Source organism: Streptomyces aculeolatus (genome assembly GCF_020400605.1).
Lineage (GTDB): Bacteria > Actinomycetota > Actinomycetes > Streptomycetales > Streptomycetaceae > Streptomyces > Streptomyces aculeolatus.
In genome coordinates this window covers 115,016-170,671 of the sequence record NZ_JAINRD010000007.1, presented here as the reverse complement: position 1 = coordinate 170,671, position 55,656 = coordinate 115,016, and the positions used below count along the sequence as shown (strand labels likewise).

General features: G+C 73.3%; 52 protein-coding genes (1 of these 52 running past the window's edge). 25 read left to right on the top strand and 27 right to left on the bottom strand.

What is annotated here, in order from left to right:
* On the bottom strand, positions 1–10 hold the 5' end (the start) of the coding sequence (locus tag LG396_RS15170) for a SigE family RNA polymerase sigma factor (RefSeq protein ID WP_037741073.1). The gene continues 509 nt to the left of window position 1, outside the view; 10 of the gene's 519 nt are visible here — the first part of the coding sequence; the start codon lies at positions 8–10; its stop codon lies off the left edge, out of view.
* A 201-nt stretch (positions 11–211) separates the two neighbouring features.
* Here LG396_RS15170 and LG396_RS15165 point away from each other — a divergent pair, with 201 nt between their 5' ends.
* Positions 212–2,314 (top strand): thioredoxin domain-containing protein, encoded by a 2,103-nt coding sequence (locus tag LG396_RS15165; RefSeq protein ID WP_225795159.1) that lies wholly within the window; start codon positions 212–214, stop codon positions 2,312–2,314.
* Between the two features lie 269 nt (positions 2,315–2,583).
* Here the strand turns inward: LG396_RS15165 and LG396_RS15160 are convergent, their stop codons facing one another.
* The 3 genes from LG396_RS15160 to trhA form a co-directional block, all read right to left on the bottom strand.
* Positions 2,584–4,095 carry an MFS transporter gene (locus tag LG396_RS15160; protein ID WP_225795248.1) on the bottom strand — a complete coding sequence of 504 codons (1,512 nt, stop codon included), beginning with the start codon at positions 4,093–4,095 and terminating at the stop codon, positions 2,584–2,586.
* 174 nt (positions 4,096–4,269) lie between these two features.
* Positions 4,270–4,605 (bottom strand): hypothetical protein, encoded by a 336-nt coding sequence (locus tag LG396_RS15155; protein ID WP_225795158.1) that lies wholly within the window; start codon positions 4,603–4,605, stop codon positions 4,270–4,272.
* A gap of 142 nt (positions 4,606–4,747) precedes the next feature.
* Positions 4,748–5,437, bottom strand: a complete 690-nt coding sequence (gene trhA / locus LG396_RS15150; RefSeq protein WP_018834596.1) for a PAQR family membrane homeostasis protein TrhA — start codon at positions 5,435–5,437, stop codon at positions 4,748–4,750.
* Between the two features lie 244 nt (positions 5,438–5,681).
* Here trhA and LG396_RS15145 point away from each other — a divergent pair, with 244 nt between their 5' ends.
* Both LG396_RS15145 and LG396_RS15140 read left to right on the top strand, forming a co-directional pair.
* Positions 5,682–7,490: a phosphoenolpyruvate carboxykinase (GTP) gene (locus tag LG396_RS15145; protein ID WP_100299150.1), complete on the top strand. Its 1,809-nt coding sequence runs from the start codon at positions 5,682–5,684 to the stop codon at positions 7,488–7,490.
* A gap of 232 nt (positions 7,491–7,722) precedes the next feature.
* Entirely contained in the window at positions 7,723–11,073 is a 3,351-nt protein-coding gene (locus tag LG396_RS15140) for a tetratricopeptide repeat protein (RefSeq protein WP_225795157.1), read from the top strand.
* Between the two features lie 23 nt (positions 11,074–11,096).
* On the opposite strand, the gene LG396_RS15135 is transcribed toward LG396_RS15140, so the two are convergent.
* Both LG396_RS15135 and mca read right to left on the bottom strand, forming a co-directional pair.
* Positions 11,097–11,528, bottom strand: a complete 432-nt coding sequence (locus LG396_RS15135) for a hypothetical protein (protein WP_225795254.1) — start codon at positions 11,526–11,528, stop codon at positions 11,097–11,099.
* Between the two features lie 4 nt (positions 11,529–11,532).
* Positions 11,533–12,405, bottom strand: a complete 873-nt coding sequence (gene mca / locus LG396_RS15130; RefSeq protein WP_018834600.1) for a mycothiol conjugate amidase Mca — start codon at positions 12,403–12,405, stop codon at positions 11,533–11,535.
* A 112-nt stretch (positions 12,406–12,517) separates the two neighbouring features.
* Between mca and LG396_RS15125 the strand changes: the two genes are divergently transcribed.
* Positions 12,518–12,928 carry a DUF4307 domain-containing protein gene (locus LG396_RS15125; protein WP_225795156.1) on the top strand — a complete coding sequence of 137 codons (411 nt, stop codon included), beginning with the start codon at positions 12,518–12,520 and terminating at the stop codon, positions 12,926–12,928.
* A gap of 146 nt (positions 12,929–13,074) precedes the next feature.
* On the top strand, positions 13,075–13,572 hold the full coding sequence (gene greA / locus LG396_RS15120) for a transcription elongation factor GreA (protein ID WP_018834602.1): 498 nt from the start codon (positions 13,075–13,077) through the stop codon (positions 13,570–13,572).
* A 93-nt stretch (positions 13,573–13,665) separates the two neighbouring features.
* Here the strand turns inward: greA and LG396_RS15115 are convergent, their stop codons facing one another.
* The 3 genes from LG396_RS15115 to ilvA all read right to left on the bottom strand — a co-directional run bounded on the left by LG396_RS15115 (position 13,666) and on the right by ilvA (position 17,085).
* The gene (locus tag LG396_RS15115; protein WP_051102812.1) at positions 13,666–14,472 is read right to left on the bottom strand and encodes an ABC transporter permease; all 807 of its coding nucleotides are present in this window, start codon (positions 14,470–14,472) and stop codon (positions 13,666–13,668) included.
* Between the two features lie 47 nt (positions 14,473–14,519).
* Entirely contained in the window at positions 14,520–15,539 is a 1,020-nt protein-coding gene (locus LG396_RS15110; protein ID WP_018834604.1) for a daunorubicin resistance protein DrrA family ABC transporter ATP-binding protein, read from the bottom strand.
* A 322-nt stretch (positions 15,540–15,861) separates the two neighbouring features.
* Positions 15,862–17,085, bottom strand: a complete 1,224-nt coding sequence (ilvA, locus tag LG396_RS15105; RefSeq protein WP_225795155.1) for a threonine ammonia-lyase — start codon at positions 17,083–17,085, stop codon at positions 15,862–15,864.
* Between the two features lie 288 nt (positions 17,086–17,373).
* On the opposite strand from ilvA, the gene LG396_RS15100 reads away from it, so the two are divergent.
* From LG396_RS15100 to LG396_RS15090, 3 genes are all read left to right on the top strand, one after another.
* Entirely contained in the window at positions 17,374–17,940 is a 567-nt protein-coding gene (locus LG396_RS15100; protein WP_225795154.1) for a MarR family winged helix-turn-helix transcriptional regulator, read from the top strand.
* A gap of 153 nt (positions 17,941–18,093) precedes the next feature.
* On the top strand, positions 18,094–18,573 hold the full coding sequence (locus LG396_RS15095; protein WP_225795153.1) for a sigma factor-like helix-turn-helix DNA-binding protein: 480 nt from the start codon (positions 18,094–18,096) through the stop codon (positions 18,571–18,573).
* Positions 18,570–18,824 carry a hypothetical protein gene (locus LG396_RS15090; RefSeq protein ID WP_225795152.1) on the top strand — a complete coding sequence of 85 codons (255 nt, stop codon included), beginning with the start codon at positions 18,570–18,572 and terminating at the stop codon, positions 18,822–18,824. Before LG396_RS15095 ends, LG396_RS15090 begins: the two co-directional genes overlap by 4 nt.
* A gap of 108 nt (positions 18,825–18,932) precedes the next feature.
* Here the strand turns inward: LG396_RS15090 and LG396_RS15085 are convergent, their stop codons facing one another.
* Positions 18,933–20,078: a cystathionine gamma-synthase gene (locus LG396_RS15085; RefSeq protein ID WP_018834609.1), complete on the bottom strand. Its 1,146-nt coding sequence runs from the start codon at positions 20,076–20,078 to the stop codon at positions 18,933–18,935.
* A 116-nt stretch (positions 20,079–20,194) separates the two neighbouring features.
* On the opposite strand from LG396_RS15085, the gene LG396_RS15080 reads away from it, so the two are divergent.
* Positions 20,195–21,286, top strand: coding sequence for a hypothetical protein (locus tag LG396_RS15080; protein ID WP_225795151.1), 1,092 nt, complete (start codon positions 20,195–20,197; stop codon positions 21,284–21,286).
* A 73-nt stretch (positions 21,287–21,359) separates the two neighbouring features.
* Positions 21,360–22,022 (top strand): peptide-methionine (S)-S-oxide reductase MsrA, encoded by a 663-nt coding sequence (msrA, locus tag LG396_RS15075; RefSeq protein ID WP_225795150.1) that lies wholly within the window; start codon positions 21,360–21,362, stop codon positions 22,020–22,022.
* 175 nt (positions 22,023–22,197) lie between these two features.
* On the opposite strand, the gene LG396_RS15070 is transcribed toward msrA, so the two are convergent.
* A complete protein-coding gene (locus tag LG396_RS15070) occupies positions 22,198–23,064 on the bottom strand; it encodes a peptidoglycan DD-metalloendopeptidase family protein (RefSeq protein ID WP_225795149.1) in 867 nt (288 codons plus the stop codon).
* A gap of 237 nt (positions 23,065–23,301) precedes the next feature.
* Here LG396_RS15070 and LG396_RS15065 point away from each other — a divergent pair, with 237 nt between their 5' ends.
* The gene (locus tag LG396_RS15065) at positions 23,302–24,960 is read left to right on the top strand and encodes a PP2C family protein-serine/threonine phosphatase (RefSeq protein ID WP_225795148.1); all 1,659 of its coding nucleotides are present in this window, start codon (positions 23,302–23,304) and stop codon (positions 24,958–24,960) included.
* Positions 24,957–26,027: a cobalamin B12-binding domain-containing protein gene (locus LG396_RS15060; RefSeq protein ID WP_225795147.1), complete on the top strand. Its 1,071-nt coding sequence runs from the start codon at positions 24,957–24,959 to the stop codon at positions 26,025–26,027. The genes LG396_RS15065 and LG396_RS15060 overlap by 4 nt, the downstream gene beginning before the upstream one ends.
* 90 nt (positions 26,028–26,117) lie before the next feature.
* Here LG396_RS15060 and LG396_RS15055 read toward each other — a convergent pair whose 3' ends face one another.
* Positions 26,118–26,792, bottom strand: a complete 675-nt coding sequence (locus tag LG396_RS15055; RefSeq protein ID WP_106970616.1) for a lytic polysaccharide monooxygenase auxiliary activity family 9 protein — start codon at positions 26,790–26,792, stop codon at positions 26,118–26,120.
* Between the two features lie 263 nt (positions 26,793–27,055).
* Here LG396_RS15055 and LG396_RS15050 point away from each other — a divergent pair, with 263 nt between their 5' ends.
* The gene (locus LG396_RS15050; protein WP_225795247.1) at positions 27,056–27,409 is read left to right on the top strand and encodes a hypothetical protein; all 354 of its coding nucleotides are present in this window, start codon (positions 27,056–27,058) and stop codon (positions 27,407–27,409) included.
* The gene (locus LG396_RS15045; protein WP_225795146.1) at positions 27,406–27,609 is read left to right on the top strand and encodes a hypothetical protein; all 204 of its coding nucleotides are present in this window, start codon (positions 27,406–27,408) and stop codon (positions 27,607–27,609) included. The genes LG396_RS15050 and LG396_RS15045 overlap by 4 nt, the downstream gene beginning before the upstream one ends.
* 30 nt (positions 27,610–27,639) lie before the next feature.
* Here LG396_RS15045 and LG396_RS15040 read toward each other — a convergent pair whose 3' ends face one another.
* The 5 genes from LG396_RS15040 to LG396_RS15020 form a co-directional block, all read right to left on the bottom strand.
* Positions 27,640–28,164, bottom strand: coding sequence for a PH domain-containing protein (locus LG396_RS15040; protein WP_225795145.1), 525 nt, complete (start codon positions 28,162–28,164; stop codon positions 27,640–27,642).
* 42 nt (positions 28,165–28,206) lie between these two features.
* A complete protein-coding gene (locus tag LG396_RS15035) occupies positions 28,207–29,430 on the bottom strand; it encodes a serine hydrolase domain-containing protein (protein WP_225795144.1) in 1,224 nt (407 codons plus the stop codon).
* Positions 29,431–29,535: 105 nt separating this feature from the next.
* Positions 29,536–30,534: a type I glyceraldehyde-3-phosphate dehydrogenase gene (gap, locus tag LG396_RS15030; RefSeq protein ID WP_037740355.1), complete on the bottom strand. Its 999-nt coding sequence runs from the start codon at positions 30,532–30,534 to the stop codon at positions 29,536–29,538.
* A gap of 155 nt (positions 30,535–30,689) precedes the next feature.
* Complete coding sequence (locus tag LG396_RS15025) at positions 30,690–31,646, bottom strand: GlxA family transcriptional regulator (protein ID WP_018834620.1); 957 nt, start codon at positions 31,644–31,646, stop codon at positions 30,690–30,692.
* Positions 31,647–31,721: 75 nt separating this feature from the next.
* Positions 31,722–32,603 carry a helix-turn-helix domain-containing protein gene (locus LG396_RS15020; protein ID WP_225795143.1) on the bottom strand — a complete coding sequence of 294 codons (882 nt, stop codon included), beginning with the start codon at positions 32,601–32,603 and terminating at the stop codon, positions 31,722–31,724.
* A 100-nt stretch (positions 32,604–32,703) separates the two neighbouring features.
* On the opposite strand from LG396_RS15020, the gene LG396_RS39705 reads away from it, so the two are divergent.
* On the top strand, positions 32,704–33,465 hold the full coding sequence (locus LG396_RS39705; RefSeq protein ID WP_308190106.1) for a class I SAM-dependent methyltransferase: 762 nt from the start codon (positions 32,704–32,706) through the stop codon (positions 33,463–33,465).
* Positions 33,466–33,498: 33 nt separating this feature from the next.
* Here LG396_RS39705 and LG396_RS15010 read toward each other — a convergent pair whose 3' ends face one another.
* Positions 33,499–34,398, bottom strand: coding sequence for a TIGR03560 family F420-dependent LLM class oxidoreductase (locus tag LG396_RS15010; RefSeq protein ID WP_225795142.1), 900 nt, complete (start codon positions 34,396–34,398; stop codon positions 33,499–33,501).
* A 199-nt stretch (positions 34,399–34,597) separates the two neighbouring features.
* On the opposite strand from LG396_RS15010, the gene LG396_RS15005 reads away from it, so the two are divergent.
* Complete coding sequence (locus LG396_RS15005) at positions 34,598–35,281, top strand: hypothetical protein (protein WP_225795141.1); 684 nt, start codon at positions 34,598–34,600, stop codon at positions 35,279–35,281.
* A 135-nt stretch (positions 35,282–35,416) separates the two neighbouring features.
* Here LG396_RS15005 and LG396_RS15000 read toward each other — a convergent pair whose 3' ends face one another.
* The 4 genes from LG396_RS15000 to hutH form a co-directional block, all read right to left on the bottom strand.
* On the bottom strand, positions 35,417–36,103 hold the full coding sequence (locus tag LG396_RS15000; protein WP_027742345.1) for an ABC transporter ATP-binding protein: 687 nt from the start codon (positions 36,101–36,103) through the stop codon (positions 35,417–35,419).
* 51 nt (positions 36,104–36,154) lie between these two features.
* A complete protein-coding gene (locus LG396_RS14995) occupies positions 36,155–37,609 on the bottom strand; it encodes an ABC transporter permease (RefSeq protein ID WP_225795140.1) in 1,455 nt (484 codons plus the stop codon).
* Between the two features lie 279 nt (positions 37,610–37,888).
* Complete coding sequence (locus LG396_RS14990) at positions 37,889–39,160, bottom strand: L,D-transpeptidase (protein WP_225795139.1); 1,272 nt, start codon at positions 39,158–39,160, stop codon at positions 37,889–37,891.
* Between the two features lie 178 nt (positions 39,161–39,338).
* On the bottom strand, positions 39,339–40,904 hold the full coding sequence (hutH, locus tag LG396_RS14985; RefSeq protein WP_372483512.1) for a histidine ammonia-lyase: 1,566 nt from the start codon (positions 40,902–40,904) through the stop codon (positions 39,339–39,341).
* 174 nt (positions 40,905–41,078) lie between these two features.
* Here hutH and LG396_RS14980 point away from each other — a divergent pair, with 174 nt between their 5' ends.
* Positions 41,079–41,882, top strand: a complete 804-nt coding sequence (locus LG396_RS14980) for an enoyl-CoA hydratase/isomerase family protein (RefSeq protein WP_037740341.1) — start codon at positions 41,079–41,081, stop codon at positions 41,880–41,882.
* An 81-nt stretch (positions 41,883–41,963) separates the two neighbouring features.
* Positions 41,964–43,067: a GGDEF domain-containing protein gene (locus LG396_RS14975; protein ID WP_225795138.1), complete on the top strand. Its 1,104-nt coding sequence runs from the start codon at positions 41,964–41,966 to the stop codon at positions 43,065–43,067.
* A gap of 30 nt (positions 43,068–43,097) precedes the next feature.
* Here LG396_RS14975 and LG396_RS14970 read toward each other — a convergent pair whose 3' ends face one another.
* Both LG396_RS14970 and LG396_RS14965 read right to left on the bottom strand, forming a co-directional pair.
* A complete protein-coding gene (locus LG396_RS14970; RefSeq protein WP_225795246.1) occupies positions 43,098–44,192 on the bottom strand; it encodes an adenylate/guanylate cyclase domain-containing protein in 1,095 nt (364 codons plus the stop codon).
* A gap of 159 nt (positions 44,193–44,351) precedes the next feature.
* Complete coding sequence (locus LG396_RS14965; RefSeq protein ID WP_225795137.1) at positions 44,352–45,218, bottom strand: biotin--[acetyl-CoA-carboxylase] ligase; 867 nt, start codon at positions 45,216–45,218, stop codon at positions 44,352–44,354.
* A gap of 223 nt (positions 45,219–45,441) precedes the next feature.
* Here LG396_RS14965 and LG396_RS14960 point away from each other — a divergent pair, with 223 nt between their 5' ends.
* From LG396_RS14960 to LG396_RS14945, 4 genes are all read left to right on the top strand, one after another.
* Entirely contained in the window at positions 45,442–47,049 is a 1,608-nt protein-coding gene (locus LG396_RS14960) for an acyl-CoA carboxylase subunit beta (protein WP_037740334.1), read from the top strand.
* Positions 47,050–47,071: 22 nt separating this feature from the next.
* The gene (locus LG396_RS14955; protein WP_018834634.1) at positions 47,072–47,284 is read left to right on the top strand and encodes an acyl-CoA carboxylase epsilon subunit; all 213 of its coding nucleotides are present in this window, start codon (positions 47,072–47,074) and stop codon (positions 47,282–47,284) included.
* A 70-nt stretch (positions 47,285–47,354) separates the two neighbouring features.
* Positions 47,355–47,501 (top strand): morphogenic membrane protein MmpB, encoded by a 147-nt coding sequence (gene mmpB / locus LG396_RS14950; protein WP_018834635.1) that lies wholly within the window; start codon positions 47,355–47,357, stop codon positions 47,499–47,501.
* Between the two features lie 118 nt (positions 47,502–47,619).
* Positions 47,620–48,228, top strand: coding sequence for a Maf family protein (locus LG396_RS14945; protein ID WP_100299183.1), 609 nt, complete (start codon positions 47,620–47,622; stop codon positions 48,226–48,228).
* 94 nt (positions 48,229–48,322) lie between these two features.
* Here the strand turns inward: LG396_RS14945 and LG396_RS14940 are convergent, their stop codons facing one another.
* Entirely contained in the window at positions 48,323–48,754 is a 432-nt protein-coding gene (locus tag LG396_RS14940) for a hypothetical protein (RefSeq protein ID WP_225795136.1), read from the bottom strand.
* Between the two features lie 409 nt (positions 48,755–49,163).
* On the opposite strand from LG396_RS14940, the gene LG396_RS14935 reads away from it, so the two are divergent.
* Positions 49,164–50,921 carry an acetyl/propionyl/methylcrotonyl-CoA carboxylase subunit alpha gene (locus tag LG396_RS14935; protein WP_018834638.1) on the top strand — a complete coding sequence of 586 codons (1,758 nt, stop codon included), beginning with the start codon at positions 49,164–49,166 and terminating at the stop codon, positions 50,919–50,921.
* Positions 50,922–51,003: 82 nt separating this feature from the next.
* Here LG396_RS14935 and LG396_RS14930 read toward each other — a convergent pair whose 3' ends face one another.
* Positions 51,004–52,434, bottom strand: a complete 1,431-nt coding sequence (locus LG396_RS14930) for an MFS transporter (protein WP_225795135.1) — start codon at positions 52,432–52,434, stop codon at positions 51,004–51,006.
* 120 nt (positions 52,435–52,554) lie between these two features.
* Here LG396_RS14930 and LG396_RS14925 point away from each other — a divergent pair, with 120 nt between their 5' ends.
* Positions 52,555–53,139, top strand: coding sequence for a TetR/AcrR family transcriptional regulator (locus LG396_RS14925; protein ID WP_225795134.1), 585 nt, complete (start codon positions 52,555–52,557; stop codon positions 53,137–53,139).
* Between the two features lie 123 nt (positions 53,140–53,262).
* Positions 53,263–54,489 carry an MFS transporter gene (locus tag LG396_RS14920; protein WP_225795133.1) on the top strand — a complete coding sequence of 409 codons (1,227 nt, stop codon included), beginning with the start codon at positions 53,263–53,265 and terminating at the stop codon, positions 54,487–54,489.
* A gap of 145 nt (positions 54,490–54,634) precedes the next feature.
* Here LG396_RS14920 and LG396_RS14915 read toward each other — a convergent pair whose 3' ends face one another.
* A complete protein-coding gene (locus LG396_RS14915) occupies positions 54,635–55,615 on the bottom strand; it encodes a DeoR/GlpR family DNA-binding transcription regulator (protein ID WP_100299187.1) in 981 nt (326 codons plus the stop codon).
* Between the last annotated feature and the right edge of the window lie 41 nt (positions 55,616–55,656).

The following is a 55,656-nucleotide window of genomic DNA, read 5'->3' as shown; positions in this document are numbered from 1 at the left end:
GCTCGTCCATCCTCCGCCTGCAGCCCTCGGCCATCGCACGTTTGTTCAATCGTGTGAACGGTGCCACCTGCACGTCTGTGACGCAAGGATCCCGCCTCGCCCCGGGGTTCACGTGCTTGGTGGCGCACCGTGCCGGCCACCTGTTCATCGGCGCTTTCCGGAGGTCCGGTGATTACCCGGGCCGACCGCGGAATCGTGCGACCATGCCAGCGTGAATCGACTTGCCGGCTCTCAGTCCCCCTACCTGCTCCAGCACGCCGACAACCCGGTCGACTGGTGGCCCTGGTCACCGGAGGCTTTCGAGGAGGCGCGGCGGCGGGACGTGCCCGTGCTGCTGTCGGTGGGGTACGCCTCCTGCCACTGGTGCCACGTCATGGCGCGGGAGTCCTTCGCCGACGAGGCCACCGCCGCGGAGCTGAACGCCGGTTTCGTCAGCATCAAGGTGGACCGCGAGGAGCGGCCGGACGTCGACGCCGTGTACATGGAGGCGGTGCAGGCCGCGACCGGGCAGGGTGGGTGGCCGATGACGGTGTTCCTCACCCCCGACGCGGAGCCGTTCTACTTCGGCACGTACTTCCCGCCGCGCCCGCGGGGCGGCATGCCCGCGTTCCGGCAGGTGCTGCAGGGCGTCGCGGGGGCGTGGGCGGACCGGCGGGGCGAGGTCGACGAGGTGGCGGCGCGGGTCGCGGCGGATCTCGCCGGGCGGACGCTGAGCGCGGCCGTGGGCGGCGGCGGGGACGGCGCGCCGGGGGCGGCGGACGTGCACGCGGCGCTGCTGGAGCTGACGAAGGAGTTCGACGCGGTACGGGGCGGGTTCGGCGGTGCGCCGAAGTTCCCGCCGGCGATGGTGCTGGAGTTCCTGCTGCGGCACCACGCCCGTACCGGCTCGGCGGGGGCGCTGGAGATGGTGCAGGCGACCTGCGAGGCGATGGCCCGCGGCGGCATCTACGACCAGCTCGGCGGCGGCTTCGCGCGCTACTCGGTGGACGCGGAGTGGGTCGTCCCGCACTTCGAGAAGATGCTCTACGACAACGCCCTGCTCGCCCGCGTCTACGCCCACCTCTGGCGCGCGACCGGCAGCGAGCTGGCCCGGCGGGTTGCGCTGGAGACCGCGGACTTCCTGGTCCGCGAACTGCGCACCGAGGAGGGCGGCTTCGCCTCCGCGCTCGACGCCGACAGCGACCGGCCGGACGGCGGCGGGCACGCCGAGGGCGCGTACTACGTGTGGACGCCCGACGAGCTGCGCGAGGTCCTCGGAGCGGAGGACGCGGCACTGGCCCGGGCGTACTACGGCGTGCCCGGGGAGCCGGCGGCCGCCACCTTCGAGGAGGGCGCGTCGGTGCTGCAACTGCCCGACACGGGGACGCCGTTCGACGCCGACCGGATCGCCTCCGTACGGGCGCGGCTGAGCGCGGCGCGTGCGGAACGGCCGCGGCCGTTCCGCGACGACAAGGTGGTCACCGCGTGGAACGGGCTGGCCGTCGCCGCCCTCGCCGAGATCGGCGCGTACTTCGACCGGCCCGACCTCGTCGACGCCGCGGTGGCGGCGGCCGACCTGCTGGTACGGGTGCACATGACGGACGGCACCGGCGAGCCGGGCACGGCTGGCCGGCTCGTACGGACCTCGCGCGGCGGGGCGGCCGGCGGCAACGCCGGCGTGCTGGAGGACTACGCCGACGTGGCGGAGGGCTTCCTCGCGCTCACCGCCGTCACCGGCGAGGGGACGTGGCTGCACCTCGCGGGCCTGCTCCTCGACACCGTCCTCGACCGGTTCCGGGGCGAGAGCGGCACGATGTACGACACCGCCGACGACGCCGAGCGGCTCATCCGGCGCCCCCAGGACCCGACGGACAACCCGACGCCCTCCGGCTGGACGGCGTCCGCCGCGGCGCTGCTGTCCTACGCCGCGTACACCGGCAGCGAGCGGCACCGCGAGGCCGCGGAACAGGCCCTCGGCATCGTGGCGAAGCTGGGTCCGCGCGCGCCCCGCTTCGTCGGCTGGGGCCTGGCGGCGGCGGAAGCGGCGCTGGACGGCCCCCGCGAGGTCGCCGTCATCGGCCCCGAGGACGACCCCCGCCGCACGGAGCTGCACCGCACGGCTCTGCTGTCCCCCGCGCCCGGCGCGGTGGTCGCCACCGGCCCGCCGTCCGGTGCGGGCGGCGGCCCCGACGCGGTGCCCCTCCTCGCCGACCGGCCCCTCGTCGGCGGCGCGCCCGCCGCGTACGTCTGCCGGCACTTCGTCTGCGCCGCGCCGGTGACCGGGTCCGAGGAACTGCGCGCCCAGTTGGCCCCCGCCGGACCCCCGCAGGGCTGACGCGCGAGCACCCCTCGGTGCGGCAGGCCGCCCGCACCTCGAAAGGCCGCGCTCACAGGGCCGCGCTCACAGATTCAGGCCGTTGCTCCAGCACCGCCGGCGCCTGGTCGACCGTCTCGACCAGCTCGCCCTCCTGCTCCCCGTCCATCCACGCGAACAGCACCTGGGCCACGGCCCCGAAGACCGCCCCACCACATCAGCCGGTACGCCGCCTGCCGGATGGCCCGGCGGGGGTGGGGCGGCGGGGGTGCGGGACGGTGCCATGCACCTCATTGTCCTGTACCGGATCTGACGGAGGCCATTCCGGCGCCATCGCCCAATCCTCCCTCCCCCGGCGCCGACTGCTCCCCTTTGCCGTCGTCCGGCAGCAGCACGGCGGTGGCGACCGCCGTGAGCAGCGCGGCGATCCCGCAGACCAGCAGGACCAGGTCCATGCCGTGTACGTACGCGGACTCGGCCGACTCCGCGAGCCCCGGGACCCCGAGCCGCTCGGCGACCGCGTGCGCCGCGACCACGGACCCCCGCGCCTCCTCCGCGGCGGCCCCCGGCACCCCCTCGGTGTCGAGCCGGTCCGTGAACACCCCGTTCAGCAGGCTCCCCAGCAGGGCGACCCCGACGGCGGCGCCGACCTGCCGCAGCGTGGTCAGCAGCCCCGTACCGCGCCCCGCCCGGCTCACGGGCAGCGCGCCGAGGGCGGCGTCCGTGGTCGGCACCAGGGCGAACCCGAGGCCGAAGCCGGTGGCGGCCAGCCACACGGCCGTGAAGCCGTACGCCACAGTGACGTCCGAGCGCGCGCCGAGCAGCATCGCGAACGCGAAGACCGCCATCCCCGCGCTGACCACGACCCGTGAGCCGAGCCGGGCCATCATCAGAGGCGCCGCCCGCGCCGCCACCAGCAGCCCCGCCATCAGCGGCATCAGTCGCAGCCCGGTGCCGAACGGGTCGTTGCCCAGCACGGCTTGGAGATACGCCGGCAGCACGAACAGCAGCCCCGCCATCACGAACGTCGCGACGACGGCCACGATCGCGTTCCCGCGGAAGGCGCGGTCACCCAGCAGTTCCAGGTCCAGCATCGGCCGGGCCGCGCGCCGCTCCCGCAGCACCAGCCGGCCGAGGAGCACCGCCGAGCCGGCCAGCGCGCCCGCCACGAGCGGGTCGAACCACCCGCGCGTGGGCCCCTCCATGACGCCGAGGACCAGCCCGCCGAGCCCGAGGACGCTGAGCGCGGTGCTCACCGGGTCGACGCGCGGCGCCGAGGGGTCGCGGGTCTCGGGGACGAGCAGCAGGACCGCGGCGATACCGAGGACGACCAGCGGGATGTTCAGTATGAAGATGGCGCCCCACCAGAAGTGGTCGAGCAGCCAGCCGCCCAGGAGCGGCCCCGCCGGCAGGCCGACGGCCATGCCGGCGGTCACCGCCCCGACGGCCCTGGCGCGTTCCTCGTCGCCGAAGAGCGTGGGGATGACGGAGAGCGCCAGCGGCAAGATGAGCGCGCCGCCCAGGCCCATCACCGTGCGGGCGGCTATCACCGCCTCCGGGGCGGAGGCGAACGGGCCCAGGAGGCTGCCGGCCAGGAAGAGCACCAGCCCGGTGACCAGCATCCGGCGCCGCCCGAACCGGTCCCCCAAGAGCCCCGCGGGCAGCATGCAGGCGGCGAACACCACCGCGTACGAGTCGACGATCCACTGCAGCTCGCCGGTGCCGGCCCCGATGTCCGCGGCCATCGTGGGCAGCGCGACGTTGAGGATCGTCAGGTCGAACCCGAGCACGAGCACGGACATGACGAGTCCGCCGAGAGCCCACCAGCGCGTCCTGGAAGCCACTCGCAAAAGGTAGCAACTCTCAGAATCAACCGCCAGAGTCGCGGGCGACCCGCACGGGGGAAATCGGCGGCGGCAACGGCAAAGGTCCGGCCCGCGCAGGAGGAGGTGCGGGCCGGACCTTGGATTCGCCGCCTAGTGGTTGAAGCTCTGCAGCGGGCCGAACACCACCGTCGCCGAGGGGCTGATCTCGGTGTACGTGTTGCCGGAGATGCGGCTGTTCTTGACGTTGTTCTCGACGTCGATGTCGACCTTGTTCCAGGTCTTGTGGACCTTCTTGTTGAACGAGTTGTGGAACTTGTTGTTCTCCTTGTGGATCTTGTTGAACGACTTGTTGTAGTACTCCTTGCTGCAGCACGACTTGCCGTGCTTCGGGGCGGCGCTGGCCTGGGCCGAAGCCGCGCCGGCACCGGCGAGACCGACCACGACGGCGCCGACGGCCAGGGAGCGAGCGAGCATACGGATACGCATTTCTGCCTCCACGAGAGCGAGGGGGTGGTGGTTCGCCCCGAATAACAGCACCCCCGCGGCTCTTGCGCCCCGAAGTGCGGAAGCCGACACGAGCAGATCACCCGGAAGGCCGGACGTCCGGTACGAACTCCCCCGGCCCGCCTCAGGCGTGGCGGTACGCGACGAGCGAGATACCCACGTAGTGGACGGCGAACGCCGCAAGCGTGAACGAGTGGAAGACCTCGTGGAAGCCGAACCAACGCGGCGACGGGTTCGGCCGCTTGATCCCGTAGATCACGCCGCCCGCGCTGTAGAGCACGCCGCCGACGACCACCAGCACGAGCACCGCGATACCACCCGCGCGCATGAAGTCGGGCAGGAAGAACACCGCCGCCCAGCCCATGGCGATGTAGCACGGGGTGTAGAGCCACCGCGGCGCGCCCACCCACAGCACGCGGAAGGCGATCCCGGCGAGCGCCGCCGCCCAGATGAACCAGAGCAGCGCCTGCTGCCTGCCGCCCTCCAGCAGCAGGATCGTGAACGGCGTGTACGTGCCGGCGATGATCAGGAAGATGTTGGCGTGGTCGAGCCGGCGCAGTACGGCCGTGCCGCGCGGACCCCAGTCGCCGCGGTGGTAGAGCGCGCTCACGCCGAAGAGCAGGCAGGCCGTCAGCGTGTAGACCGCACAGGCCAGCCGGCCGCGCGGGCTCTCCGCCATCGCCGTGAGCAGCACGCCCGCGAACAGCGCCGTCGGGAACATCACCGCGTGCAACCAGCCGCGCAGCCGCGGCTTGAGCACGGCGGCCGCGGCATTCGCGACCCGCTGCAGCTCTCCCTCGCCCGTCGCACTCATGCGCCCATGCTACCTACGCGCCCGTAGGTTACGGCCGCGGGAGTGGCGCTGTTCACTCGGAGCCCGGCTGGACATGACGTCTGAGCTAGCTCATCATCAAACGAGCGCACACCCGACACCGGATGGGCTCATATGAGCGGCAACCGGGTCGGCGCCCCCAAGGGGTAACGGTCTTGAAAACCAGATAGAAGTGACATCAGAGAAAAAGCGCCCAAACCCTCTACATCTGGAGCAAGCAGCACTCATGACCACCCCGACCAAGCACGAAGGGCTCCTCTCCTGGGTCCAGGAGATCGCCGACCTCACCCAGCCCGACGAGATCGTGTGGTGCGACGGCTCCCAGGCGGAGTACGACCGCCTGTGCGCCGGGCTCGTCGCCAAGGGCACGTTCACGAAACTGGACCCGGTCAAGCGGCCCGGTTCGTACTACGCCGCCTCCGACCCGACCGACGTCGCGCGCGTCGAGGACCGTACGTTCATCTGCTCGGAGCAGGAGCAGGACGCCGGGCCCACCAACCACTGGATGGACCCCGCCGAGATGCGCGAGGTCTTCACCGGCGCCTCCGGCGAGGGCGGCCTCTTCCGCGGCGCCATGCGCGGCCGCACCATGTACGTCGTCCCCTTCTGCATGGGCCCGCTGGGCTCCCCGCTCTCCGCTCTCGGCGTCGAGATCACCGACTCCGCGTACGTCGCCACCGCCATGCGCACCATGACGCGCATGGGCCGCCCGGTCCTCGACGAACTGGGCGACGACGGCTTCTTCGTCAAGGCCGTCCACTCCGTCGGCGCGCCCCTGGAGCCCGGGCAGCAGGACGTGCCCTGGCCGTGCAACTCGACGAAGTACATCTCCCACTTCCCCGAGACCCGCGAGATCTGGTCGTACGGATCCGGCTACGGCGGCAACGCCCTGCTGGGCAAGAAGTGCTACGCCCTGCGCATCGCCTCCGTCATGGCCCGCGACGAGGGCTGGCTCGCCGAGCACATGCTCGTGCTGAAGCTCACCCCGCCGCGCGGGGAGTCCAAGTACGTGGCTGCCGCGTTCCCGTCGGCCTGCGGCAAGACCAACCTCGCGATGCTGGAGCCGACCACCCGCGGCTGGACCGTGGAGACCATCGGCGACGACATCGCCTGGATGCGCTTCGGCGAGGACGGCCGGCTGTACGCCATCAACCCCGAGGCCGGCTTCTTCGGCGTCGCACCCGGCACCGGCGAGCACACCAACGCCAACGCCATGAAGACCCTGTGGGGCAACTCCGTCTTCACCAACGTCGCCCTCACCGACGACGGCGACGTGTGGTGGGAGGGCATGACGGACGAGCCCCCGGCGCACCTCACGGACTGGCTCGGCAACGACTGGACGCCGCAGTCCGGCACCCCCGCCGCCCACCCCAACGCCCGCTTCACCGTGCCGGCCTCGCAGTGCCCGACGATCGCGCCGGAGTGGGAGGACCCCAGGGGCGTGCCCATCTCGGCGATCCTCTTCGGCGGCCGCCGCGCCACCGCGGTGCCGCTGGTCACCGAGTCCTTCGACTGGCAGCACGGCGTCTTCCTCGGCGCCAACGTCGCCTCCGAGAAGACCGCCGCAGCCGAGGGCAAGGTCGGCGAGCTGCGCCGCGACCCGTTCGCCATGCTGCCGTTCTGCGGCTACAACATGGGCGACTACTTCGGCCACTGGCTGAAGGTGGGCGCCGCCGCGGACGCCGCGAAGCTGCCGAAGATCTACTACGTCAACTGGTTCCGCAAGGACGCCGACGGGTCGTTCGTCTGGCCCGGGTTCGGCGAGAACAGCCGCGTACTGAAGTGGATCGTCGAACGGCTCAACGGTGCGGCCGAGGGCGTCGAGACTCCGATCGGCGTGCTGCCCGCAAAGGGTGCGCTCGACGTGGACGGGCTCGAACTCACCGACGAGCAGCTCGACTTCCTGCTCTCCGTGGACCCCGCGGTCTGGCGTGAGGAGGCCGCGCTGATCCCCGCACACCTGGAGACCTTCGGCGACCACACTCCGAAGGAGCTGTGGGACGAGTACCGCGCCCTGGTCGACCGCCTGGGCTGACCTGGTACGCGGCCGGCCGGACCGGCGGGTGCGACAACGGCGTCGCACCCGCCGGTCCGTGCTTTTTCCGGCTCCCCAATTCCGCTCCCCGACCGGATGCGCGGTGATATCAGCTCTTCATTCACCGCGTCATCCGGCCGAGTTATCCACAGGGGGATGCCGAATGCCCGGGAAACGCGGAAGACTTGGCAGTGCAACTGCACGAGCGGGCACGGGTATGGGAGGGGAGCACATGCCGGGCACAGCGTCCCGACTGCGCGACAAGCATCGGGGGGAGGCAGAGCTTCTTCTCACCCGCGCGGTCGAAGAGGAAGTGCGCCGCTCCGGTGGCCGGACCGACGGCGTGGTGCTGCTCGGCCGGGCGCGGGCGGCGCTGGACGACATGGCGGAGCGCGCCGCCGAGGAGTACGGCGCGTATGTGCGCGCGCTGGACGAGGCCGCCGCCGGCGGGCGCTCGCTCGGCGAGCGCTTCACCCCGCAGTCGATCGGCCCCGCCGTGACCGCGACGTTCGCCGCCGCCGCGATCGCCCTGCTCGTCTCCGCCGAGGAGGGGCTGGGCTCCACGGCCGCGCTCTGGACCGGGGTGGCCGCCGGCCTCGCCGGACTGACCGCCGGCCTGGTGCAGATCGGCCTGGCCCACTGGCTCTCGGGCAACACCCGCTCGGGCGCAGCCCGGCAGCCCGGCGGCCCCGAGCAGCTCCGGCTGCAGTGGCTGACGGCGCTGGAGCTGCGCGGCGTGCGGCCGTTCTTCGACCAGCAGCGGATGATCTCGGCCGCCACCCGCAAGGGCAGCCCGTCCGAGGCCGCCGCGGACCGCAGCAGGCCGGGCACGACGGCCGCGGGCGCGGGAGGTACGGACCGCGAGCCCCAGGCGCGCCGGAACCGCAGCCAGGAGGCGCGGCAGCGGGCCACCCTGGAGCAGTCCTACCGCCAGCTTCCCGAAGCCTCCCGGGTGTACGTCGGCCGCAAGGCCCAGCTCACTCAGATCGCCGGGTGGGTGCAGCAAGGCCGCGCCAGCATAGAGACCAAGCCGACCGTCGTCGTGCTGCACGGCCCGCCCGGGGCGGGCCGCACCACGCTCGCGGTCCGCGCCGCGCACCAGCTGCGCGAGCAGTTCCGCGCCGCCGTGGTGGTGGACCTGCGCGGGGAGAGCCTCGGCGAGGACCCGCTGCCCACCCGGGACGCGCTGCTGCACCTGCTCAACCGGCTCGGCGCCCCGCGCGACCAGCTGATGTTCCGCGAGCGCCCGGCGCACGACGCACAGCTGCGCCGCCTCGTCGAGCTGTACCACCAGCATCTGACGTCGCTGCCGGTGTCGATAGTGCTGGACGACGCGGTCGACGCCGAGCAGGTCCGGCTGCTGGTGCCGGAGCGCTCGGAGAGCCTGGTGTTCGTGACGTCGCGGGAGCCGCTGGAGCTGCCCGGCGATCTCGACGCCTGGGTGCACCACATGCCGGTCGAGGGCCTGGAGCCGACCGCCGCCGAGGAGCTGCTGAGCGCCATGGCCCAGCGGACGGACGGCGCGGAGCGGTCCTCCGACCCGTACGACGCCCAGTCCACCGACCGCATCGGGCTGCTCTGCGGCGGGCTGCCGCTGGCGCTGCGCATCGCGGGGTCGGCCCTGGACGGCCGCAGCCTGGCCGGGCTCGCCGAGGCGCTCGACGCGTACGGGCCGGTGGAGCCGGTCGAGCGCGCCCTGTGGCTGCGCTACGGCGACCTGACGGAGCCGACCAGGGCGCTGCTGCGGCGGCTGTCGCTGGTCGGCCGGGCGAGCCTGGGGGCGGCGGCCTGCGCCGCGCTGCTCGACGTCGGCGAGGAGGAGGCGGGCAAGCGGCTGACGGCGCTGGCCCGCGCCGGGCTGGTGGAGCACGTCCGCAGCTCCCGCTTCCGGGTGCACGACCTGGTGCGCCGCTTCGCGTACGCCCGCCTGCTGGACGAGGAGGACCCCGAGGTGCGCGCCGCCGCGCACGAGCGGCTGATCCGCAGCTACGCGGAGCTGGCCGACTCGGTGATCCGGCTGGTCGACGGGCGGACGTCGACGCGCGCAGACCGGTTCGGCTCGCACGGCTTCACCTCGCTGGACTCCGCACTGCGCTGGCTGGACGACGAGCAGAGCTTCATCACCGCCGCCCTGCGGCACGCCGAAGGCGTGGACCAGGCCGCCGTGCTGCACCTGCTGGGCGCCCTCGCGGACTACTGCCTGCTCCGCGGCGACCTGTACCGCCTCGGCGAGCTCAACGAGCTGACGAAGGCCGCCGACCAGGGGCTGCTGATGCGCTCGGTGCAGTGGCGTACGGGCGTCGCCGCCCGGCAGCTCGGCGAGCTGGACAAGGCCCGCTCGACGCTGTCGTCCGTGGTCGACCTCTACCGCGAGGCGCAGCACTCCGCCGGCGCCGCCCGCGCTCTGCGCGACCTGGGCATCACGCTCCAGCAGCAGGGCAGCCTGCGGGAGGCGGAGGCCAAGCTGCGCGAGGCCCTGCAGATGCAGCAGGGCGAGAACATGCGCGGCGACCGCGCCTGGACGCTGCACGCCCTCGCGGCCGTCCTGCGCGACCGCGCGCAGCTCGGCGACGCCCTGGCCCTGCTGGACCAGGCGCTCGCGCTGCACCAGGAGAGCGAGAGCGTGCACGGCCAGGCGTGGGCGCACTTCCAGCTCGGCCAGGTGCAGTTGCGGATGGGCGACGTGCCCGGAGCAGAGGAGCAGTTGGAGGAGGCCCTCGAACAGTACGCGCGCACGCGTGACGGCCGCGGCGAAGCGTGGGCGATGACGCAGCTCGCGCGTGCCCGGCTGGTCGCCGCCGACCCGGCCACGGCGGTGACGCAGCTCAAGGCGGCCCTCGCCCGGCACCGGGAGAACGACGACGCGCGCGGCGAGGCTTGGACGCTGTACTACCTGGGCCAGGCCCAGGAGGGCGCGGGCAAGCGCGAGTCGGCGGTGCGGGCGCTGGAGCGGTCCCGCTCGATGTTCAGCCGCATGCGCGACGTGTACGGGCTGGCCTGCGCGCGGCACCACTCCGCGCGGGTCACCCGGGACCTGCGCGCGGAGCAGACCGGCACCCTGCGCAACAGCGGCTTCGCCCGGCAGCTGCTCCAGGACGCCCGGCAGGACTTCCGCCGGGTCGGCGTGGCCCACGGCGAGGCGTGGTCGTGCATCGAGCTGGCGGTGATCGACGCGGGCAACGGCCGCGCGGGGCAGGCGCTGGAGCTGGTCGACACGGCGATCGACCTGTTCGGTGGCATCGGCGATCGGCGCGGGGCCACGTGGGCCCGGTTCCTGCGCTGCACGCTGCTGCCGTTCGCCTCGCCGGGCGGCTCGGTGGTGGGCGCGGCGGTGGCGCAGCAGGAGCTGTCCGAGCTGCTGGACGAGCTGCGTACGGCGACCGCGGGCCGCCGCGGGGTGGTCGACCCGGCGCTGGAGGACTACGCGGAGACGTTCCAGCTCGTGCTGGAACGGGGCGTGGAGCCCGAGACGGGCTGGCAGGCATGGCGCCTGGGCATGGTCCCGAGCCGCCACGCCAGGGAGGTCATGGGAGTCCCCCTGGACGGCGCCTCATCCGCGGGCGACGGCGCCCTGGCGGGCTAGGGCCCGTACGCTGCCGCCCGTCGTCAGCGGCGGCGGCCGACGGGCTGCTTGTCGGCCGCCGGGCTCTCCTCGGGGCTGTCCGCCGGCGCCGGGGTGCGCGGCGACTCCCCGCGGGGGCTGTCGTCGCGCGGGGCACCGCCGCGGGGCGCGTCGCCGCGCGGGGCGGACCCGCGCGGCGCGTCGCCGCGAGGCGCGTCGTCCCGCGGATCGCCCCCGTCCCCCGGGCCCTCGCCCTCAGGACCCGTGCCTCCGGGGCTGGCGGGGCCGGCGTCGCCGCCGTCCGTCTTCTCCTTGAATTCGACCTGCTCAAGGTGCCGGTTCATGCTCTTGAGCAGGAACCACACCGCGACGCCGAGCAGCGCGAAGACGATGAAGCCGAGGACGCCCGGCGTGACCTTGTTCTTGTCGAGCTCCTCCGCGAGCGGGACGAGGTCGGCAGCCAATGTGGTGTTCACACGGTCAATTGTTGCGGATACCGGCGAAGAGGTCGTCCTCGGGGAGGGATGTGTCCACGAGCGACTTCGCCAGCTCGTACTCCTCGGTGGGCCAGACCTCCTGCTGGACCTCCATCGGGATCTTGAAGAACGGCCCGTCGGGGTCGATCTGCGTCGCGTGCGCGATCAGCGCCTTGTCGCGGATCGCGAAGAAGTCGGCGCACGGGACGTACGTCGTGATCGTGCGCTCCTTGCGCTCGAACTCCTTCCACCGCTCCAGCCACTCCCCGTACGGCGACTCCAGGCCGCGCGAGAGCATCGCCTCGTGCAGCGCGACCGTGCGCGGACGGTTGAAGCCCTGGTTGTAGTAGACCTTCAGCGGCTGCCAGGGCTCGCCCGCGTCCGGGTAGCGCTCGGGGTCGCCGGCGGCGTCGAAGGCGACCATCGTGATCTTGTGGGTCATGATGTGGTCGGGGTGCGGATAGCCGCCGTTCTCGTCGTAGGTCGTGATGACCTGCGGCTTGAACTCGCGGATCAGCCGGACGAGCGCCTCGGCGGCCTCGTCGACCTCCTTCAGGGCGAAGCAGCCGTCGGGCAGCGGCGGCAGCGGGTCCCCCTCGGGCAGCCCGGAGTCGACGAACCCCAGCCACGCCTGCTTCACGCCGAGGATCTCCCGCGCCTCGGCCATCTCCTTGCGCCGCACTTCGTGCATGTTCTTCTCGATGAAGGCATCGCCCTGAAGCTTCGGGTTCAGGATCGACCCCCGCTCGCCTCCGGTGCAGGTGGCGACCAGGACCTCGACGCCCTCCGAGACGTACTTGGCCATGGTGGCCGCACCCTTGCTCGACTCGTCGTCGGGGTGTGCGTGGACGGCCATCAGCCGCAGGTCATCGCTCACAGATTCAGTCCTCGGTAACAGGTCGTCTAGGCCGGCTTCTATAGTGACTGAGCGGACTGACAATTCATTCCGCCGTCAGTCGAAGCCAGCCGCTCTGCCGGGAGGGACCATCATGGCCGGTGCGCCCCAAACGCTGCCCGAAGGCCGGTACGGCCGCTCGGCCGACGCACGTGTCGACCGGCGGCTGAAGGTCGTGGGCGCCGTGCTCGGCGCGGGCCTGCTCGGCTTCGTGGCCTGGGGCGCTGTCGACGCGACGGCCGGTTCGCAGGCGTCCGGGGAGCTGATCCGCTTCCAGGTGATGTCCGACACCGAGGTGCAGGTGCACATCGAGGTCCGCAAGAAGAGCGACGTCGACGCCGTCTGCACGCTGCGTTCGCTGGCAGCGGACAAGTCCGAGGCCGGCGTCCGCGACGTGCGCATCGACGAGCCGGAGACCCGCGTCGACACCGTGGTGTCGATCCGGACCACCGAGCGCGGCGCGAACGCCGAGCTGGTCGGCTGCAAGGCGGCCGACGAGCGATAACAGTCGCCGTCTCGCTGCCGGAATTGTTACGATCGTGGTTTCGCCCCACCCATGAAGGCGCAATTCTTCTGGGTAGGGCGATTGCTGCATCACAGACGCATGAGAACTTCCCCCAGCACCAGAACCACCACCGACAAGGAGCACCTGTGACCCAGACCAGCGACAACGTCACCTGGCTGACCCAGGAGGCGTATGACCAGCTCAAGGCCGAGCTGGAGCACCTGTCGGGTTCCGCGCGCAGCGACATCGCCAAGAAGATCGAGGCGGCTCGCGAAGAGGGTGACCTGCGGGAGAACGGCGGGTACCACGCGGCCAAGGAGGAGCAGGGCAAGCAGGAGCTCCGCGTACGCCAGCTCCAGCAGCTGCTCGAGAACGCGAAGGTCGGCGAGGCCCCGCCGGACGACGGCATCGTCGAGCCCGGGATGGTCGTCACGATCGCCTTCGACGGTGACGAGAGCGACACCCTCACCTTCCTGATGGCCTCCCGGGAGTACGCGAGCGGGGACGTCGAGACGTACTCGCCGCAGTCGCCGCTGGGCAAGGGGGTCAACGGCAAGAAGGTCGGCGAGGAGGCGAGCTATGAGCTGCCGAACGGCAAGAAGGCCATGGTGACCATCCTCAACGCCAAGCCCTACGCAGCCTGACCGCGCGTCGGACGCAGCAGCAGCCCATCGAAGAAGCCCCCGGCGGGAACCGAGGTTCCCGCACCGGGGGCTTCGACGTGCGTAGCCGGGGGGTTACCCGGCGGAGTTGCGGTACTTCCGCACCGCCAGCGTGCGGAAGAGCGCGATGATGATGACGGAGTAGATCAGCGAGGCCAGCACCGGGTGCTGCATCGGCCAGGCGTCGGACTGGACGACGCCCGGGTTGCCGAACAGCTCGCGGCACGCCTGCACGGTCGCGCTGAAGGGGTTCCAGTCGGCGATGTGCCGCAGCCAGGACGTCATGTTGCTGGAGTCCACGAAGGCGTTCGAGACGAACGTCACCGGGAAGAGCCAGACCAGCCCGCCGGAGGTGGCGGCCTCGGGCGTACGCACCGAGAGACCGATGAGCGCGCCGACCCAGGTGAAGGCGTACCCGAGCAGGAGCAGCAGGCCGAACGCCGCCAGCGCCTTCGGCAGGCCCTCGTGGAAGCGCCAGCCGACCAGCGCGGCGACGACGGCCAGCACGACCAGCGTCAGCGCGGTCTGCACCAGGTCCGCGAGGGTGCGGCCGGTGAGGACCGCGCCGCGGGCCATCGGCAGCGACCGGAAGCGGTCGATGAGCCCCTTGTGCATGTCCTCGGCTATACCGGCACCGGCGCCCGCGGTGGCGAAGGTGACGGTCTGCGCGAAGATGCCGGCCATCAGGAACTCGCGGTAGACCTCCGAGTTCGTGCTGCCGCCGACGTTCATGGAGCCGCCGAACACGTACGAGAACAGCACCACGAACATGATCGGCTGGATCAGGCCGAAGATGACCACTTCGGGGATCCGGGACATGCGCAGCAGGTTGCGCTTGGCGACGACCAGCGAGTCGCGGGCGGACTGGCCGACACCTCCCAGGGCGGGTGGCCCGGCGGGGGTGGGGCGGGCCGGCGCGGTCGAGGCGGTCACTTTGCGGTCTCCTTCTCGGCGTCTTCGGCGGCCTTCCCGTCGCCGTCCTCGCTTGCCTTCCCGTTCCCGTTCTCGGTCTCGGCGGCGTGGCCGGTGAGCGAGATGAACACGTCGTCCAGCGTGGGGCGGCGCAGCCCGATGTCGTCGATGGCGATGCCGCGGTCGTCGAGGTCCCGGATGACGTCGGCGAGCAGCCGGGCGCCGCCGCTGACGGGGACGGTGAGCTTGCGGGTGTGGTCCGCGACCGTGACCTCGCCCTGGCCGAGGGCGCCGAGGACCTCGCTGGCGGCGAAGATGTCGTCGCGCTGGTGCACGACGACCTCGACGCGCTCGCCGCCGGTCTGGGCCTTGAGCTGGTCGGAGGTGCCGCGCGCGATGACGCGGCCGTGGTCGATGACGCAGATGTCGTGCGCCAGGTGGTCGGCCTCTTCCAGGTACTGCGTGGTGAGCAGCAGCGTCGTGCCGCCCTTGACGAGCTCCTGGATGACGTCCCAGAGCTGCTGCCGGTTGCGCGGGTCGAGGCCGGTGGTCGGCTCGTCCATGAACATCACGGGCGGCTCGACGACGAGCGCGGCGGCCAGGTCGAGTCGCCGGCGCATGCCGCCGGAGTACGTCTTGGCGGTGCGGTCCGCGGCGTCGGCGAGGTTGAACCGCTCCAGCAGCACGCCGGCGCGGGCCTTGGCGTCCCGCGCGCTCAACTGGTAGAGCTGGCCGACCATCTGGAGGTTCTCGCGGCCGGTCAGATACTCGTCGACCGCGGCGAACTGGCCGGAGAGGCCGATGGATCTGCGCACCTCGTTCGGATGCTTGAGGACGTCGATCCCCGCGACCTCGGCGCGGCCGGAGTCGGGCCGCAGCAGCGTGGTCAGCACTCGTACGGCGGTGGTCTTGCCGGCCCCGTTGGGACCGAGCAGGCCGAGAACGGAGCCTTCGGGGACGTCGAGATCGACGCCGTCCAGTGCCCGCACATCGCCGAAGTGCTTGACCAGCCCTTCGGCGTGGATGGCGCCTGGCATAGAGATCTCCCCAGGTTGGATGGAAGTCGGTGGTGGATGGACGGTCTGGCGGCACTTCTCAACAAATGTCAGACATGGCCGTACGGTCGGACAACAGCAGGAGAATAGGACACGCGATATATCGCGTCAAGTCGCGAGTGGCAGGGTCGCGTGGAATCGGCGAAGGGCGGGCTGAGGGGGTGCGTGCGCGTGGTTGCGTACGTACCGGATCGGCGGCGCCGCGGCGCGCACCCGGTGCGTTGTGCGCGGGGGGGGCGCTCCGTGGCGCGTGGTGCCTGTGCGGCGTGGTGGGCGCCGTACGGCGCCGCGCGCTCGTCGTGTGTCAGGAAGTGACGGTGTACCCGGCTTTCCGGAGCGCCGCGAGCACCCGTTCACAGTGCTCCCGCCCCTTCGTCTCTAGCTGCAGTTCGACTTCTGCTTCCGTGAGCCCGAGGTGCGGGTCGGTCCGCACGTGACTCACGTCGAGGACGTTAGCGTCCGCCTCTGACAACACCCCCAGCAGCGTCGCCAGCACCCCGGGCCGGTCCGTCACGCGCAGCCGCAGCGAGAGGTACCTCCCCGCCGCTGCCATGCCGTGCCGCAGGATGCGCTGGACGAGCAGCGGATCGACGTTGCCGCCGGAGAGCACGGCCACCACCGGCCCGCCCCCGAACGACTCCGGGTCGGACAGCAGCGCGGCGACCGGAGCCGCTCCCGCCGGCTCGACGACCAGCTTCGCCCGCTCCAGGCACAGCAGTACCGCGGCGGACAGCGCGTCCTCGGAGACCGTACGCACTTCGTCCACGTACTCGCCAATGATTTTGAACGGGACGTCGCCCGGCTTGCCGACCTGGATGCCGTCCGCCATCGTCCCGAACGACTCCAGCGCCACAGGCCGCCCCGCCGCGAGCGACGGCGGGTACGCCGCGGCGTCCTCCGCCTGCACGCCGACGATCCGCACGTCGGGCCGTACCGCCTTCACCGCGACCGCGATCCCGGCCGCCAGGCCGCCGCCGCCGATACCCACCGCGATCGTCGACACCTCGGGGCACTGCTCCAGCACTTCGAGGCCGACGGTGCCCTGGCCCGCCACCACGTCGGGGTGGTCGAAGGGGTGGATGAGGACGGCACCGGTCGCCTCGGCGTACGACTCGGCCGCCTCCAGCGTCTCGTCGACGACCTGGCCGTGCAGCCGTACGTCCGCGCCGTAGTCCAGCGTCGCGGCCACCTTCGGCAGCGGGGCGCCGACCGGCATGAAGACGGTCGAACGCACGCCCAGCAGCGACGCGGCCAGGGCCACGCCCTGCGCGTGGTTGCCGGCGCTGGCGGCGACGACGCCGCGGGCGCGCTGCCCCTCGCCGAGACCGGCGATGCGCACGTACGCGCCGCGGAGTTTGAACGAACCGGTGCGCTGGAGGTTCTCGCACTTCAGGTGGACCGGCGCGCCGACCAGCCGGGAGAGGAACCTGCTGCCCTCCAGTGCGGTGACCCGCGAGATGCCGGCGAGGATGTCCTGTGCGTCGCGTACGTCGTCCAGACTGACGGCCCCGGCCGCGGCTGCGCTCATGGCGTCAGTCTCGCACGCTGAGACGGCGCCGGGTTTTCCACAGGGGGGTTTTCCACAGGCGGTACGGCAAACGGCGGGGCCGCGTAATCTGTGGCCCAGTTCGAACGCGAATGTCCCTCACCTGTCCTACGGACCGATCCGCACCCGTACCCGCAGCCGTCCACGCACCCGCAGCCGTACCCGCAGCCGGCAAGCCGCAGCTTCCGCGCCCTGTCCGTGTCCGAGTCCGCATCCGTCACGGCAGCCAGACCGCAGCCAGTGAACGTCCTCACGAAGTGAGTACCGTCCATGCCCTCCCCACTGTCCCCCACCGACACCACCGCAGCCCCCGACCTGCTGAACGACCTCCAGCACCAGTTGGCCGTCTTCGCCCGCCGCGCCGAGCAGACGCGCCTCGCCGGCCTCGGGCAGGTGCGCAACTCGATGGACCGCGCCGCCTACCTGCTGCTCAACCGCCTGGAGCAGCACGGCCCCACGGGCGTCAAGGCCCTCGCCGCCGGTATGGGCATCGACTCCTCGACGGTGACCCGGCAGGTCGCGCCGCTCGTCGACAGCGGCCTGGTCAAGCGCGCCACGCACCCCGAGGACGGCCGCGCCGTCGTGCTCGAGCTGACGCCGCTCGGCACCGCGCGGCTGCACGAGGTCCAGGATTCGCGGCGCGAGCTGGTCGCCCGGCTGACCTCCGACTGGACGCCGGGAGAGCGGGCCACGTTCTGCACCCTGCTCACGCGGTTCAACACCTCGGTCTCGCAGGCCAACGCCGGCCAGCAGGAGGGCCGGCAGCCCGGCCGGCAGGACGGCGAGGAGCCCGCGGAGCGGGACGCCCTCGCCGGCCCGCGCGACGGCGGCGACTAGGGTCTGTCGTTCGAATCCCCCCCGGGCTCGCGGCGAGATCCGAACGACGGACCCAAGCCTGTCGTTCGAATCCCCGCCGGGTGTTGCCGAAGTCTTGACCCCGGCGCCCGGCTGCCGTCCCATTGGATCCAGGGCGGTGAAGGGAGCAGCGCTGTGCGTCAGCGGCGCTCGGCACAACAGCGCCGCCGTGCCCTGGAGTTCGAGACCTTCTGCGCGGGCGCGGCAGGCCGGCTGCTGCATGCCGCCCAACTTCTCACCGCCGAGCCGCCGGACGCCGCCCCGCAGGCCGAACGGCTGCTGACCCGGGCGCTGGCCCGGACGTACGCCCGCTGGGACCGGCTGCGCGGCGAGGATCCGTACGAGGCGGCCCGGCAGCAGCTCATCTCCCGCTTCGCGCAGACCGCCTGGCGCTACCGCCGCACCTCCGGCGGGCTGCTCGACCGGCTCTCGCCGCAGGAGCGGCTGGTGCTCGTGCTGCGGATGTCCGAGGGCGTCGCCGAGGAGCAGACGGCGGCCGCGCTCGGGCTGCCGCCCGAGCGGGTCCACCAGATACTGCTGCGGGCCAGTGCCGCCATGCTCAGCCGGCAGACGCCGGCCCCGGGACGGCCGCGGCGGGAGGTGGCGACGCCGTGATCTCCATTACCGCCCGCAAGGAGCAGGCCGTGCGCGACCTTCTCGACGGCCCGCACCCCGCCGTGCCGCCGCAGCTCACGCAGTTGGCCGCCGCGCGCGGCCGGCGGATGCTGCGCCGCCGGACGGCGCTGCGGTCCGGGGTGTGGCTGCTGCTCGTCGCGGCGCTGACGGCGCTGACGGTGTGGGCCGCGGTGAGCGGCGCGTGGGTGGATCACCCGGCGCAGACGACACCGGACTTCGACGGCTGGTGAGGCCGCCGGGCCGCTCCCCCGCGGGGGCGGCGGCCCCGGCCCCCTGTCCGTCGCGGCGCCGACCTCCGTGAGCCGGGACGGCCCTGCGCTCTCTGTGCTCTCCGCGCCTCAGCCGCCGAGCGCCTGCGTGAGGTCCGCCAGCAGGTCGTCCGCCGACTCGATGCCGACCGACAGCCGCACCAGGTCGTCCGGCACCTCCAGCGGCGACCCGGCCGCCGAGGCGTGCGTCATCCGCCCCGGGTGCTCGATCAGCGACTCGACGCCGCCCAGCGACTCCCCGAGGATGAACAGCCCCGCGCGGTTGCAGACCTCGACCGCCGCCTCCTCGCCGCCCTCGACGCGGAACGACACCATGCCGCCGAAGTCGCGCATCTGCTTGGCGGCCGTCTCGTGCCCGGGGTGGTCCTCGAGGCCCGGGTAGTAGACGTGCGTCACCCGCGGGTGCCGGTCCAGCATGTGCGCGACGCGCGCCGCGTTGGCGCTGTGCCTGTCCATCCGTACGGCCAGCGTCTTGATGCCGCGCAGCACCAGCCAGGCGTCGAACGGCCCGGCCACCGCGCCCATGGCGTTCTGGTGGAACGCCAGCCGCTCGCCCAGCTCGCGGTCGGCCACGACGAGCGCGCCGCCGACGACGTCCGAGTGCCCGCCCATGTACTTGGTCGTGGAGTGCACGACGACGTCGGCGCCGAGCGCCAGCGGCTGCTGCAGGTAAGGGCTGGCGAAGGTGTTGTCGACGACGAGCAGCGCGCCGGCCTCGTGCGCGACGGCCGCGGAGGCGGCGATGTCGGTGATGCCGAGCAGCGGGTTGCTGGGCGTCTCGACCCACACCGCCTTCGTACGGTCGGTCAGCGCGGCCCGTACCGCCGCCGGGTCCCCGGTGTGCGCGACCGAGAACTCCACCCCCCAGCGCGCCGCGACCTGCGCGAAGAGCCGGAAGGAGCCGCCGTAGGCGTCATCCGGGATGACCACGTGGTCGCCGGGGACGAGCACGGTGCGCAGCAGGCAGTCCTCGGCGGCCAGCCCGGAGGCGAACGCGAGGCCGCGGGCCCCGCCCTCCAGCGCGGCGAGGTTCTGCTCCAGGGCGGTGCGGGTGGGGTTCGCGGAGCGGCTGTACTCGTAGCCTCCGCGCAGGCCCCCCACGCCGTCCTGCTTGTACGTGGACACCTGGTGGATCGGCGGTACGACCGCGCCCGTCGCCGGGTCGGGCTCCTGGCCCGCGTGGATGGCGACGGTCTCGAAGCTGGGCTGGCTCATGCGGCCCGAGGATAAGCCCTGGAGGGGGGCGGTTGCGCACGCCGGTCTGGTTTGCTGGAGGGGAGGACCCGTACGCGCACCAGCCCGTCCACTCTTTGAGAAGCCAGGACATATTAATGGAACTATTGTTCGCACTCCTCGCCATCGCCCTGATCGCGTGGGTCGCCGTGCCCCTGCTGCGGCGTGCCCGGGGCGGCCGGGAGGTGCTGCAGTCGAACGCGCGGGCCGTCGACCCGGCCGGCGGCTACGGCTTCGTACCGGTGGACGAGCTGGACGTCCGCCTCCCCGGCCCCGACCCGCAGCTCGCCGAGGTCCTGAAGGACCTTCAGCAGGACGGGGAGTGGCAGGCCGCCTCCCGGCTGCTCGCGCTCACCGACGACGAGTGGGAGCTGCGCTGGCAGCGCGTGCAGACGCTGGCGGGCGCGGCGGCCTTCGAGCTGGCGCAGGCGCCGGGCGAGGGCGGCGCGTGGCTGCGCGCGTGGCGGGCGGAGAAGCCCAAGGACGTGGGCGGGGCCGAGGTGCATGCGGAGTTCCTGGTGCGGCAGGCGTGGATGGCCGGGTCGGGGGCGGAGGAGTTCCAGGTGATCCTGGAGGAGGCGAAGAAGGTCTGCACGGAGGCGGCGATGCTGGCGCCGGGCAGCCCCATGCCGTACATCATCGAGCTGGCCGTCGCCCGCGGCGCGCACTACCGCGAGGCGGACTTCGAGGAGCTGTGGCACACGGTCGAGCAGCGCGCGGGCGACCACATGGGCGCGCACCTGGCGGCGCTGCAGTACGCGTGCGAGAAGTGGCACGGCTCCCGGGAGGCGGCGTACGACTTCGCGCAGCGCGCGGCCGCCTCGGCGGGCCCGGGGACGCTGCTGCCGGCGCTGCCCCTGTTCGCGGTCTGGGAGCACCTGCCGGAGGCGAACCTGGTGCGCGGGCTGTACGAGGGCGAGGTCGTCATGCAGGCGATCGAGGGCGCGCAGTACGCGGTGCACCACGCCCCGGCGGACCACCCGATGCTGCCGCACGTGCGGCACCTGCTGGCGTGCTTCCTGGTGCGGGCGGAGCGGTACAAGGAGGCGCTGGAGCAGATGCAGCACGTGGACGGGTACGTGGGCGCGCTCCCGTGGTCGCTGAGCGAGCAGCCGGCGGCGGAGTACGCGGCGTACCGGGCACTGGCGGTGGCGGGCTACGAGGGCGGCACGGGCGCCGCGTTGAAGTGAGGGCGGGAATGTCAGAGGCCCGCGGTACGTTCCCCGGGTGGACATCCAGCAGCATCAGCGGAGGAGGCCGGAGATGTTCCTGAACCGCCACAAGAACCAGCTCGTCACCAAGGACGAGGCCCTGCCCGGCCGCCCCGCGCCCGCGTACTCCGTCCCGGACCGCCACACGGTGCTGGGCAACCCGCTGGAGGGCCCGTACCCGAAGGGCCTGGAGGTCGCGGACTTCGGCCTGGGCTGTTTCTGGGGTGCGGAGCGCCGCTTCTGGCAGACGCCGGGCGTCTGGACGACCCTCGTCGGCTACCAGGGCGGACACACGACGCACCCGACGTACGAGGAGGTCTGCTCGGGGCAGACGGGCCACACGGAGGCGGTCCGGGTGGTCTACGACCCGTCGGTGGTGTCGTACGACGAGCTGCTCAAGGTGTTCTGGGAGTCCCACGACCCCACGCAGGGCTTCCGCCAGGGCAACGACATCGGCACCCAGTACCGCTCGGCGATCTACACCCACACCCCCGCCCAGGCCACGGCGGCCAACACCTCCCGCGCGTCGTACCAGCAGGTCCTGACCACCGCGGGCTACGGCGACATCACCACGGAGATCCTCCCGTCGGCCAACCGCCCGTTCTATGCGGCGGAGGGGTACCACCAGCAGTACCTGGAGAAGAACCCGAACGGCTACTGCGGCATAGGCGGCACGGGCGTCTCGTGCCCGGTGGGCGTCGCCAGCGCCGAGTGACCCGGCAGGGGTGAGCGACGCCGAGCGGATCGCCGCTCTCTTCGCCGCACTCGGCGGGTCCGACCGCCATGGGCACGCCGAGGCGGCGATCCCGGCAGACACCTGATGTCCCAGTACCGCATCACCACCGAGTGACCGCCGGCCTGCGGGCGTCGGTCGCCGGGTCGGGAGCGGTTCAGTCCCAGCGGTTCTCGTTGATGAAACGGCTGAAGGCCCGCCAGGAGTTGGGGCCCATCACGCCGTCGATGGGCCCCGTGTAACCGTAGGTGGCGGCCAGGCGCTGGACCGCGGCCCACGTCTGGGGACCGGGAACACCGTCGATCGGGCCTGCGTAGCCCCAGTTGCGCATGTTCCTCTGGAGCGCGGCGTAGGTGTTGGGTCCGGGAACGCCGTCGATGGGACCCGTGTAACCGGACTCGATCCGCAACCAGTTCTGCGTCCGCATCCACATGACGGGGCCGGGGACACCGTCCTCCTCCGTCGCCGTCTTCGGCAGTCCACCGCCACCGCCCAGGTGGTCCAGCGGGTTGACCCGGGTGCCGGCCGGGGTGATCAGGTGCCAGTGGACATGAGGTCCGGTGGAGTTGCCGGAGCCCGGGGCTCCGGCTGCGCCGCCGGAGAGTCCGACCGTGCCGCCCTTGGCGACCGAGGCGCCGTCGGCGAGCAGGAACTGCGAAAGGTGCATGTACTGCGTCCGGTACCCGTCACTGTGCGTGATGGTCACGGTGTGTCCGCCCGTGCCGTTGTACGGGATGTTCCTGACGACGCCGGCTCCGGCGGCCGGGAGGCCGGTGCCGACGCTCATGGCGTAGTCGATTCCGCCCAGCGAGCCTCGGTCGATGTGGTCCTGCCAGCTGCCGGTCATCGGGTAGCCGCTGAACGGGTTGTAGATGTCCAGCGCCTGGGCGGGGTTCCCCGAGAACAGCACACCGCCGGCTGCCAGGCCGAACGTGACGGCCGAGCCGCGCAGCAGGGTGCGCCGGTCCAGTCCGCTGCGTGACCGGTCTTTCCTGACGCCCTCGGCCTCATGGTTTCCGTGCACGTCAACTCCCTTGTTTGCAAGGTGACTTGAGCCAGCGACCCCCGACGCGGAGCACCATACCCTACGCGCGTAGATTTTGATATGGACATGACGCTAAACCCCGGCGCGCGTCGCCATCGCGGACCGTCCGCTGCCGCAGGCCGCGCCGGATACCGGCACGGTGGTACAAATAGGATGAAAGAACCGATAGCTGAGGATTTCGGGCTCAGGTGCGGAGCGCGCACGAGGTGATGGCCGATGGCGGACGACGGAGGCGGCGCGGGCGCGTGGAGCCACACCGCCGCGCAGCTCGGCGAGCTGCTGGACCTCGTCGATGAGGCCGTCGTCACGTGCGACCGCGCCGACGGAACCGTCCTGGGGTTCAACCGTGCCGCCGCCCGCATCTTCCCCCGGCTGCGCACCGGCCGGCCGGCCGGCACGGCGGCCGCGCCCCTCGCCCACGCACAGGCCCGCGGGGCGAAGCGCTTCTCCGCCGCCCACGCCGGCCGCCGGCTCCGCGGGCGCCTGGGCACCGTCGACGGCCTCGCGGTTTGGCTGCTCAGGCAGGCCGGCCGGGTGCAGGGGGCCGACGCCGCGCTCGTCGACGAACGCGGCAGGTCGGCCTTCCTGGAGGAGGCCGCCCAGCGCCTGGGTGCGTCGCTCCACCACGGCCGCACCGCCCGTACGCTCGTCGAGCTCGTCACCCCGAAGCTGGCGGACGTGTCCGTGGTCGTCCTGCCCGCGAGCGGGCGGCGTACGGACTGGCACCGGGCGGGTCCGGGCGACGCGCGCTCCTCCGGGGAGGTGGCGGTCGAGGCGCTCGAAGAGGTGCCCGAGGTCGCGAACGCGCTGTACGGCCTCCAACCGCGCCCCGCCGTCGTCGGCGCCCGAGAGCCGGACGCGCTGGACCACCTCGTGCCCGCGGAGTTCGTCCGGGGCGGAGAGCCACTCGTGGCCCAGCTCGCCGCGGGGGGCGTACCGGCCGGCGTGCTGATCATGTGGCGCGGTCCGGAACGCGACCGCTTCGACGACGCGGACGTCGAGCTGGCGCAGCGGTTCGCCGTGCGGGCCGGGCTGGCGCTGGCAACGGCGGCGCTCTACTCGCAGCAGGCCCACACTCTCGCCGTCCTCCAGGCCGGCATGGCTCCGGCGCCACTGCCGGCCGCCGACGGCCTCAGGCTCGGCGCCGCCTACCGGCCGGCCGCCGAGGCACTGCACATCAGCGGCGACTTCTACCACGTGGCCCCCTCCGCCGGGGGCGGGGTCACCTTCTTCTTCGGCGACGTCTCCGGCAAGGGCGCGGAGGCCGCGGTGCTGGCGGGGCACCTGCGGCAGAGCATGCGGACCCTGGCCATGGTCGCGAAGGACAGCGAACCCCTGCGCGACCTCCGCCTGCTCAACGACATCGTCCTCAGCGACGGCCACCGCTTCACGACCCTGGTCACGGGCTCCGCCTGCCCCCGCGACGACGGCTCGGTGAGGGTGGAGATCGCCGGCGGCGGCCACCTCTCCCCGCTCGCGCTGCGCGGCGACGGAAGCGTGGAGGAAATCCCCTGCGAGGGCACGCTCGTCGGCGCGGTGCCCGATCCCGGTTTCGGCCGTACGGAGTTCCTGCTCGAACCCGGCGAGCTGATCCTCTTCTACAGCGACGGGGTCACCGAAGCACGGGGCGGCGCGAGCGGGCGGGAGATGTACGGCGAAGAACGCCTCGTCGACGCACTGGCCAGCTGCACCGACATGCAGGCGGCGTCGGTCGCCGAGCGGCTGGAACTCCTCACGACCGAATGGCTCGCCGGCCGCCCCCATGACGACATCTCCCTCCTGACGCTGCAAGCGCCTCCCCGCCGCGGCTCCCCGCCGCACCCGCAGCCGGAGAGCCGCGCGGGTCCCCGCGCCGGGAAGGACGAGGGCCCATGAACGGCACCCGGATCACCGAAGCGGCCCGGGCCGGCTTCGACGCCTGCCTGGCGGCCGCGGACGAGGACGCGGCGATCGACCTGGCCGTCGGCCTGGTGGCGAGCGGCGTGAGCGCGGAGGACGTCCTGCTCCGCCTGGTGGCACCGGCACAGTTGAAGGTCGGCGAGCTGTGGGCGTCCGGCGAGTGGACGGTGGCGCAGGAGCACGCGGCCACCCACGTCAGCAGCCGGACCGTCGACGAGGTCGCGTCCGCCGCCCGCGCCACCGCCCGCCCGCCGGCGGGGAGCGGGGCACAGGGCCGGGTGCTGGTGGCGTGCAGCGACGGCGAATGGCATGTCCTGCCTGCCCGGATCCTCACCGAGGTGCTGCGGCTGCGCGGCTTCGACGTGCGCTCACTCGGCGGGTCGGTGCCCCCGGACGGGATCCTCTCGGACGTCCACCGGAACGGCCCCGACGTGGTCGCTCTCTCGTGCACGCTGCCCTGGAACCTTCCGCTCGCGTACCGGCAGATCGAGACCTGCCGGTGGGCCGGGGTGCCCGTCATCGCGGGCGGGTCGGGGTTCGGGCCGGCGGGCGCGTGGGCGTACGCGCTGGGTGCGGACCTGTACGCGGCCGATGCCCGTGACGCCGCGGAGGCGCTGCTGCACCGCTGGCCGCCGGTGCTGCGCGGGGAGTCGTCCGTCGGGGCGGATGCCGTGGAGGCGTACGCGATGCTCGTCAGGCAGCGGCCCGCGCTGCTGGAGTACCTGGCCTCAGCGCTGCGTGACGTGTGCCCGGGCCTGGGCGGAAGCTCGGGCACGGAACAGGAGGAGGGCACCGGGTTCCTGGGCCGGCTGCTGGATTCCCTGGCAGCGGCCGTCTTCGTGGACGACGAGCGCGTGTTCACCCGGCATCTCGCCTTCGTACGGACCTACCTCGCCGCCCGCTCGGCGGACTCGCGCTGCCTCCTCGCGATGACGGACGCCCTGGCCGGCCGGCTGAACGAGTCGCCCCGGGCGCTCGACAAGCTCTCGGCGGGACGCCGGTTCCTCACCGGGCAGGAGGACGGCTCGGGCAGTCGGGGATGAACGGGTGCGGCGAGGGCGCGCACGGACGCCGGGCGGTGTGCCGGGGCGAGCCCGGTGCCGGGGTGGGCGGCACCGGGCTCGGCGTGCGGGTCAGCCGAAGTTCACGTCGCTGCACATCAGGTAGGCCTGGTCCAGGTGCGAGGCCTGCCAGATGGTGAAGACGATGTGGTGTCCGGAGTAGCCGGAGGTCTGGACGGGGAACGTGATGTCGGACGCCGGCGGGTAACTGCCGGTCTCGGTGATGAAGTCGAGGTCGTCCCAGCCGAGTGCCTGGGTCTTGGGGTCGAACCCCTGCTTGCTCACGTAGACGCGGAAGAAGTCGGCGCCGTGGGACGCCTGGTCGTACAGGTGGACGGAGAAGTTGTCGCCGACGTCGGTCATCGTCCAGGGGCCGGGGTTGTTGAGGCTCTCGAAGTTCTGCAGGTTGTTGCTGCAGAGCTTGCCGTTGGGGATCCGCTCCTCGAACTTCCCGCCGAGGTTGTCCTGGAGCATGCTCATCCAGTTCCACATGGTGTTGGGGTTGGCCTGGTAGGCCTGCCAGCACATGGGGTCCTCCTGCGCCATGACCGGGTTCAAGTGGTCGTCGCCCCACTCGTCCCAGCAGTGGTAGGCGCGGGTGGCGGGGTCGACGACGGTGCCGTGCGCCTGGGCGCTGCCGGTCCAGGCGAACGCGCCGACGACGAGGGCGACGAGCAGCACGATCGCCCGGAACGGCCGCCGGGCAGCGGACCGGGAGCGCCTGCGGGATGGGCTTGTCTTGCGCATGGGGGGTCTCCTGTTCCGATGGAAGAACACGAATGGGAGCGCTCCCAGACTACTCCGCACAAGTGAGATGTCCATGACGACAACGGAGTTCCCTGTCCGCCCGTGCGGCCCGTCTCCCCCGCGGAGCCGGACTGGCTCCTGCCCGACCGGCATCGCCGCACGGAGAGCTGAATCGCTTCTCCCTCACTCGTTCGAGCGGTGGGAACAGAGTTGCACCCGGTACGCTGACTTGAGGGATCAGACTCGGCCCCATGGGAGCAGCAATGACCACCTCCACCGCCGGGCAGCCACTCATCCCCCAGCCGCCCGCGACGGTGACCGCCCTGCGGCAGGCCCTCGCCCAGATCGCACCTGCTGCGCTGCCGGCCTACACCCGAGAGCTGGATCAAGCGGCTGACCAGGCTCGACAGGGCGCCGAGCTGGGACCGCTCCGGCGGTTCATCGCCCAGTGGGCCGTCTACGTCCACATCGAGCGCCATCCCGATCTGGCGAAGGAGCTGCGCCGCTGGGAGGACGCCGCCGGGTCGGGCGATGCCGCACAGGCCCGGCGAGCCGCCTCCGAAATCGGCAGGATCCTCGACGAGGCGCACGCCGCCCTCGGCCACCCGTCCCGGTGAGCCTCGACTGGCGCTGGGAGTACGACCCGGACCACGAGCACGTCGCAGGCGGTATCCCCGCCCCCATGGTGGCGGAGGTCGAGCGCCTCGCCGGGCAACTCGTCGACTTGGCCGGCACCGGAGTGGACGTCACCGACTTCGGCAACGGACTCCCGCGGATGCCGTCGCCCCTGTCCCTGTCCCCGCGCCACGTGCCGTGATGGCACGCGACAAGGGATGGTGGTTGCCGGTCACGCGGCGTTCGGAGGGAGGGGGTGGATGCCCTCTCTTACTGCCTGGTGGATCGTGCTGGACAGTTTCGCCGCGTCGTGGGTGAAGCCCGTGAGGAGGAGGCGTCTGCCGTTGCGGGTCTTGATGCGGCAGTGGACGTCCCAGCCCATCGCCGCGCTGATCGCGTTGTTCTGGCCGCTGTCCGAGACCTTGCGGATGCTCTCCCAGGGGATCACCCGGGACTCCCCGGTCCTGCGGTACACCAGACCGCCCTCGCGGACCGTGTAGACCTCCCCGTGGCGGCTGGTGTAGCGCAGGCCGTTGCTGATGCCCGACCACAGGCACAGCAGGGCCACCCCCACCACCAGGCCGGCGAAGGTGCCGCTCGCCGAGTCCTCGAAGGTCTGGATGACGATCGGGACGGCCGCGGCCGCCGCCGCGACCCCGATCACCAGCGAGATGATCCCGGTCCGCCCGTGGCGCCCCACGTCCGTCTGATGGCGCGCCACGAAGGCGCCCAACTCCTGCTCGCCCGGCACAGTCATGAGTTCCCCCCTCAATCCCCCTTGCCGTGCGCAGCATTCTCCTCAGGAAGCGGGGCCCGCCACAAGCAGGGCGGCGACGCGGGCGACCAACTCGCTCTGGTCGCCGCCGCCGACGGTCGTCGGGTGGTAGGCGAGGACGAAGCGGCGGCGCCCGTCGCGGGTGGAGAACGCCGCGTTCTTGTAGCCGTACGTCTCACCGGTCTTGCCCCACAGGGGGACGCCGGCGACCACGGCCTGCTGCAGTCCCGTCGAGTAGCGGGCCGGGCTGCCGTCCGGCATCCGTACGTCGTCGGGCGGCAGCGTGAACATCAGGCGCAGCAGCTCAGGCGGCAGCAGTTCGCCGGCGAACAGCGCGGCGAGCAGCCGGTCGAGGTCGTCCGCCGTCGAGATCATGTCGCCCTCGCCGCGGGCGGAGGACTGGTCGTACGCGGTGATGTCGCGGAGGGTGCCGTCGGCCGTGGTGAGGTAGCCGTGTACGTGCCGGCCCCTGATGTGCCGGGCGTCGCCCGGTATGTCGGTGCGTGTCAGGTCCAGCGGGCGCAGGATGCGCGTGGCGACGGCGTGTCCGTACGGGCGGCCGGTCAGCCTGTCGACGACCATGGCGGCGAGGACGTAGTTGATGCCGCGGTACTCCTGCCCGCTGCCCGGGGCGAACTTCAGCGGCCCGTGCGTCGCGGTCGCCACCCACTCCCGCGGTGTCCAGTGGTCGAAGCGGTGGCGGAACACCTCCTCCGCGGTCTGCGGCTCCGGGATGCCGACGTGGTCGGGCAGCCCGCTGGTGTGCGTCAGCAGGTGCGCGAGGGTGATCGGCGCGAAGCGCGCCGGGAGCAGCCCGGGCAGCAGGCGCCGCACCGGGGCGTCCAGCGAGACGCGGCCCTCCGCGACCAGTTGCAGCAGCACCGTCGCGACGAACACCTTGGTGACGCTGCCGATGCGGACCTTGTGGTACGCCGACACCGGCCGTCCGGAGTGGATGTCGGCCACGCCCGAAGTCCCGTACCAGCGGCCGGCCGTGCCGCCGACCCGCAGCTGGGCGGCGGTGGACGGGGGGTGCTCCAGGTCGTCGATCGCGGCCTGGAGGGCGGCGGGGTCCAGCCCCGGCAGGGGCGGGGCGGGAGCGGGGCGAGCGGGCGGCGCGGTGCGGGCGGGGGCGGCGGCTGCCGGGGGTGCGGACAGGACGGACGCGGCGGACCCCGCCGTCGCCGCGGCCGTACCCGTCAGTGCGACGCCCGCAAAGGCCCGGCGTGACATGTGCGTGGTGACCATGCGGCCGACTCTGCCGCGCGGGCCCGCCCCCGGGCATCGGGGAACTCCCCCGAGCGGTCCCCGACGGGACCCTGACCCGTCCCGGATGCGGGCCCCCGAGCGGCGTCAGGTGGTGGTGAGGAGTTCGAGGGTGTCGATGACCCGGTGGGAGAAGCCCCATTCGTTGTCGTACCAGGCGACCACCTTGACGTGGCGGCCGTCGACGCGGGTGAGGGCCGAGTCGAAGATCGCGGAGTGGGGGTTGCCGGTGATGTCGGCCGAGACGAGGGGGTCTTCGGAGTATTCGAGGATGCCGGCGAGGCGCCCTTCGGCTGCCGTGCGGTAGGCGTCGAGGACGGCTTCGCGGGTGACGTCGCGGGTGACGGTGGTGTTGAGTTCGACGATCGAGCCGACCGGGACCGGGACGCGGATCGAGTCGCCGGACAGTCTGCCGTCCAGCCCGGGGAGTACGAGGCCGATGGCCTTGGCGGCGCCCGTGGTGGTGGGGACGATGTTGACGGCGGCGGCGCGGGCGCGGCGGGCGTCGCGGTGGGGGCCGTCCTGGAGGTTCTGCTCCTGGGTGTAGGCGTGCACGGTGGTCATGAAGCCGTGCTCGATGCCGGCGAGTTCGTCGAGTACGGCGGCCAGCGGGGCGAGCGCGTTGGTGGTGCAGGAGGCGTTCGAGACGATGGTGTGGGCCTGCGGGTCGTACGCCTCGGTGTTCACGCCCGGCGCGAGGGTGACGTCCGCGCCGGCGGAGGGGGCGCTGACGAGGACCTTGCGCGCGCCGGCGTCGAGGTGCACGCGGGCCGCGGTCGCCGCGGTGAAGCGGCCGGTGGCTTCGAGGACGACGTCCACGCCGAGTTCGGCCCACGGCAGCTTCGCCGGCTCCCGCTCGGCGAGCACCTTGATGCGGCGGCCGTCCACGACGAGGGTGTCGCCGTCCGCCGTGACCGGGCGGCCGAGGCGGCCGGCGGTGGTGTCGTAGGCGAGGAGCCGCGCGAGGGTGGCGGGTTCGGCGAGGTCGTTGACGGCGACGACGTCGAGGCTGCTGTCGCGTTCCAGCAGCGCGCGGAGTACGTTGCGGCCGATGCGGCCGAATCCGTTGATGGCGATGCGGGTCATGGTCGTCCTGCCTTCCGGGTGGCTGCGGCTTTCCTGCGGCTTCCTGCGGCTCTCCTGCAGCTTTCTGCGCGTTACCAGTAGGTTCGCCCGCCGTCCGGCCCGCTGACAGCGGCCCGGGTGCCACACTCCGCAAGGATCTCGCCAGCCTCCCGGGCCTATTCGCCGCGCGCGAACGTCCGCCGGTACTCGCTCGGCGTCGTCCCCAGGATCCGCTGGAAGTGCAGCCGCAGGTTCGCGCCCGTACCGAGGCCCACGCGGTCCGCGATCTGCTCGACGCTCTGCTCCGAGCGCTCCAGCAACTCGCGCGCCACGTCGATCCGCGCCCGCATGATCCACTGCATCGGCGTGTACCCCGTGTCGTCCGCGAAGCGCCGCGAGAACGTGCGCGTCGACACCCCCGCGTGCCGTGCCAGCGCCTCCAGGGTCAGCGGCTCGCCGAGCCGGTGCAGCGCCCACTCCCGGGTCGCGGCGAACCGCTCGCCGAGCGGCTCCGGCACGCTGCGCGGCACGTACTGCGCCTGGCCCCCGCTGCGGTACGGGGCCGCCACCAGGCGCCGGGCGGCGTGGTTGGACGCGGCCACGCCGAGGTCGCCGCGCAGGATGTGCAGGCACAGGTCGATGCCGGAGGCGGCGCCTGCGGAGGTCAGCACGCTGCCCTCGTCGACGAAGAGCACGTTCTCGTCGACCCGTACCTCCGGGTGCTTGGCGGCGAGCGCGCGCGTGTAGTGCCAGTGGGTGGTGGCGCGGCGGCCGTCGAGAAGGCCGGTGGCGGCGAGGGCGAAGGCGCCGGTCGAGATGGCGGCGAGGCGGGCGCCGCGGCGGTGGGCGGCGATCAGGGCCTCGGTGACGGCGGCCGGCGGGTCGTCGCGGTCGGGAAAGCGGTAGCCGGGCACGAAGACGATGTCGGCCCAGTCGAGCGCGTCGAGGCCGTGCGCGACGTGGTACGAGAGCCCGTCGCCGCCGGCGACCAGGCCCGGCGCGGCGCCGCACACGCGCACCTCGTACGGCATGCTCCGGCGGGTGCTGAAGACCTGCGCGGGGATGCCGGCGTCGAGGGGTTTGGCGCCTTCGAGTACGAGGACGGCGGCGCGGCGGAGTCGGGTGGCTGACACGGGGACACGGTACGCAGGTTGCGGGGCGGGGCGGTGGAGTGGCGGGCGGGCTGCGGGAGTCCCCTCCGCCGTTCCTCAGTCGCGCGGGAAGTACGTGCCCGGCGGTGCCCCCACGGTGCGGTGGAACGCGGCGACGAACGCGCTCGGCGAGGCGTAGCCGACGTGGCGGGCCGCGGTGGCCACCGTGGCGCCCGAGGCCAGCAGCGGCAGGGACGCCTGGAGCCGCAGGTGCGTACGCCAGCGGCCGAAGGGCATGCCCGTCTCGGCGACGAAGAGGCGCGCCAGCGTGCGGGGGGCCGCGCCGGCGTACGGGGACCACTCCGCGAGCGTGCGGGCGTCGGCGGGGGTGTCGCGCAGGGCCTCGGCGACGGCGCGGGGGCGGGGGTCGTGGGGCATGGGCGCCACGACGGACGTCGCGGTGACGGGGGTGAGCTGGTCGAGGAGCACGGCCTCCGCGCGGGCGCGGGCGGGCGGGGCGGGGGCGTCGTCGGCGAGGTGGTCGAACAGGGCACGCAGCAGCGGGGTCACCGCCACGACGGTCGGGTCCGTCCACCCCGGACCGGCGGGGGCGTCCGGGGCGTCCGGTCCGGCCGGGGCTCCCAGGGCGGCCGGGCCGGGCTGCCTGACGTACAGCGCACGCGGCTCCGTCGTGCCCGCCGTGCCCGTGGCGTGGCCCACGCCCGGGGGGATCCACAGCGCCGTCGCCGTCGGCAGCACCCATGTGCGGCCCAGCGCCCGCACCATCAGGACCCCGCTCCTCGCCCACGCCAGCTGCGGCACCGGATGGCGGTGCCGGCCGTGCCACCTGCCGCCGCCCGCCGTCGCGAGGCCGGCCACGAGCACGGCGCCGCCGCCCGTACCGGAAGCGGACGCGGGCGCGGGCGGGGAGGCGGCAGGCGGCGCGGAGGGAGAGGCGGACGCGGAAACGGAGGGCGGGGCGGGGCCGTTCAGCGACATGGCTGGCCACACTAGCGCGTGGCGGCCAGGGCCTCCCGCGCCCGTCGACCGGCCGAAGCGGAATTGCACGAAGGGAACCGCCGCCGGGTAGGAATCGGGCATGCGTCCCGTGGACTACGACGACCGCCTCCACCGCACCTACGCCGCAGGCCGCGCCCTCACCGACGCGCAGCGCACCGCCTGGTCCCGCGCCTTCGCCGCCCGCCTGCCCGCCGCCCGCCCGCTGCGCGGGCTGGACCTCGGGTCCGGCACCGGGCGGTTCACGCCGCTGCTCGCCGGGGAGTTCGGCGGCCCGGTCACCGGCGTCGAGCCGTCGGCGCGGATGCGCGAGCAGGCCGTCGCGTACGCGGCGCACCCCCAGGTCAGTTACGTCCCGGGGCGGGCGGAGGCGCTGCCGCTGCCGGACGGGGCGGTCGACTTCGCGCTGGGCTTCCTCGTGTGGCACCACGTACGGGACAAGCACGCCGGCGCCCGCGAGCTGCACCGCGTGCTACGGCCCGGCGGCACCCTGCTGCTGCGTACCGAACTCACCGACTCGCTGCCCGACTTGTGGTATCTCGACGCCTTCCCCCGCGGGCGCGAGGTCCTCGCCGCGCTCTACGAGCCGCTGTCGGCGCTGCGCGGTACCTTCGAGGCGGCGGGGTGGGAGCTGGGATCCGTGGGTGAGGTCGCGCTGCCGGCACCCGGTACGTACGCGGGGGCGCTGGCCCGGTTGCGTACGCGGGCGTTCTCGATCTTCGAGCACATGCCGGAGGCCGACATCGAGGCGGGCTTCGCGGAGTTGGCGCGCCGGGTGGCCGCGGACCCGCAGGCGCCGGCCCGGGTGTCGCCCGGGACGGTGGTCACCTTCCGCCGCTCCTGACGCCCCGCCCCCGGGCTCGGCCCCGGGTCCCCCTCACCACACGCCCACCTCGCTGTTCGGCCTGATCTGCGCCACCACCGGCACCGCCTCGCCCACCGCCTCGACCGCCTGCGGCGTCCACGGCCCGACGGCGGTGAACACCACGTGCTCGATCCCGTACTCGGCGAACGCCTCGCACCGCTCCGCCACCGCCTCCGCCGGCTCCTCGGGCTCCATCCGGGCGGTGACCGTCTTCTCCACCTCCCAGTAGGGCCGCCCCGCCGTCGCGCAGTGGTCCTGGAGCACGTCCAGTTCGCGGCGCAGCGTCCGGCCGCCGTCCGGCACGTCGAAGAAGTTGCAGGCGTCCCCGTAGAGCGCGGCCAGCCGCAGCATCGGCCCGTCGCCCACGCCGCCGACGAGCACCGCGGGCCGCGGCCGCTGCACCGGCTGCGGGCTGCACACGGGGTAGTCCAGCGTGAAGTGCCGCCCGTCGAACGCGCCGGTGTCGCCCGCCCACATCTGCTGCGCCAGCCGCAGCGTCTCCTCCATCCGCTCGACCCGCTCGACCGCGGGCGGCAGGGTCAGGCCCATGGCGTACGCCTCGTCCTCGCGGTAGCCGGCGCCGAGGCCGAGCCAGGCGCGGCCGCCGGAGAGCACGTCGAGGGTGGTGACGGCCTTCACCAGCAGGGCGGGCGGGCGGTACGTGACGCCGGTGACCATGGTGCCGATGCGGACGTTCTCGGTGCGCGCGGCCAGGTAGCCGAGGGTGGTGTACGCCTCCAGCACCGGCTCGTCCGGCGTGCACGTGGGGTCGGCCTGCAGCAGGTGGTCACCGACCCACACGGTGTCCACGCCCGCCACGTCCGCCGCGCCGGCGACCTCGGCGAGCGCGGGCGCGAGGGCCGTGGGGCCGCCGGGCCAGGAGAAGTCGGTGACGTTGATGCTGATGCGCATGGTGGGCGGCCTCCTCGTCGCTTCCCACCCAGTCTGACTGTGCGGGCCTGTGCCGGTCGTCCGTCCCAAGGAGTCAACTTTCTTACTCCCAGGGGAGTAACGGGCGGTCAGGGGGCCTTCGCAGGGCGGCTGAGGGCCGTCGCCGAAAGAGCCGGACCGTACCCGGAAGGGGTCGGCGGCGACTGCGTACCGTAGTGCCATGAGCACCGCCAAGTTGACGCCCGCCCGGCGCCGGGCCGTGGCCGCGGCCGACGCCTCGACCGGGCTGGTGCACGCGAGCGAGCGCGTGCTGGAAGGGCTGGTGGACGGCGGTTTCGCGGTTCGGCATCCGCGCCCGCCGCACCGGCACTACCTCACCCCCGCCGGGCGGGAGCTGCGCGGCCGGCTGCTCGCCGAGGCCGATGCCGCGGAAGCGGCCGCAGCCGCCGAAGCCGCCGGCGGGGAGGCGGCGGGCGGCCGGGGACCGGCCGAGCCGGGCGTGTTCGCGGCCCGTACCGGGGGCGGGCCCGCGCCGGCCGACAGCGCCGCGCGCGCCCGCGAGGTGCGCAGCGCCTGGGAGGGCCTCGGCGAGCTGCGCCGGCTCACCAACGCCGACGGCGCCACCGACGTGCCGTGCGCCTGGGAGCGTACGCACCTGGCACCCGCCGTGGCCCTCGCGCTGGAAGCCGCGGAACTGCCCCCGGCGACTCCCGGGACCGGCGGCTACGCCGTCGCTCCCGCCGAGCACCAGCCGGAGGCGGTACGGGTCGACTGGCGCCCCGGACCGGCACTGCGCGAGCTGGTGCGCGCGGCGGGGGTGCTGGAGGCGGCTGGGTGGCAGGTCTCCGAACACCCCGAGCGCGACGGCGGGATGTACCTGCTGGCCTCACCGCGCCGCCGCTGAGGCTCCCGCCGCCGCGCGGGCCGGCGCCACCGCCGCCGTACGACGCACACAGAGCGCGCAGGGGCGCGTACGGGCACCGCCACGCCCGTACGCGCCCTTCCCCCGTATCCCCCGTGCCCCCGTGCTCCGGAGGCGCTACGCCGCCTTCTCCCGCTCCGTGACCTTCAGCCGGCCCTTCTTGATCACCGCCAGCCGCGGTGCCCGCCTGGCGATCGAGCTGTCGTGCGTGACGAGCACGTACGTCAGCCCCAGCTCCTTCCACAGCCCTTCCAGCAGCGCCACGATGTCGTCCCGGGTGTCCTCGTCGAGGTTGCCGGTCGGCTCGTCGGCCAGCAGCACCTTCGGCTGCTTCACCAGCGCCCGGGCGATGGCCACGCGCTGCTGCTGACCGCCGGACAGCTCGCCCGGCAGGTGCGTCAGCCGCTCGGCGAGCCCCACGGACTCCAGCGCCTCCGCCGCCCGCTTGGCGCGCTCGGTCGCCTTCACGCCGAGCGGTACGAGCGCCGTCTCGACGTTCTCCTGCGCGCTGAGCGTGGGGATGAGGTTGAAGCTCTGGAAGACGAAGCCGATGGTCGCGGCCCGTACCCGCGTCAGCGCGGCCTCGCTGAGCCCGCCGAGGTCGGTGCCGTCGAGGCTGACGGTGCCGGAGGTCGCGCGGTCGAGGCCGCCGAGCAGTTGCAGCAGCGTCGACTTGCCGCCGCCGGTCGGGCCGCGGACGACGAGCTGGTCGCCGTCGGCGATGGTGAGGTCGACGCCGGCGAGGGCGTCGATGGCCTCCTTGCCGCGCTGGTAGCGCTTGGTGACGCCGGTGAGCTGGTACATCGTGTCAACTCCTGGGTGCCGCGGGGGTGAGGTGGTCGGGGGAGGGCGGGGCTACTCGACGCGCCGCAGCGCGTCCGCCGGCCGCAGCCGCGCCGCCCGCCAGCCGCCGAAGAGTCCGGCGATCAGCCCGCCGGCGACCGCGAGCGCGACGGCCAGGGCGATCACGGACAGGGTCACGGGCGCCTGCAGCGCGACCTCCACGGTGGAGTTCGCCGCGTCCACCATCTCCTTCGGCCCGCGCATCACGGCGCCCTCGGGCATGTCGGAGCCGGGGCCGACCGAGGCGTCGAGCGTCGGGGCGACGGTCGTGACGAGGTACGCGCCGGCGACGCCGAGGGCGATGCCGAGGACGCCGCCGAGGATCCCGTTGACGAACGCCTCGCCCATCACCTGCCGGACGACGCGCCCGCTGCGCCAGCCGAGCGCCTTGAGCGTGCCGAACTCCCGCACCCGCCGGCCGACGGCGGACATCGTGAGCAGCCCGGCGAGCAGGAAGGCGGCGACCAGCACGACGACGGAGAGCCACTTGCCGATGTTGGTGGCGAGGTTGGAGGCGGTGGAGAGGTTGCCGGAGACCTGCTCGGCGAGGTCGGAGGCGGAGGTGACGCTGGCACCGGCCACGTTCTCGTCGATGGCGTCCTTGACCGCGGGGATGTCCTCGGAGCTGTCGGCCTTGACGTAGATGGTGGAGACCTTGTCCTGGAGGTCGGCGTCCGACAGTTGCTGGGCGCGCTCGAGCGGGATGTAGACGTTCGCGGTGGCGGCGCCGGTGTCGGCGGTGGCGATGCCGACGACCTCGAACTTCTTGCCCTTGATGGTGACGTCGTCGCCGACCTTGAGGCCCTCGTCCTTGGCGTACGCGCTGTCGACGACCGCCTTGAGGGCGTCGGTGTCGCCCGTGCCGAAGGCCTCGCCGTCGCTGATCTTCGACGAGGACAGCGGGCCGACGTCCTGCTGGGTGACGTCGAGGCCGGTGACGGTGAAGGAGTCGACGTCGATGTCGGCGCCGCCGCCCTCGATCCGCGGGCCGCCCCCGCCGCCGCCTCCGCCGCCCTGGCCGGGGACCGCCTGGCCGGTGGCGCCGCCCTCGATCTTCCCCTGCTGGAAGTCGCCCTTGAACTCGATGTCGTTGAGCGCCAGCGCGCCCACCGCGGTGTCGACGCCGTCCTGCGCCTCGACCTCGCCGACGACCGAGTCGTCGAGGTGCTGGAAGCCGCCGAGGGGCATCAGGCGGTCGTCGGTCTTGGTGGCGTCCTCACCGTCCTTGCCCGGCCCGATGCGGAAGGACTGGGGGCCGCCGTCGCTCTCGTCCGCCTCCTTGCTGACGGTGAGGTCGGTGCCCACGCCGTAGAGGGAGTGCAGGACTTCGTCCTGGGCGTCGCGCATGCCGGCGGCCACGGACGACACGGTGATGACGAGGCCGATCCCGAGTGCGAGGCCGAGAGCGACGACCAGTGCGGCCTTTCTGCGCCGGCGCAACTCGCGCCGCAGGTAGGTGAGGAACATGCGGCGAAGCTATGGCGCGAGGTTGGGGAAAGGCTGAGGCCACTGTGAGAGTGCCATGAGAAAGGGCCGGGCCCCGCCGTACGTACGCCGTACGGTCGAGGTCCCGGCCCTGCGACTGCTCCGCTGCCCGGCTGCGGCGCCCGCCCGCTGCGCCCGCCGCCGAGCGGCGCTCCGCGCCCCCGCGTGCTGCGGCACGCCGGAGCGCGCGGGGCATCGGCACCGTACGCCCCGTGCGTCCGCGGCGCGCCGGGCGGGGGCCCGGCGGTACCGCGCGTCAGCTCAGAGCGCGCTGCCCTGCTGCCACGCGGCCCAGTCCATGTTCCAGCCGTTGAGGCCGTTGTCCGGGGCGATGGTCTCGTCCGGGGAGTTCTTGACGATCACGACGTCGCCCAGCAGCGACTGGTCGTAGAACCATGCGCCGTCCGTGCCCGAGTCGTCGGCGCCCTGCTTGTCGAAGAGGCCGACGCAGCCGTGGCTGGTGTTGGCGCTGCCGAAGACGCCCCGGCCGCCCCAGTAGTTGCCGTGGATGAACGTGCCCGAGGTGGACAGCCGCATGGCGTGCGGCACGTCCGGGATGTCGTACTCGCTCTCGCCCTCGTCGTCGGTGAAGCCGACGGTCGAGCCGTCCATCCGGGTCTCCTTGTGCTTCTCGGAGATCACCATCTCACCGTTGTACGTGGGGTTCTCGGCCGAGCCCGCGGAGATCGGGATGGACTTGATCTTCTTGCCGTCCCGCACGACGTCCATCGTCATGGCCTTGACGTCGACGGTGGTGACCTGCGAGCGGCCCACGGTGAAGCTCATCTCGCGGTCCTGCACGCCGAAGACGCCGGGCGACGCCTCGACGCCGTCGAGGTTCATGTCCATCGTGACGGTGGAGCCCGCCTGCCAGTACTCCTCCGGGCGGAAGTCGAGCCGGGTGTCGTTGAACCAATGGCCGACGACGTCCTGGCCGCTGCTCGACTCGACCGAGATCTTCGACTCGACGGCCGCCTTGTCCTCGACCGGCTTGTCGAAGTTGAGCGAGACGGGCATGCCGACGCCGACCTCGGTGCCGTCCTCCGGGGTGAAGTAGCCGATCACGCTGTTCTCGGTGGAGACGGTGGAGAAGTTCGCGTTGGACGTGGACACCTGGCCGTCGCCGTCCTCGGCCTTGGCCGTGATCCGGTACTCCGTGCCGCGCTCCAGCGCCGCGTCCGGCTTCCAGGAGGCGCCGTCGTCCGAGATGGTCCCGGCGACCGGGTCGGTGCTGCCGGCCGCGGTCAGCACGACCTCGGTGAGCTTGCCCCCCTTGACCGTGACCTCGGTGTCGGAGTTGATCCCGACGTTCTCCGTACCGTCCTTGGGCGCTATTGATATTCGGGCGTCCGGCACGTTCTTCTTCTGCTCCGAGGCGGACTCCTTGTCGTCCCCGGAGTCGTCCGCCTTGCTGTCGCCGCCGCACGCGGTCAGCCCCAGCACGGCGCTCATCGCCAGCGCGGACAACGCCAGCCCACGCCGCCCCTTGCCGTACACCCTCACGTCGAAACTCCCCTTCACCGCGAACGGCACGATTGCCCTACCTCACCGGGTAGGACGCCCGATCCCCACTGGTCCGTTCCGCCCTGCTCCCCCACTGTGGCACACGCCACCGACGCCCCTGACCCACAGCCGGGACCTCCGTCCCGCCCTCGGACAATCGAAGACAGATCAGTGCAGGTCAGTGCCGTTTCGATCAGATCTAGACAGATCATGAAAGCGGTCCTGTGACGGACTCCACTGCCGCGACGAGCCGGCCGGAGCGTACGAACCCCTCCGCGGCGGCCAGATCGGGCGACAGAAAGCGGTCCTCGCCGGGCCCCGCCACCCCCGCGTCGCGCACGGCGCGCAGCACGGCCTGCGTGGCGGGCGCCGGCGTGAGCCCGGCGCGCAACTCGACCGCGCGGGTGGCCGCGTACATCTCGACGGCCAGCACCTTCGTCAGGTGGTCGATCGCGGTACGCAGCTTGCGCGCCGCGGACCAGCCCATCGAGACGTGGTCCTCCTGCATCGCCGACGACGGGATCGAGTCCGCCGACGCCGGCACGGCCAGCCGCTTCAACTCACCGACCAGCGCGGCCTGGGTGTACTGGGCGATCATCAGGCCCGAGTCGACGCCCGGGTCGCCGGCCAGGAAGGCGGGCAGGCCGTGGCTGCGGTTCTTGTCCAGCAGCCGGTCGGTGCGGCGCTCGGCGATGGAGCCGAGGTCGGCGGCGGCGACGGCGAGGAAGTCCAGGACGTACGCGACGGGGGCGCCGTGGAAGTTCCCGTTGGACTCGACGCGGCCCCCGATCACCACCGGGTTGTCGACGGCGGCGGCCAGCTCGCGGTCCGCGACCGTGCGGGCGTGCGCGAGCGTGTCCCGGCCGGCGCCCGCGACCTGCGGGGCGCAGCGCACGGAGTACGCGTCCTGCACGCGGGGCGCGGCGGGCAGGCCGTCGTGGCCGGTCTGGTGGTGGCCGGTGAGGCCGGAGCCGTCGAGCACCTTGAGCATGTTGGCGGCGCTGGCGGCCTGGCCGGGGTGGGGGCGCACGGCGTGCAGCTCGGGCGCGAGCACCCGGTCCGTACCGAGGAGGGCCTCCATCGTCAGGGCGGCGGTGACGTCGGCGGCGGTGAGCAGCCCGGCGAGGTCGGCGCAGGCCATGAGGAGCATGCCGAGCATCCCGTCGGTGCCGTTGAGCAGCGCCAGGCCCTCCTTCTCGCGCAGGGTGACCGGTGCGAGGCCGTGCGCCGCGAGCAGTTCGGCGGCGGGGTGCACGGTGCCGTCGGGCCCTTCGGCGTCGCCCTCGCCCATGAGCGCCAGCGCGCAGTGCGAGAGGGGGGCGAGGTCGCCGGAGCAGCCGAGGGAGCCGAACTCGTGGACGACCGGCGTGATGCCGGCGTTGAGCATCCCGGCCATCGCCTGCGCGACCTCGGGCCGTACGCCGGTGTGGCCGGAGGCCAGCGTCTTCAGGCGCAGGAACATCAGCGCGCGGACGACCTCGCGCTCCACCCGCGGGCCCATGCCGGCCGCGTGCGAGCGGACGATGTTGCGCTGGAGCTGCACGCGCAGGTCGGGGCTGATGTGCCGGACGGCGAGGGCGCCGAATCCCGTGGAGACGCCGTACACCGGGTCGGGCTTGGCGGCGAGGTCGTCCACGACGCGGCGGGCGGCGGCGAGCGCGTCGAGTGCGCCCACGGACAGCTCGACGGGGGCGCCCCGGCGGGCGACGGCGAGGACGTCGTCCGCGGTGGTGCCGGCGGGCCCGAGGACGACGGGCGCGGGACGGGGGTGCATATTCATATTCAGAAACCTTACGAAGTGAATCCCAAGCTGTCACGGGCGCTGCACGGGCCCCCTCGCCGGACGTCCAACCGATCAGAAAACACACTTGGTCAGCCCTGGCGCGGCGCCCCTCCACGCACTACGTTAGCGACCGTTAACGTCACGACCCGCCGGAGGCCGATACGCATGGGCGAGGGCATCGCCGTCCGCACGCACGAGTACGTCGCCGAGCTGGTCCTCGACCGGCCGGAGGCCATGAACGCCGTCTCCACGGAGCTGGCCCGCGCGCTCACCGAGACCACCGCGCGGCTGGCCGCGGACGCCTCGGTCCGGGCCGTGGTCCTCACCTCCAGCCACGAGCGGGCGTTCTGCGTCGGCGCGGACCTCAAGGAGCGCAACGGCTTCACCGACGCCGACATGCTCCGCCACCGCCCCACCGCGCGCGCCGCGTACACGGGGGTGCTGGAGCTGCCGGTGCCGGCCATCGCGGCGGTGCACGGCTTCGCCCTCGGCGGGGGGTACGAGCTGGCACTGTCCTGCGACTTCATCGTCGCCGACGAGACGGCGGTGGTCGGGCTGCCGGAGGTGTCGGTCGGCGTCGTGCCGGGCGGCGGCGGGACGCAGCTGCTGCCGCGCCGGGTGGGCTCCGCCCGGGCGGCGGAGCTGATCTTCACCGCGCGCCGGGTCGAGGCGGCGGAGGCCCACGCGCTGGGCCTGGTCGACCGGCTGGTGCCGGCGGGCGAGGCGCGGACGACGGCGCTGGAGCTGGCCCGGCGGATCGCGGGCAACTCCCCGGTGGGCGTACGGGCCGCGAAGCGGGCGCTGCGGCTGGGCCACGGGCTGGACCTGCGGGCGGGGCTGGAGATCGAGGACGCGGCGTGGCAGCGGACGGCGCTCTCGCCGGACCGGAAGGAGGGCGTGGCCGCGTTCAACGAGAAGCGGAAGCCCGAGTGGCCGGGTGCAGGGACGGGAGCGGGAGCGGGGGCGTGAGGGGCGCGAGGGGTCGCCTCCCCCATAGTGTCCAATCGGTCTAAATCCTGCAAATGGGGATCGATTGCCTACCCTGGAGCCGTGACGGGCAACGACCGGCCCTCGGACGAATCGCTGCGCGCCGTGGTCGAGCTGGCCCGGGCGCTGGCGGACGCGACCACGCTCCGCGAGACCGTCGGTGCGGCGGCGGCGGGCGCCAGGCGCGCCCTGGACGCGTCGTTCGCATCGGTGTCCGTCTGGGAGCGGGAGCACGGGCGGCTGCGGGTGCTCGTCAACGACGGCGAGCGGACACCCGGCGAGGAGGAGTTCCCGCCGGACGAGTCGTATCCGCTGCGCGACTTCCCCGAGCTGGTGTCCGCCGGCGGCCCCTGGACGGCGGCGGCGGACTCCCCGGGGCCGCGCGGCGAGGGGCTGCGGCGGCAGGGGCGGGGCAGCTGCCTGGTGGTGCCGCTGCTGGTGCACGGGCAGACGTGGGGTGAGCTGTACGTCGCCCGCCCGCGCGGCGCGGCCGCCTTCACTCCGTACGAGGCGGCCCTCGCGGCGGCGGTGAGCGCGGTGGTCGCGGCGGGGCTGGCGCAGAGCGAGCGGCTGACGGAGGCGCAGCGGCTGGCGTTCACGGACCCGTTGACCGGGCTGGCCAACCGCCGGGCGCTGGACCTGCGGCTGGACGAGGCGGTGGCGCGGCACCGGGCGGAGGGCACGGTGATCAGCCTGGTCGTCTGCGACGTCAACGGCCTCAAGGAGGTCAACGACTCCTTCGGCCACGCCGGCGGCGACCGCCTGCTGGAACGATTCGGCAAGCTGCTGTCGCTGCACGGGGCGGCCCTGCCGGACACGGTGGCCGCCCGGCTGGGCGGCGACGAGTTCTGCCTGCTGTCCGTCGGGCCCCCGGCGGACGACGTGGTCCGGACGGCGACCGAACTGTGCGCCCGGGCGGCGTCCCTGAAGCCGGGCCAGGGGGTCGCGTGCGGGGTGGCGTCGACGGGGGACCCGATCGGTCCGGTGCCGTCGGGCCGCCGGCTGCTGCGGCTGGCGGACGCGGCCCAGTACGCGGCGAAGGCGGCGGGATCGGAGGGCCCGGTGGTGGCGGGCCGGGACGGGGAGGCGACGCGGCTGGCGGACGACCCGCCGCGGGGGCGGAGCAGGCGGGCGTTCAGGGGGAGGCAGGCGGGGAGCCGGGGGTAGGGACCGGACCTCGGGCTCAGCCGCCGCTGCTCAGCCCCGGCGGCTCAGCAGCCAGGGCTCCACCACGCCCAGCCCGCGCACCGACCGCTGCCACATCGGCTGGAGCGCGAAGCGGTACGACGGGGCCTGTCCCGTACCGCCCTCGGCCGCCGCCTTCTCCGCCGCGGTGGCCGCCGCCTCGGACTCCGGGGCGTCCCCGTCCCGTATCAGCTCCTCGGCGAAGTCGCTGTGCACCAGCACCGTGTCCTTCGGCGCGATCGACGTCAGCCGCGACGCCAGGTTCACCGTCGTGCCGAAGACGTCGCCCATCCGCGTCGTCACCGTGCCGAACGCGATGCCCACGCGCAGCTCCGGCATCGTCTCGTCGTGGGCGAGGGTCTCGATCAGCCGGACGCCGATCTCCGCCGCCGTGCCCGCGTCGTCGGCGGAGAACAGCACCTCGTCGCCGAGCGTCTTGATGAGCCGGCCGCCGTGGGCGGCGACCAGGTCGGCGGCGGTGGTCTCGAACGCCTCGACCAGCTCGCCCAGCTCCTCCTCCTCCAGCCGCCGGGTCAGCCGCGTGAAGCCCACGAGGTCGGCGAAGCCCACCGCGAGGCGGCGGTCGACCATCTCGTCGTCGTCCTGCGCCTGGACGACCCGGCCGGTGGCCGCGGCCAGCTGGCGGCGCCAGACGTAGACGAGGAACTCCTCCAGCTCCGGCAGCAGCAGCTCGACGAGCGGGTAGGCGATCTCCGTACGGGACATGCCCTCCTGCGGCTCGGTGAGCCCTTCGAGGAACGAGTCGATCTGCCAGTCCGCCAGCCGGGCCGTGGTCTGCCCGGTGGAGCGCGCCACCTGCACGGCCATGCCCTCGCTCAGCAGGCCGGCCTCCACCAGGCCCGCCAGCCGGCGCAGGGCGAGGACGTCGGCCTCGGTGAGCGCCTTGGCCTGGCCGATGTCGGCGAAGCCCATGGCGCGCCAGAAGCGGGCCGCCAGCTCCATCGGCACGCCCGCGGCGCGCGCGGCCTGGAAGGGCGTGTAGCGGCGGTCGGAGCCGAGGATGAGCTGTTCGATGCGGATGGCGATCGGGTCTTCTTCGCTCTCCGGGTCCGGGTCCTCCGGGCTCTCCGTATCCGGGGAGCGCACGGAGTCCGCGGCGCCCGCGGAGCCGTCCCGGCCCACCGGGTCCCTCGGCTCCTCGGCACCGGAGGAGCCCGCAATTTCACTCACCGGCTGCCCCCTCCGCACGTCCGTTCCCTGGCCACCGCCCTTGCGGTGCCAACGATACGGGAAGTGTGGCCCAGCTCACTCCGCTTCGGCCGCGGACCGCAGGTGCACCACGTCCCCCGCGCTCACCGGCTCCGCCAGCCCCGCCGCCGTGGCCAGCACCAGCCGGCCGTCGCCGTCCACCGCGACGGCCTCCCCCGTCACCGCCGTCCCGCCCGGCAGCTCCGCGCGGACCTGCCGGCCGAGCGTCGCGCAGCCGGCCGCGTACGTCTCCTGCAGCCGGGCGCCGGCCGGGTCGCCGCCCGCCGTACGCCAGCTTCCGTACCACCGCTCCAGCGACCGCAGCACGGCGCGCAGCAGCGTGTCCCGGTCGGTGACCTTCGCGCCGGCCAGGGCCAGCGAGCCGGCCTGCGGGACGGGGAGTTCGGCGGCGCGCAGCGTGACGTTGATGCCGATGCCGAGGACCACGGACTCGGCCGTGGCGTCGGGGCGCTCGACGAGGATGCCGCCCGCCTTGCGCTCCTCGCCTTCGACGGTCACGAGCACGTCGTTCGGCCACTTCAGCGCCGTGTCCACGCCCGCGGCCCGCGGCAGCGCGGTCGCCACGGCGACGCCGGCGAGCAGCGGCAGCCAGCCCCACCGGCTGACGGGTACACCCTCGGGGCGCAGCAGTACGGAGAAGAAGAGCCCGGATCTGGGCGGCGCCGACCAGCGGCGCTCCAGCCGGCCGCGTCCCGCCGTCTGCTCCTCCGCGACGAGCACCGCGCCCTCGGGCGCACCCTCGCGGGCGCGGGCGGCGAGGTCGGCGTTCGTGGAGCCGGTGGCGTCGACGACGTCGAGCGACGTCCACAGCCCTCCGGTCCGTACGAGCGCCCGGCGCAGCGCGTCGGCGTTCAGCGGCGGACGGTCCAGGTCGGACCAGCGGCTTCCCCGATCTGCACTCATGCGGCCACCCTACGGCCAGACGTCCGTCCCACCGGCGCCGACGCCACGCCGCCCGCGGCGCGGGCGTGGCACCCGCGGGCACCACGCGGGCGCCACGCCGCCGGTGTGGCCAACGCCGCACCCGTAGGGCGGCCGTGCGCCGATAACCTACGTAGCGGTAAGTCCCGCACTCCCCCGGGTACCCCGCCCGGAGGCGCCCCCGACGACCAGGAGCTGCACCGCGATGGCCCAGGCGCACGAGCCCCCCGCCGAGACGGCGGACAGCCACACGACGGCCGGCCGGCTCGCCGATCTCAGCCGCCGGATCGAGGAGGCCACGCACGCCGGGTCGGCGCGCGCGGTGGAGAAGCAGCACGCGAAAGGCAAGCTGACCGCGCGCGAGCGGGTCGACCTGCTGCTGGACGACGGGTCGTTCACGGAGCTGGACGAGTTCGCCCGGCACCGCTCGACGAACTTCGGCATCGAGGCCAACCGCCCGTACGGCGACGGCGTCGTCACCGGCTACGGGACGGTGGACGGCCGCCCCGTCGTGGTGTATTCGCAGGACTTCACGGTCTTCGGCGGCTCCCTCGGCGAGGTCTACGGCGAGAAGATCGTCAAGGCGATGGACTTCGCCATGAAGACCGGCTGTCCCGTCATCGGCATCAACGACGGCGGCGGCGCGCGCATCCAGGAGGGCGTCGTCGCGCTCGGGCTCTTCGCGGAGATCTTCCGCCGCAACGTCCACAGCTCCGGCGTCGTCCCGCAGATCAGCGTCATCGTGGGCCCGTGCGCGGGCGGTGCGGTGTATTCGCCGGCCATCACGGACTTCACCGTGATGGTGGACGGCACGTCGCACATGTTCATCACCGGACCCGACGTCATCAAGACCGTCACCGGCGAGGACGTCGGCTTCGAGGAGCTGGGCGGCGCCCGTACGCACAACACCACCTCAGGTGTCGCCCACCACATGGCGGGCGACGAGAAGGACGCCTTCGAGTACGTCAAGGCGCTGCTGTCCTACCTGCCGTCCAACAACCTCAGCGAGCCGCCCGCGTTCCCGGAGGACGGCGAGGCGGCGGTCACCGACGAGGACCGCGAGCTGGACACCCTCATCCCGGACTCGGCGAACCAGCCGTACGACATGCACACCGCCATCGAGCACGTGCTGGACGACCGCGAGTTCCTGGAGACCCAGGCGCTGTACGCGCCGAACATCGTCACCGGCTTCGGCCGCGTCGACGGGCACCCGGTCGGGGTCGTCGCCAACCAGCCGATGCAGTTCGCCGGCTGCCTGGACATCAAGGCCAGCGAGAAGGCCGCCCGCTTCGTGCGCACCTGCGACGCGTTCAACGTCCCCGTGCTCACCTTCGTCGACGTCCCCGGCTTCCTGCCGGGCACGGACCAGGAGTACGACGGCATCATCCGCCGCGGCGCCAAGCTCATCTATGCGTACGCCGAGGCGACCGTGCCCCTGATCACGGTGATCACCCGCAAGGCGTTCGGCGGCGCGTACGACGTGATGGGCTCCAAGCACCTCGGCGCGGACCTCAACCTGGCCTGGCCCACCGCGCAGATCGCCGTCATGGGCGCGCAGGGCGCGGTCAACATCCTCTACCGCCGCACGCTCGCCGCCATCGACGACGAGCAGGAGCGCGAGGCGCGGCGCGCGGAGCTGATCCGGGAGTACGAGGACGCGCTGCTGAACCCGTATGCGGCGGCGGAACGCGGGTATGTGGACGCCGTCATCATGCCGTCGGAGACGCGGCGGCAGGTGGCGAAGGGGCTGCGGGTGCTGCGCAACAAGCGGGAGGCACTGCCGCCGAAGAAGCACGGGAACATCCCGCTGTAGGCGGCGGTGTCGAGGAGGGCCGATGTCCGACGAGATCAAGGTGGTCCGGGGCAACCCGACGGCGGAGGAGCTGGCGGCGGCGCTGGCGGTGGTCCAGGCGCGGGCGGCGTCGTCCGCGGCCGGGGCCCGGGGCGGGCCCGCCAGCGAGTGGGCGGACCCGGCCCGGCGGGTGCCGGCCCGGCGGACGCCGCAGCCGGGGCCGAAGGCGTGGCGTACGACGTACTGGCCGGCGTAGGGGTGCGCGCAGGCGGCATCTGAGTATCCGTACTCAGGCGCGCGGGGCGCCGGGCCGGGACCATCGGAAGATGCTCTGGTCCGACCCCCCAGACGAGCCCGACGCGGAGTTGCGTGCGGCGGAACGGCGGCTGCGCCGCGCCGGGTGGCTGCTTGCGCTGGCGGCGGTGGTGTCGCTGGCGCTGGGGGCGGCCGGACCCGGTATGCCGCCGATGTGAGGCGCCGGGCATGGGGGCGCCCCAGCGCGTTCCACAAGTCGTCGTGCTTCTACGGTGACTTGTGGACCCGCGCCCGCCGCGGGCGGCGGTGTCACCGCCGCCGCCTACGATGACGCGCATGACCCACTCCCCCGCCCGCACGCTCGTGCTCGCGTCGCAGTCCCCCGCCCGGCTCGCCCTGCTCCGGCAGGCGGGGCTCGCGCCCGAGGTGGTCGTCAGCGGTGTCGACGAGGACGCCGTCACCGCCGCGTCGCCGGCGGAACTGGCCCTGGTGCTCGCCGAGGCGAAGGCCGCCGCCGTCGCGGCACGGCCGGAGGCGGCGGGCGCGCTGGTCGTCGGCTGCGACTCGGTGCTGGAGCTGGACGGCACGGCGCTGGGCAAGCCCGTGGACGCCGAGGACGCGACGGCGCGGTGGAAGGCGATGCGCGGCCGCTCGGGGGTGCTGCAGACCGGGCACTGCGTGATCGACACGGCGTCGGGCCGGCGGGCGAGCGCGACCGCCGGGACGGTGGTGCGGTTCGGCGAGCCGAGCGACGCCGAGATCGCCGCGTACGTGGCCACCGGCGAACCGCTGTACGTGGCCGGGGCGTTCACCATCGACGGCCGCTCGTCCGCGTTCATCGACGGCATCGACGGCGACCACGGCAACGTCGTGGGGATCTCACTGCCGCTGCTGCGCCGGCTGCTCGCGGAGCTGGGAGTGCAGATCACCGACCTGTGGGCGTAGCGGGCCGCCCTGCGGTTCGTGGGGCGGTGCGGGTTCTCGGGCCCGCATGCGGCCCGTACGCGATGCGGCGCGGGCGGCGGCGCGCGGGCGGGGGTCAGGCCGCCGGTGCCGGTTCCGCGCCGCCGTCGGGCCGCCGTACGGGGGCGTCCTCGGCGGTCAACACCAGCACGATGAGCCCGAAGAGCACCATCAGCCCCGCGAACGCCGCCCAGCCCACCAGCCCCACGGCCACCGTCGCCAGCACCGCGTGCAGCGCCGCGCAGCTCACCAGCAGGTTCCGCCCGGCGCGCCCGGGGGCGCGGTCCCGTACCGCGGTGCGCAGCGAGACCGCGCCGCAGCACAGCAGGTAGAGCCCGAGGGCCACGCCCGCCGCGCGCGTGGAACCGGACATGACGCCGGAGTCGAGGCCGGCGAGGGACATCTCCTGGCGGTCGACGACCGAGCCCAGGACGAAGTGCACGACGGCCAGCCCGACCGCTTCGACGAGCAGCGCGGCACCGGCCACCGCCGCGACGGCTGTGCGCATGGCGGCACCCCCTGAACCAGGTCCGTTCGGCCCACTTACGCTACTGATGGGTAGTCGGAGGCGGCAAGGGTCCGCACACGATGGACACCCGCGGGACACCCGGCGGGCACACGCGAAGGCGGGCGCCACGGCTCCGGACGGACGGGCCACCCGAAAAGATTCCGTCTCGCCTTCGTATGGTTCCCACAAAAAGTTGTGCCGTCCATCTCCTCAATACGCGCGAGACCTTGGCCACACGCCGGTTTCGCGCGCACGGCCCCGGAAGCGGCGTACCTTGGGAACTCAGGGCTACGCGCCCGAGTGCGGCGGCGCGGATCACTCTCTGTGTGGGAAAACTCACCTCCGGGTTCCCGCAGCGCAGAGGTGTCGCCATTACCTAAAATCTCGGTGTTCCGAGAAGGGAGCCAACGTGCGCAAGGTGCTCATCGCCAACCGTGGCGAAATCGCCGTCCGGGTCGCCCGCGCCTGCCGGGACGCCGGAATCGCGAGCGTGGCCGTCTACGCCGCGCCCGACCGGGACGCACTCCACGTCCGCGTGGCCGACGAGGCCTTCGCGCTCGGCGGTGACACTCCGGCCACGAGCTACCTCGACATCGGCAAGGTGCTCCAGGCCGCCAAGGACTCGGGCGCGGACGCCGTCCACCCCGGGTACGGATTCCTGTCGGAGAACGCCGAGTTCGCCCAGGCGGTCCTCGACGCCGGCCTGACGTGGATCGGCCCGCCGCCGCAGGCGATCCGCGACCTCGGCGACAAGGTGTCCGCCCGGCACATCGCCCAGCGCGCCGGCGCGCCCCTGGTGGCCGGCACGAAGGACCCGGTCCAGGGCGTCGCGGAGGTCACGGCGTTCGCCGAGGAGCACGGGCTGCCGATCGCCATCAAGGCCGCCTTCGGCGGCGGCGGTCGCGGCCTGAAGGTGGCCCGTACGCTCGAAGAGGTCCCCGAGCTGTACGAGTCGGCGGTGCGCGAGGCCATCGCCGCGTTCGGCCGCGGCGAGTGCTTCGTCGAGCGGTACCTCGACCGCCCGCGGCACGTGGAGACGCAGTGCCTCGCGGACAAGCACGGGAACGTGGTCGTGGTCTCCACCCGGGACTGCTCGCTGCAGCGCCGCCACCAGAAGCTGGTGGAGGAGGCGCCGGCGCCGTTCCTGTCCCCGGAGCAGAACGCCGAGCTGTACCGCGCGTCGAAGGCCATCCTCAAGGAGGCGCGCTACGAGGGCGCGGGCACCTGCGAGTTCCTCGTCGGCCAGGACGGCACCATCTCCTTCCTGGAGGTCAACACCCGCCTCCAGGTGGAGCACCCGGTGACCGAGGAGGTCACGGGCATCGACCTGGTGCGGGAGATGTTCCGTATCGCCGACGGCGAGGAGCTGGGGTACGACGACCCGCCGGTGCGGGGTCACTCCTTCGAGTTCCGGATCAACGGCGAGGACCCGGGGCGCAACTTCCTGCCCGCGCCCGGCACGGTGACGGCCTTCGAGCCGCCGGCCGGGCCCGGCGTGCGGCTGGACGCGGGGGTGGAGTCGGGCAGCGTGATCGGCCCGGCGTGGGACTCGCTGCTGGCCAAGCTGATCATCACGGGCGCCACGCGGCAGCAGGCGCTGCAGCGCGCGGCGCGCGCGCTGGACGAGTTCACGGTCTCCGGGATGGCGACGGCGCTGCCGTTCCACCGCGCGGTGGTACGGGACGAGGCGTTCGCGCCGGCCTCCGCGGTCGAGCCGTTCAGCGTGCACACCCGGTGGATCGAGACGGAGTTCGCCGGCGGCATCCCCCCGTTCGCGGGCGGCGCGGACGGCGACGCGGCGGAGGAGAGCCGCGAGACGCTGGTCGTCGAGGTCGGCGGCAAGCGCCTGGAGGTGTCGCTCCCGTCATCGCTCGGCGCGGTCGCCTCGGCGGCGGCCGGGCGGGCGAAGCCGAAGCGGCGGGCGGCGAAGAAGTCCGGCTCCGCGGTCTCGGGCGACGCGCTGGCCTCGCCGATGCAGGGCACGATCGTGAAGGTAGCGGTCGAGGAGGGCCAGCAGGTCGCGGAGGGCGATCTGGTGATCGTGCTGGAGGCGATGAAGATGGAGCAGCCCATCAACGCGCACCGCGCCGGCACGGTCAAGGACCTCGCGGCGGAGATGGGCACGACGGTCACGTCCGGCGCGGTCATCTGCGAGATCAAGGACTGACGCGGACGGCAGGCTGACCCGGGCCGACAGGTCCGGCACGGAGCAGGGGCGGGCCCGAGAGGGCCCGCCCCTGACGTGGTTTTCAGGACGTGCGAGGTACGTTCCGGGCCCCCGCCATCAGCAGCAGCGCGAGCGCCGAGAACGCCGCCGCGGCGGTGAACGCGGCGCCCGTGCCGTCGAAGAACGTGTGCCCCGGGGAGTGCCTGAGGCCCACGTCGAAGACGGAGACCAGCACGGACAGGCCGAGGCTCCCGCCGACGTACTGCATCGTCTGCAGCAGCCCGGAGGCCGACCCCGCGTCCTCGGGCTCGACGCCGCTGAGGATGAGGGTGGTCAGCTGCATCATGGTCAGCCCGACCCCGACGCCCATGAGCACCAGCGGGCCCAGCAGCCCGTCGGCGTAGCCGGAGGAGGCGTCGAGGCGGGTGAGCCACAGGGTGCCGGCGGTGTTGAGCGTCAGCCCGGCCAGCGCGGTGCGCTTCGGCCCGAACCTGGCCTGCGCGCGCGGCGCGATGCGGGAGGCGGCGAAGAGCGGCACGGCGAGCGCCAGGAAGGCCAGGCCCGCGCGGAACGGGCTGTATTCGAGGTAGCGCTGCAGGTACTGGGTGGTGAAGTAGAAGACGCCGAACATCCCGGCGGGGATCATCAGCATCGTGGCGTACGAGACCGACCGGTTGCGGTCGGCGAAGAGCCGCAGCACCACCAGAGGGCGGCGGACGCGGAGTTCGACGGCGAGGAAGCTGCCGAGCAGCGCCGCGGCGGCGGCGAAGGCGCCGAGGGCGAGCCCGTCGCTCCAGCCCCGCTCGGCGGTGCGGATGAAGGCGTAGACGAGCGAGGTCATGCCCAGGGTGGCGAGGAGCGCGCCGAGGGCGTCGAACGGGCCGCGCTGGCGCGGGGTCTCGTCGAGGTGGCGCGGTGCGAGCCAGGCGATGGCGAGACCGACGGGCAGGTTGATCAGGAAGACCCAGTGCCAGGACACGAGGTCGGTGAGCGCCCCGCCGAGGACCAGGCCGAGCGCCGAGCCGGCGCCGCTGATGGAGGCGAAGACGGCGAGCGCGCGGGCGCGTTGGCGGCCTTCGGGGAAGGTGGTGGCGATCAGGGCGAGGGTGCTGGGAGCGGCGAGGGCGGCGGCGACGCCCTGCACCGTACGGGCGAGGAGCAGCCAGCTGCCGCTGGGCGCGACGCCCGCGAGCAGGGAGGCGGCGGTGAAGGCGAGCACGCCGGTGACGAGGGCGCGGCGGCGGCCGATGCGGTCGCCTATGCGGCTGCCGAGGAGCAGCAGGCCGCCGAAAGCGAGGGTGTAGAGGTTGAGGATCCAGGACATCCGGGTCGGGGAGAAGTGCAGGTCGAGCGCGATGTCGGGCAGTGCGACGTTCACCACCGTGGCGTCGACCAGGAACATCAGCTGGGTGGCGACGATCGCGGTGAGCGCGAGCCCCGGGCGGGCGCCGCGGGCCGTACGGCCCTGACCGCGGATGCCGCGGTCCGTGGGCGTGCGCAGGGATGTGGACACAGGGGTGCCTTCCGGCAGAGAATGAAGTGGAGGGTAGCTCCGCTTCACTATACGGAGGCCGCCTCCGTTTCTGCAATGGCATTCTGGGCTGCAGCGCGGAGACGACGAAGGGTGGTGCCCATGGGGACGGTGCAGGGCCGGCCGATGCGCGCGGACGCGCGCCGCAACTACGAACGCCTGCTCAACGAGGCCGCGGCGGCCTTCGGCGAGCACGGCGCGGACGCCTCGCTGGAGGAGATCGCGCGCCGCGCGGGCGTCGGCATCGGCACGCTGTACCGGCACTTCCCGGACCGCTTCGCGCTGATGGGCGAGGTGTTCCAGACGCGGGTCGACGAGCTGGACGAGACCGCGCGGACGCTGGCGGCGGAGCCCGGCAGGACGCCGATGGGCGTGCTGACGGCGTGGATGCGGCGGTACGTGGACGTGTCCTCGACGATCCGCGGGATCGCGGGGACGCTGATGGACGAGGGCCTGATGGTCAACTGCAAGACGCAGCTGCGGGAGACCGTCGGGCTGCTGGCCGGCCGCGCGCGCGAGTCCGGCGAACTGCGCGCGGACGTCTCCCCCGACGACCTCCTGCGGCTGACGAGCGCCCTCGCGTACGCGGCGGAGAAGGCGGCGGCGAAGAACCCGGAGGACACGGAGGTCGCGGACCGGCTCCTGGGCCTGGCCCTGGACGGCCTGCGCACCCGGCCGCCCTCCTGACGGCCCGGCGGATCCGCGACACCACCCTGCCCGGCCACTACGACGTCGGGAATCCGCCAGACCCCGCCGTGAGGTGCTTGTTGCACTGGTCCTGCAACAGCGGCACCTCACAGGGCGGACTCCATGGCTGCACCGACCACCTCCCCCGCGCACCCGTCCGGCGGCGCCGGTCCGCGCCCCGGCCCCGCGGCGCGGGGCTGGCCGGCCGTCGCCGCCGTGACGCTCGGCATCTTCGCGATCGTCACCACGGAGATCCTGCCGATCGGCCTCCTCACCGGGATCGGGGCGGCCTTCGCCGTCTCCGACGGGATGGCGGGGCTCATGATGACCATGCCGGGCCTCCTCGCGGCGATCTCCGCCCCCCTGGTGACCGTGGCGTCCGCGCGCGTCGACCGCCGCCTGATGCTGTGCACGTTCACGGCCCTGCTGGCGGGTGCGAACTTCCTGGCCGCCGCGGCACCCGACTACTGGATCGTGCTGGCGTCCCGGGTCGTCGTCGGCGTCGTCATCGGCGGCTTCTGGTCGATCGGCGCCTCACTGGCCGAGCGGCTGGTGCCCGCCCCGGCGGTGGGCCGCGCCAGGGCGGTGATCTTCTCCGCGGTGCCGCTCGGTTCCGTTCTCGGCGTGCCGGCCGGCACGCTCCTCGGCGACCTGGCCGGCTGGCGCACCGCGTTCGCGGCCCTGGGCGCCCTGGCCGTCGGCGTACTGGTGATGCTGCTGGTCTTCCTGCCGCCGCTGCCGCCCACGCGGACCACCCGGTTCCACGTCCTGCGCGGCATGCTGCGAGGCGTCAACACCCGCTTCGCGCTCGTGCTGACGGCCCTGATCGTGCTGGCGCACTTCGGCGCGTACACCTACGTGACGCCGTTCCTGGAGCAGGTCACCGACGCCGGCCCCCGGCTGGTCACCGGCCTCCTGCTGGTCTACGGCGCCGCGGGCATCGCCGGGAACTTCCTCGGCGGCGCGCTGGTCGCCCGCCGTCCCCGCGGGACCTTCGGGCTCGTCGCGGCCATGATCGCCGCCGCCACCCTGCTGCTCCCCGTCGTCGGGCGCTGGCAGTTCGGCGCCGCGGCGCTGCTGGTCCTCTGGGGCGTGGCCTACGGGGCGGTCCCCGTCGCGTCCCAGACATGGTTCGCCAAGGCGGCGCCCCACGCGCCGGAGGCGGCGGCGGTGCTGTTCACCGCCTCGTTCCAGGCCACGATCTCCGTCGGCGCGCTGGCCGGCGGCGTCGCCGTGGACCAGGCCTCGCCGTCCGCGGTCATGACGCTCGGCGGCGGTACGGCGGTCCTCGCGGCCGTCGCCGTATGGATGCACCGCGCACGGCGCCTGACATGGCCGGACGGCACCTGAACGGCATGCTGCGGCCCCGTACTTCGGCACCGGCGCCCGCCGCCGCGCGGCCGACGCAGGGCCGTCGCGCGGCAGCCACGGGCGACGCCGGCGCTCCGGCCCCGCGGCCGGGCCCGGGGCTCTCCCGGCCCCCGGGCTTCCCGGACTACCGCCGCCGCGGCGCCAGGTCCGCCACCCGGCCCTGGTCCGGCAGGGCCGTCGCGGCGCGCATCGCCGACGCCGCGGCCTGCGGCGTCCGGCGCTGGCCCGGCAGTGGCACGCTGTCGTCGCCGCGCCGCCGCTCACCCCCGTGCCGGGGGTGACGGCGCGGTGCCGGGGGGCCGCTCTCACCGCCCACCGGCTGTTCAGGGCCCGCCACGGCGATCTGCACCCCCTGGTCGGCCAGGGCCTGCAGCTCGGTGACCGCACGCTCGTCGTTCGGCGGCGGCTCGTCCGTGACCAGCCGCGTGATGACGTCGGTGGGCACCGTCTGGAACATCGTGTCGGTGCCCAGCTTGGAGTGGTCCGCGAGCACCACGACCTCCGCCGCGGCCTGCACCAGCGCCCGGTCGACGCTCGCCGACAGCATGTTGGACGTGGACAGCCCGCGCTCGGCGGTCAGCCCGCTGCCGGAGAGGAACGCGCGCGAGACGCGCAGCCCCTGGAGCGACTGCTCCGCTCCGCTGCCCACCAGCGCGTAGTTGCTGCCGCGCAGCGTGCCGCCGGTCATGACGACCTCGACCCGGTTCGCGTGCGCGAGCGCCTGGGCGACGAGCAGGGAGTTGGTCACGACGGTCAGGCCGGGGATGCGCGCGAGCCGGCGGGCCAGCTCCTGCGTCGTCGTACCGGCACCGACGACGACCGCCTCGCCCTCCTCGACGAATCCTGCGGCCAGATCGGCGATCGCGGTCTTCTCCGCGGTCGCGAGATGTGATTTCTGTGGGAAGCCGGACTCACGGGTGAAACCGCCCGGGAGGACCGCCCCTCCGTGCCTTCGGTCCAGCAGCCCTTCGGCTTCGAGGGCCCGTACGTCTCGGCGCACGGTCACCTCGGAGGTCTGTACGACTCGGGCGAGCTCTCGGAGCGATACGGCCCCATTGGCCCGTACCATTTCCAGGATCAACTGACGACGTTCTGCAGCGAACACGAAACCGACAGTAACGCCAAAGACCGTGTTCTTTCAGCCGC

Coding starts and splice junctions, on each gene's coding strand:
- LG396_RS15160 (WP_225795248.1), bottom strand. CDS start 4,095: ATGTCCGTGCTCGTGCTCGGGTTCGACCTGACGATCCTCAACGTCGCG.
- LG396_RS15155 (WP_225795158.1), bottom strand. CDS start 4,605: ATGCGTATCCGTATGCTCGCTCGCTCCCTGGCCGTCGGCGCCGTCGTG.
- trhA (WP_018834596.1), bottom strand. CDS start 5,437: ATGAGTGCGACGGGCGAGGGAGAGCTGCAGCGGGTCGCGAATGCCGCG.
- LG396_RS15145 (WP_100299150.1), top strand. CDS start 5,682: ATGACCACCCCGACCAAGCACGAAGGGCTCCTCTCCTGGGTCCAGGAG.
- LG396_RS15140 (WP_225795157.1), top strand. CDS start 7,723: ATGCCGGGCACAGCGTCCCGACTGCGCGACAAGCATCGGGGGGAGGCA.
- LG396_RS15125 (WP_225795156.1), top strand. CDS start 12,518: ATGGCCGGTGCGCCCCAAACGCTGCCCGAAGGCCGGTACGGCCGCTCG.
- LG396_RS15110 (WP_018834604.1), bottom strand. CDS start 15,539: ATGCCAGGCGCCATCCACGCCGAAGGGCTGGTCAAGCACTTCGGCGAT.
- ilvA (WP_225795155.1), bottom strand. CDS start 17,085: ATGAGCGCAGCCGCGGCCGGGGCCGTCAGTCTGGACGACGTACGCGAC.
- LG396_RS15100 (WP_225795154.1), top strand. CDS start 17,374: ATGCCCTCCCCACTGTCCCCCACCGACACCACCGCAGCCCCCGACCTG.
- LG396_RS15085 (WP_018834609.1), bottom strand. CDS start 20,078: ATGAGCCAGCCCAGCTTCGAGACCGTCGCCATCCACGCGGGCCAGGAG.
- LG396_RS15080 (WP_225795151.1), top strand. CDS start 20,195: ATGGAACTATTGTTCGCACTCCTCGCCATCGCCCTGATCGCGTGGGTC.
- msrA (WP_225795150.1), top strand. CDS start 21,360: ATGTTCCTGAACCGCCACAAGAACCAGCTCGTCACCAAGGACGAGGCC.
- LG396_RS15065 (WP_225795148.1), top strand. CDS start 23,302: ATGGCGGACGACGGAGGCGGCGCGGGCGCGTGGAGCCACACCGCCGCG.
- LG396_RS15060 (WP_225795147.1), top strand. CDS start 24,957: ATGAACGGCACCCGGATCACCGAAGCGGCCCGGGCCGGCTTCGACGCC.
- LG396_RS15055 (WP_106970616.1), bottom strand. CDS start 26,792: ATGCGCAAGACAAGCCCATCCCGCAGGCGCTCCCGGTCCGCTGCCCGG.
- LG396_RS15050 (WP_225795247.1), top strand. CDS start 27,056: ATGACCACCTCCACCGCCGGGCAGCCACTCATCCCCCAGCCGCCCGCG.
- LG396_RS15040 (WP_225795145.1), bottom strand. CDS start 28,164: ATGACTGTGCCGGGCGAGCAGGAGTTGGGCGCCTTCGTGGCGCGCCAT.
- LG396_RS15035 (WP_225795144.1), bottom strand. CDS start 29,430: ATGGTCACCACGCACATGTCACGCCGGGCCTTTGCGGGCGTCGCACTG.
- gap (WP_037740355.1), bottom strand. CDS start 30,534: ATGACCCGCATCGCCATCAACGGATTCGGCCGCATCGGCCGCAACGTA.
- LG396_RS15020 (WP_225795143.1), bottom strand. CDS start 32,603: ATGTCGCTGAACGGCCCCGCCCCGCCCTCCGTTTCCGCGTCCGCCTCT.
- LG396_RS39705 (WP_308190106.1), top strand. CDS start 32,704: ATGCGTCCCGTGGACTACGACGACCGCCTCCACCGCACCTACGCCGCA.
- LG396_RS15010 (WP_225795142.1), bottom strand. CDS start 34,398: ATGCGCATCAGCATCAACGTCACCGACTTCTCCTGGCCCGGCGGCCCC.
- LG396_RS15005 (WP_225795141.1), top strand. CDS start 34,598: ATGAGCACCGCCAAGTTGACGCCCGCCCGGCGCCGGGCCGTGGCCGCG.
- LG396_RS15000 (WP_027742345.1), bottom strand. CDS start 36,103: ATGTACCAGCTCACCGGCGTCACCAAGCGCTACCAGCGCGGCAAGGAG.
- LG396_RS14995 (WP_225795140.1), bottom strand. CDS start 37,609: ATGTTCCTCACCTACCTGCGGCGCGAGTTGCGCCGGCGCAGAAAGGCC.
- hutH (WP_372483512.1), bottom strand. CDS start 40,904: ATGCACCCCCGTCCCGCGCCCGTCGTCCTCGGGCCCGCCGGCACCACC.
- LG396_RS14980 (WP_037740341.1), top strand. CDS start 41,079: ATGGGCGAGGGCATCGCCGTCCGCACGCACGAGTACGTCGCCGAGCTG.
- LG396_RS14965 (WP_225795137.1), bottom strand. CDS start 45,218: ATGAGTGCAGATCGGGGAAGCCGCTGGTCCGACCTGGACCGTCCGCCG.
- LG396_RS14960 (WP_037740334.1), top strand. CDS start 45,442: ATGGCCCAGGCGCACGAGCCCCCCGCCGAGACGGCGGACAGCCACACG.
- LG396_RS14955 (WP_018834634.1), top strand. CDS start 47,072: ATGTCCGACGAGATCAAGGTGGTCCGGGGCAACCCGACGGCGGAGGAG.
- mmpB (WP_018834635.1), top strand. CDS start 47,355: ATGCTCTGGTCCGACCCCCCAGACGAGCCCGACGCGGAGTTGCGTGCG.
- LG396_RS14945 (WP_100299183.1), top strand. CDS start 47,620: ATGACCCACTCCCCCGCCCGCACGCTCGTGCTCGCGTCGCAGTCCCCC.
- LG396_RS14940 (WP_225795136.1), bottom strand. CDS start 48,754: ATGCGCACAGCCGTCGCGGCGGTGGCCGGTGCCGCGCTGCTCGTCGAA.
- LG396_RS14925 (WP_225795134.1), top strand. CDS start 52,555: ATGGGGACGGTGCAGGGCCGGCCGATGCGCGCGGACGCGCGCCGCAAC.
- LG396_RS14920 (WP_225795133.1), top strand. CDS start 53,263: ATGGCTGCACCGACCACCTCCCCCGCGCACCCGTCCGGCGGCGCCGGT.